The sequence below is a fragment of the Frateuria sp. sgz306004 genome (assembly GCF_057750885.1).
Window position 1 is genome coordinate 115,344 of the sequence record NZ_JBYLFE010000002.1, and the last position, 57,671, is coordinate 173,014.

General features: G+C 66.3%; 39 protein-coding genes (1 of these 39 only partly in view). 24 read left to right on the forward strand and 15 right to left on the reverse strand.

Annotation, left to right across the window (positions count from 1 at the left end):
* The 14 genes from gspD to AC3G2C_RS03950 form a co-directional block, all read left to right on the forward strand.
* Positions 1-436, forward strand: the 3' end of a protein-coding gene (gene gspD / locus AC3G2C_RS03885; RefSeq protein ID WP_488383305.1) for a type II secretion system secretin GspD. The gene continues 1,958 nt to the left of window position 1, outside the view; only the last 436 of its 2,394 coding nucleotides appear in the window; its start codon lies off the left edge, out of view; the stop codon is at positions 434-436.
* 82 nt (positions 437-518) lie between these two features.
* Entirely contained in the window at positions 519-3,035 is a 2,517-nt protein-coding gene (gene hrpB, locus AC3G2C_RS03890) for an ATP-dependent helicase HrpB (protein ID WP_488383306.1), read from the forward strand.
* 38 nt (positions 3,036-3,073) lie between these two features.
* The gene (locus AC3G2C_RS03895) at positions 3,074-3,916 is read left to right on the forward strand and encodes a class I SAM-dependent methyltransferase (protein ID WP_488383307.1); all 843 of its coding nucleotides are present in this window, start codon (positions 3,074-3,076) and stop codon (positions 3,914-3,916) included.
* A gap of 39 nt (positions 3,917-3,955) precedes the next feature.
* Entirely contained in the window at positions 3,956-4,891 is a 936-nt protein-coding gene (locus AC3G2C_RS03900; RefSeq protein WP_488383308.1) for an RDD family protein, read from the forward strand.
* 43 nt (positions 4,892-4,934) lie between these two features.
* Positions 4,935-6,401, forward strand: a complete 1,467-nt coding sequence (locus tag AC3G2C_RS03905; RefSeq protein ID WP_488383309.1) for a lysozyme inhibitor LprI family protein — start codon at positions 4,935-4,937, stop codon at positions 6,399-6,401.
* A gap of 244 nt (positions 6,402-6,645) precedes the next feature.
* Entirely contained in the window at positions 6,646-7,473 is an 828-nt protein-coding gene (locus AC3G2C_RS03910) for a sulfotransferase family protein (RefSeq protein ID WP_488383310.1), read from the forward strand.
* Positions 7,474-7,511: 38 nt separating this feature from the next.
* A complete protein-coding gene (locus AC3G2C_RS03915; RefSeq protein WP_488383311.1) occupies positions 7,512-15,761 on the forward strand; it encodes an Ig-like domain-containing protein in 8,250 nt (2,749 codons plus the stop codon).
* Entirely contained in the window at positions 15,758-17,323 is a 1,566-nt protein-coding gene (locus tag AC3G2C_RS03920) for a TolC family protein (RefSeq protein ID WP_488383312.1), read from the forward strand. Before AC3G2C_RS03915 ends, AC3G2C_RS03920 begins: the two co-directional genes overlap by 4 nt.
* Entirely contained in the window at positions 17,320-18,087 is a 768-nt protein-coding gene (locus AC3G2C_RS03925; RefSeq protein ID WP_488383313.1) for an efflux RND transporter periplasmic adaptor subunit, read from the forward strand. Before AC3G2C_RS03920 ends, AC3G2C_RS03925 begins: the two co-directional genes overlap by 4 nt.
* Entirely contained in the window at positions 18,084-19,415 is a 1,332-nt protein-coding gene (locus tag AC3G2C_RS03930; RefSeq protein WP_488383314.1) for an efflux RND transporter periplasmic adaptor subunit, read from the forward strand. Before AC3G2C_RS03925 ends, AC3G2C_RS03930 begins: the two co-directional genes overlap by 4 nt.
* A gap of 4 nt (positions 19,416-19,419) precedes the next feature.
* Positions 19,420-21,543: a site-2 protease family protein gene (locus AC3G2C_RS03935; protein ID WP_488383315.1), complete on the forward strand. Its 2,124-nt coding sequence runs from the start codon at positions 19,420-19,422 to the stop codon at positions 21,541-21,543.
* A gap of 9 nt (positions 21,544-21,552) precedes the next feature.
* Positions 21,553-22,017 carry a methyltransferase family protein gene (locus AC3G2C_RS03940; protein WP_488383316.1) on the forward strand — a complete coding sequence of 155 codons (465 nt, stop codon included), beginning with the start codon at positions 21,553-21,555 and terminating at the stop codon, positions 22,015-22,017.
* A gap of 103 nt (positions 22,018-22,120) precedes the next feature.
* Positions 22,121-23,293 carry a dipeptidase gene (locus AC3G2C_RS03945; protein ID WP_488383317.1) on the forward strand — a complete coding sequence of 391 codons (1,173 nt, stop codon included), beginning with the start codon at positions 22,121-22,123 and terminating at the stop codon, positions 23,291-23,293.
* A gap of 134 nt (positions 23,294-23,427) precedes the next feature.
* Positions 23,428-25,413 carry a serine hydrolase domain-containing protein gene (locus AC3G2C_RS03950; protein ID WP_488383318.1) on the forward strand — a complete coding sequence of 662 codons (1,986 nt, stop codon included), beginning with the start codon at positions 23,428-23,430 and terminating at the stop codon, positions 25,411-25,413.
* Positions 25,414-25,491: 78 nt separating this feature from the next.
* Here the strand turns inward: AC3G2C_RS03950 and AC3G2C_RS03955 are convergent, their stop codons facing one another.
* Together AC3G2C_RS03955 and AC3G2C_RS03960 are read right to left on the reverse strand one after the other, a co-directional pair.
* Entirely contained in the window at positions 25,492-26,334 is an 843-nt protein-coding gene (locus tag AC3G2C_RS03955) for a ribonuclease H-like domain-containing protein (RefSeq protein ID WP_488383319.1), read from the reverse strand.
* Positions 26,331-28,751 (reverse strand): DEAD/DEAH box helicase, encoded by a 2,421-nt coding sequence (locus tag AC3G2C_RS03960; protein ID WP_488383320.1) that lies wholly within the window; start codon positions 28,749-28,751, stop codon positions 26,331-26,333. The genes AC3G2C_RS03955 and AC3G2C_RS03960 overlap by 4 nt, the downstream gene beginning before the upstream one ends.
* A 135-nt stretch (positions 28,752-28,886) precedes the next feature.
* Between AC3G2C_RS03960 and AC3G2C_RS03965 the strand changes: the two genes are divergently transcribed.
* From AC3G2C_RS03965 to AC3G2C_RS03990, 6 genes are all read left to right on the forward strand, one after another.
* A complete protein-coding gene (locus tag AC3G2C_RS03965; protein ID WP_488383321.1) occupies positions 28,887-29,552 on the forward strand; it encodes a response regulator in 666 nt (221 codons plus the stop codon).
* Positions 29,549-30,970: an ATP-binding protein gene (locus AC3G2C_RS03970; protein ID WP_488383322.1), complete on the forward strand. Its 1,422-nt coding sequence runs from the start codon at positions 29,549-29,551 to the stop codon at positions 30,968-30,970. The genes AC3G2C_RS03965 and AC3G2C_RS03970 overlap by 4 nt, the downstream gene beginning before the upstream one ends.
* Positions 30,971-31,100: 130 nt before the next feature.
* Positions 31,101-32,411: a TolC family protein gene (locus AC3G2C_RS03975; protein ID WP_488383323.1), complete on the forward strand. Its 1,311-nt coding sequence runs from the start codon at positions 31,101-31,103 to the stop codon at positions 32,409-32,411.
* Positions 32,408-33,454, forward strand: coding sequence for an efflux RND transporter periplasmic adaptor subunit (locus tag AC3G2C_RS03980; protein ID WP_488383324.1), 1,047 nt, complete (start codon positions 32,408-32,410; stop codon positions 33,452-33,454). Before AC3G2C_RS03975 ends, AC3G2C_RS03980 begins: the two co-directional genes overlap by 4 nt.
* A complete protein-coding gene (locus AC3G2C_RS03985) occupies positions 33,451-36,492 on the forward strand; it encodes an efflux RND transporter permease subunit (protein WP_488383325.1) in 3,042 nt (1,013 codons plus the stop codon). The genes AC3G2C_RS03980 and AC3G2C_RS03985 overlap by 4 nt, the downstream gene beginning before the upstream one ends.
* Before the next feature lie 79 nt (positions 36,493-36,571).
* Entirely contained in the window at positions 36,572-38,185 is a 1,614-nt protein-coding gene (locus AC3G2C_RS03990) for an ArnT family glycosyltransferase (protein ID WP_488383326.1), read from the forward strand.
* A 217-nt stretch (positions 38,186-38,402) separates the two neighbouring features.
* On the opposite strand, the gene AC3G2C_RS03995 is transcribed toward AC3G2C_RS03990, so the two are convergent.
* The 6 genes from AC3G2C_RS03995 to AC3G2C_RS04020 all read right to left on the reverse strand — a co-directional run bounded on the left by AC3G2C_RS03995 (position 38,403) and on the right by AC3G2C_RS04020 (position 44,772).
* Positions 38,403-40,202, reverse strand: coding sequence for a sensor domain-containing diguanylate cyclase (locus AC3G2C_RS03995; protein WP_488383327.1), 1,800 nt, complete (start codon positions 40,200-40,202; stop codon positions 38,403-38,405).
* A 43-nt stretch (positions 40,203-40,245) separates the two neighbouring features.
* The gene (locus tag AC3G2C_RS04000; RefSeq protein WP_488383328.1) at positions 40,246-40,539 is read right to left on the reverse strand and encodes a hypothetical protein; all 294 of its coding nucleotides are present in this window, start codon (positions 40,537-40,539) and stop codon (positions 40,246-40,248) included.
* Between the two features lie 155 nt (positions 40,540-40,694).
* Positions 40,695-41,495, reverse strand: a complete 801-nt coding sequence (locus tag AC3G2C_RS04005; RefSeq protein ID WP_488383329.1) for an SAM-dependent methyltransferase — start codon at positions 41,493-41,495, stop codon at positions 40,695-40,697.
* Positions 41,496-41,780: 285 nt separating this feature from the next.
* A complete protein-coding gene (locus AC3G2C_RS04010; protein WP_488383330.1) occupies positions 41,781-43,088 on the reverse strand; it encodes a tetratricopeptide repeat protein in 1,308 nt (435 codons plus the stop codon).
* 330 nt (positions 43,089-43,418) lie between these two features.
* The gene (locus tag AC3G2C_RS04015; RefSeq protein ID WP_488383331.1) at positions 43,419-43,940 is read right to left on the reverse strand and encodes a DUF5615 family PIN-like protein; all 522 of its coding nucleotides are present in this window, start codon (positions 43,938-43,940) and stop codon (positions 43,419-43,421) included.
* A gap of 214 nt (positions 43,941-44,154) precedes the next feature.
* On the reverse strand, positions 44,155-44,772 hold the full coding sequence (locus AC3G2C_RS04020) for a response regulator transcription factor (RefSeq protein WP_488383332.1): 618 nt from the start codon (positions 44,770-44,772) through the stop codon (positions 44,155-44,157).
* 123 nt (positions 44,773-44,895) lie between these two features.
* On the opposite strand from AC3G2C_RS04020, the gene AC3G2C_RS04025 reads away from it, so the two are divergent.
* Positions 44,896-45,753 carry a fumarylacetoacetate hydrolase family protein gene (locus AC3G2C_RS04025; RefSeq protein WP_488383333.1) on the forward strand — a complete coding sequence of 286 codons (858 nt, stop codon included), beginning with the start codon at positions 44,896-44,898 and terminating at the stop codon, positions 45,751-45,753.
* Positions 45,754-45,774: 21 nt separating this feature from the next.
* Here AC3G2C_RS04025 and AC3G2C_RS04030 read toward each other — a convergent pair whose 3' ends face one another.
* Positions 45,775-47,322: a S53 family peptidase gene (locus AC3G2C_RS04030; RefSeq protein ID WP_488383334.1), complete on the reverse strand. Its 1,548-nt coding sequence runs from the start codon at positions 47,320-47,322 to the stop codon at positions 45,775-45,777.
* 185 nt (positions 47,323-47,507) lie between these two features.
* On the opposite strand from AC3G2C_RS04030, the gene hemB reads away from it, so the two are divergent.
* On the forward strand, positions 47,508-48,500 hold the full coding sequence (gene hemB / locus AC3G2C_RS04035; RefSeq protein ID WP_488383335.1) for a porphobilinogen synthase: 993 nt from the start codon (positions 47,508-47,510) through the stop codon (positions 48,498-48,500).
* Positions 48,501-48,531: 31 nt separating this feature from the next.
* On the opposite strand, the gene AC3G2C_RS04040 is transcribed toward hemB, so the two are convergent.
* The 5 genes from AC3G2C_RS04040 to AC3G2C_RS04060 all read right to left on the reverse strand — a co-directional run bounded on the left by AC3G2C_RS04040 (position 48,532) and on the right by AC3G2C_RS04060 (position 51,175).
* Positions 48,532-49,209, reverse strand: a complete 678-nt coding sequence (locus AC3G2C_RS04040) for a CPBP family intramembrane glutamic endopeptidase (RefSeq protein WP_488383336.1) — start codon at positions 49,207-49,209, stop codon at positions 48,532-48,534.
* Between the two features lie 24 nt (positions 49,210-49,233).
* Positions 49,234-49,794, reverse strand: a complete 561-nt coding sequence (locus tag AC3G2C_RS04045; protein ID WP_488383337.1) for a TetR/AcrR family transcriptional regulator — start codon at positions 49,792-49,794, stop codon at positions 49,234-49,236.
* Between the two features lie 106 nt (positions 49,795-49,900).
* Complete coding sequence (locus AC3G2C_RS04050; protein WP_488383338.1) at positions 49,901-50,281, reverse strand: tautomerase family protein; 381 nt, start codon at positions 50,279-50,281, stop codon at positions 49,901-49,903.
* 16 nt (positions 50,282-50,297) lie between these two features.
* Complete coding sequence (locus tag AC3G2C_RS04055) at positions 50,298-50,849, reverse strand: DUF4865 family protein (RefSeq protein ID WP_488383339.1); 552 nt, start codon at positions 50,847-50,849, stop codon at positions 50,298-50,300.
* Complete coding sequence (locus tag AC3G2C_RS04060) at positions 50,846-51,175, reverse strand: carboxymuconolactone decarboxylase family protein (protein ID WP_488383340.1); 330 nt, start codon at positions 51,173-51,175, stop codon at positions 50,846-50,848. Before AC3G2C_RS04060 ends, AC3G2C_RS04055 begins: the two co-directional genes overlap by 4 nt.
* Before the next feature lie 106 nt (positions 51,176-51,281).
* On the opposite strand from AC3G2C_RS04060, the gene AC3G2C_RS04065 reads away from it, so the two are divergent.
* Positions 51,282-52,175 carry a LysR substrate-binding domain-containing protein gene (locus AC3G2C_RS04065; protein WP_488383341.1) on the forward strand — a complete coding sequence of 298 codons (894 nt, stop codon included), beginning with the start codon at positions 51,282-51,284 and terminating at the stop codon, positions 52,173-52,175.
* Between the two features lie 75 nt (positions 52,176-52,250).
* On the forward strand, positions 52,251-54,089 hold the full coding sequence (locus AC3G2C_RS04070; RefSeq protein WP_488383342.1) for a monovalent cation:proton antiporter-2 (CPA2) family protein: 1,839 nt from the start codon (positions 52,251-52,253) through the stop codon (positions 54,087-54,089).
* Between the two features lie 63 nt (positions 54,090-54,152).
* Here AC3G2C_RS04070 and AC3G2C_RS04075 read toward each other — a convergent pair whose 3' ends face one another.
* Positions 54,153-56,696, reverse strand: coding sequence for an ankyrin repeat domain-containing protein (locus AC3G2C_RS04075; RefSeq protein WP_488383758.1), 2,544 nt, complete (start codon positions 56,694-56,696; stop codon positions 54,153-54,155).
* Positions 56,697-57,671: the final 975 nt, after the last annotated feature.

Below are 57,671 nucleotides of genomic sequence, written 5' to 3' on the forward strand. Positions count from 1 at the left end.
GACCGGCGTAATTCTGGATGTGCAGCCGCGTGTGAATCCCGGCGGCTTGGTGTACCTCAATGTGCAGCAGCAAGTGAGCAACACCACCGGCGCGGCCAACTCGCAGGGCAACTACACCATCCAGCAGCGTGCGGTGGGCACGCAGATCGCCGTGCAGAGCGGGCAGACAGTATTGCTAGGCGGCTTGATCCAGCAGAACGAGAACAGCACCGATACCGGCATTCCTGGGCTCAACCGCATTCCCGTGCTAGGGCGCCTGTTTGGAACCACCAGCCACAATCGCACGCGCACCGAGCTGATCGTGCTCATCACGCCTCGCGTGATCACCAGCGCGGAAGAAGCCAAGCAAGTCACCGACGAGTACCAGCGCAAGTTCGAATCGCTGGCGCCGTTGCGCGCACCGGCCCCCGCGGCCGGGGCGAGCCAGCATCCCTGATGCAGGTGGGTGGCCGCTCCCCGGGGGCGGCCACCTTGGCGGAAAGCGGGGTGGCAAGGCGTCGCCCGCTATCATGTAAAGGATGAGTACCCCGCCGTCCTTCCCCATTTCCCCGCTGCTGCCCGAGATCGCCGCCTCGCTGGCGGCGCATCCGCGCCTGGTGCTGGAAGCGCCGCCCGGTGCCGGCAAGACCACACAGGTGCCCCTCGCGCTGCTCGATGCGCCCTGGCTGGACGGCCAGCGGGTACTGATGCTGGAGCCGCGCCGCATTGCCGCGCGTGCCGCCGCCCAGTTCATGGCGCGCCAGCGTGGCGAGGAGGTCGGCGGCACCATCGGCTATCGCATCCGCTTCGAGGCCAAGGTGAGCGCGGCCACGCGCGTGGAAGTGGTCACCGAAGGCATCCTCACTCGCATGATCCAGGACGATCCGGAGCTGAGCGGCATCGGCGCGATCCTGTTCGATGAATTTCACGAGCGGCACCTGGCCGGCGATCTGGGCGTGGCCTTGGCGCTGGACGTGCAGAACACCCTGCGGCCTGACCTGCGCATCGTGGTGATGTCCGCCACGCTCGATGGCGAGCGCATCGCGCAATGGCTGGACGCACCGCGTGTGAGCAGCCCGGGGCGCAGTTTCCCCGTGCGCGTGGAGTATCCCGCCGCGCGCGTGCAGGAGAGCGTGGAGCACCATCTCGCGCGCGTGGCGCGGCAGGCGCTGGCGGAGAACGCGGGCGACGTGCTGGCCTTTCTGCCAGGGCGTCGCGAGATCGCCCGCACGCAAGCCGTGTTGGAAAGCGCGCTCGATGACGACATCGTACTGGTGCCCCTGCATGGCGAACTCTCGCTGGGCGAGCAGCAGGCTGCGTTGAGTCCGGCCGAGCCCGGTACACGCCGCATCGTGCTCGCCACCAACGTGGCCGAATCCAGCGTTACCCTGCCGGGCATACGCGCGGTAGTGGATAGCGGGCTGGCGCGCGAGCCGCGCTTCGATCCGAACTCCGGCTTCACGCGCCTGGAAACGGTGACCATCTCCCAGGCATCGGCCGACCAGCGCGCGGGTCGCGCGGGTCGCGTGGCCGAAGGCACCGCCTATCGCCTGTGGCCGCAAAGCAAGCGCTTGGATGCGTCGCGTTCGGCGGAAATCGCGCAAGCCGAACTCTCCGGGCTCGCCCTGGAGCTGGCCGCATGGGGCATTACTGCAGGCAGCGGTAACGACCTGCCGTGGCTGGATGCACCGCCGGCGGGCGCACTGGCGCAGGCACGCGAGCTGCTTGTGCAGCTGGGCGCGCTTGCTGCCGATGGCCGCATCACGCCACTGGGGCGACAGATGCTGGAGCTGGGCGCCACGCCGCGACTCGGTGCGGCCGCCTTGCGCGCGGCGCCGGAACTGCGCGCTTTGGTGGCGGATTTGTTGGCGCTGATGGAAGCCCGCTCGCCCTTGCGCGGCGAGAACGCACGCACCGACGACTTTCGCGCCCGCCTCGGCGCGCTGCACATATGGCGCGACCGCAGCACGGCCGGCGCGCGTGGTGGCGCCGATGCCGGCGCGCTCGCCGCCATCGAGCAGGCGAGTAAGGGCTGGCGTCGTCGCCTCGACGTGCGCAGCGCGGCCACCGGCGTGCCCGATAGCCATAGCGTGGGTGACTTGCTGTTGCACGCGTTTCCCGATCGCGTGGCACGTCGCGACGACAGCAACCCGTTGCGCTACACCCTCGCCAACGGTCGTGGCGCACGCTTGCACGAAAACACCGCCTTGCTTGGCGAGCCCTGGCTGGTGGCGCTCGATCTGCGCTTCGAGGCGCGCGACAGTCTGATCCTGGCTGCCGCGCCGCTCGATTTGCGCGTGCTGGAACGTGACTACCCCGCGCAATTCCGTCGCGAACGCGTACTGCGCTGGAACGATGAACGCGACGCCGTGGAAGCCTTCGAGGAGCAGCGCTTCGCTGCCATCGTGCTGGAGCGTCGCAGCGTGCCGGTCAAATCCGAGGACGCCTTGCCGGCGTTGCTGGCCGCCATTCGCAGCAAGGGTATCGATGCCCTGCCGTGGAGCGAGCACGCGCGCCGCCTGCGTGCACGCATGCAGGCGCTGCGTGCCTGGGTGCCGGAGCTGGGCCTGCCCGATGTGTCCGACGCGGCCTTGCTGGCTTCGCTCGATGCGTGGCTCGCGCCGTATCTCAACGGCAAGCGACGGCTGGATGCGTTGAGCGCCGAGGAACTTTCGCAGGCGCTGGGCAGCCTGTTCGATTACGAGCAACGCCGACAGCTCGATGCACAGGCGCCAGAAAGCCTGGTCGTGCCCAGCGGCATGAGCCGTCGCATCGAATACACCGATGGCGAGCCGCCGGTGCTGGCGGTGAAGCTGCAGGAGTTGTTCGGCCTGGCCGACACGCCACGCGTGGCCAATGGCCGCGTACCGGTCACGCTGCACCTGCTGTCGCCGGCGGGGCGCCCCATCCAGGTCACGCAGGATCTCAAAGGCTTCTGGGAGCGCACCTATCCGGAAGTGAAGAAAGAGCTGAAAGGCCGCTATCCGCGCCACCCCTGGCCCGATGATCCGTGGACCGCACAAGCCACCCATCGCGCCAAACCGCGCGGCACCTGAGCGCCACGCGCCGCACCCGATACGCAGGAGAACCACCCGTGTCCCATTACTCCGGCCCCTTGCTCACGCTCGCCACCGGCAGCGCCTTGCTGGCAGCGCATACGCGCGGCGAGAGCACATGGCGCGGCTCGCTGGACCTTGGCCGCAGCGACGGTGACGCCGTGCTCGCCAGCGACCGCTGGCAATGGCAGGGCGTGACCTATCCCTACCCGGGCAAGCTCAAGGACCGCACCATCTACTACTGGGACGGCGAAGAGTTCGCCGCGGTCTCGCGTTACTCCGGTTCCTTGATCAAACTGGTGCCCACCGAATGGGGCGCGCCGACGTTCGAGATCGACGGCATCAAGATGCTGCCCACGTCCAAGGAATCACCGTTCGACGATGCGCGGCGCAAGGTGGCCCTGGTCGAGCCGCGCGGCAAGGTGGTGCTCGATACCTGCGGTGGCCTGGGTTACTTCGCCGCCTGTTGCCTGGAAGCGGGCGTGGCGCGCATGCAATCGTTCGAGAAGAATGCCGACGTGCTGTGGTTGCGCACCATCAACCCGTGGTCGCCCGACCCGGACGCGCCGGCCAGCGGCGGTCGCCTGCAGCTGGCGCATGCGGACGTATCGCAGGCCATCACGCAAATCGCCGATGCCTCAGTGGATGCATTGCTGCACGATCCGCCGCGTTTTGGCATTGCCGGCGAATTGTATTCGCAGGCGTTCTACGATCAGCTGGCGCGCGTGCTTCGTCGTGGCGGCCGCCTGTTCCATTACACCGGCAGCCCCAACAAGCTCACCAGCGATCGCGATGTGCCGCGCGAAGTGGCGCGTCGGCTGGAGAAGGCGGGCTTCAAGGCCCAGCTCGCGCTGGACGGCGTACTGGCGACCAGGCGCTAGCCTGCGGCACACTGCCGCGAATTCAGGGGAGTACACGGCATGACGCAGGAAAGCAGCCAGCCCGTGCTGGCCATTGCGGGGTTCTGGCGGCGCCTGGGCGCCTTTGCCATCGACGGCCTGATTCTGGGGCTGGCTGGCATGTTGCTGGGGGCGATCAGTTTCGATGGCCTGGCGCGGCTTGGCATGTATGGCCGCCTGTTGGGCTTCATCATCGCGCTGGGTTATTTCGGTTTGTTCAACAGCCGCTTTGGCGAAGGCCAGACGCCCGGCAAGAAGCTCCTGGGTGTACGCGTGGTGGATGCGCATGGGCAGTGCCTCGGGGTGCTGCGCTCCTTGCTGCGCTACGCGGTACTCGGCATACCGTTCTTTCTGAACAGCCTGCCGTTGGCCTTGCCGCAACTGCTGTCGTGGCTGGGCTATGGGCTGGCGCTGCTGGTGTTCGGCGCGGGCTTCTCCATCATCTACCTCTATGTGTTCAATCGGCGCACGCGGCAATCGCTGCACGACCTCGTTGTCGGCAGCTATGTAGTGCGTGTGGCGGAGCAGGCCGTGCCGCAGCCTGTGCCGGAGTTGTGGGTCGGGCATGCGGTGGTGGTTGGCCTGTTGGTGGCCTTGTCGCTGCTTACGCCCATGCTGGGGCAACGTCTGACCCAAAGTGGCTGGGTGGCCGGCCTGATGCCCGTACAGCAGGCGCTGGCCGTGCAGCCGCACGTGCGTCAGGCCGTGGTGCAGAAAAGCTGGTTTACTTCCCGGGGCCAGACGTCGCACTACCTTATCGCTTCGCTCGGCCTCGATGCGGCCATGGTGGACGATGAGGAGTACGCACGCGACATCGCACGCACCATGGCCCGCCACTACCCTGAGGTGGATACGCAGGACGCGGTGGTGGTGACGCTCGTCTATGGCTTCGACCTCGGCATCGCGTCCAGCTGGCGCCGCCATACCTACCGCTACGCACCCGACGAATTGCAGTAGCACACGCCGACGGCGGTTAGCGCACGCAAGGAGAAGGGCGATGATGGGTCAGACATTACCAGCGCAAATCGCGGGCAACAGGACGCGGCGTATCGTCGGCGTGGCGGCATGGCTCTGGCTGGCCGTCGCGCTGTGGATCGTGTGGCCGACAACCGCATCGGCCTCGCCTAGCTTTTTGTGCACTGCCAAGCTCACGGGCATCGAGAAAGCCGTGTGCGGCGATGAGGGCTTATCCGCCAGCGACAGCGTGCTGAGCCAGCTCTATGCCAAGCTCAAGGCCTCGCTATCACCGGACGCGCGTGAGGCGCTGGTGGCAGAGCAGCGCCACTGGCTGGCCGATCGTGTGAGCCAGTGCCCCGACAACGCTGCGGTGGACTGCCTGCGGCGCGTGTACTTCGCCCGTATCCAGCAATTGGAAAGCCGGCTTGGCCTTCTGCAAGGTGGCTATGTCGCCCCGCCGGACTATCAGGTGGCACTAGTGCCGGGTAGCGCGGCGCTCTTCAGCGGGATGCTGGTGCAATGCCAAGCCGATGCAGTGGCGTTGGCTTTCCCCTGGGGCGACGACCGCACGCCGGTGATCGCCAACCGTCTTGCCGGGCGCGGTGACCTGCAAGCGGCCTTCGCCGACTGCACCCTCGCTGACGGCAGCCGAGTGCGCGTGAAAGCGGGCCTCACCTCTAACCCCATGGCGTACGGGCAATGCGGTGCCAGCCCGGCCTATCAATTGAGTGTGTGGGTCGATGGACGCAAAGTGGTGTCTGCCTTGCAGTACACCAACTTTTGCGAGGAGCCGGTGTTGTCCTCGCTGTCGCTGTCGAAGGACGCGGCGCGTTTTTGTCGTCGGGCAGATGCCGACACCAGCGGGCTGCCGGCAAACGCGTTCAAGCCCACGCAGGGCGCCTGCGGCACGCTGCCCTATGCCGGTGGCTCTACGGTGGATCGGGCCGAGTTCCCCTTGGCAGGAACATCGACGACGTCCGTGGGCACGCTCAAGGTGGAGGCAAGCGGACCGATCAAGGCGGTCTGCGAGCAGATCGTGGCCGAGCAGGATATACACGGCCTGCACATTCCCAAGAGCGCCGCAGCGCCCGATTGGCAGGCGCAGCATGTGGATCTACCCCAGCCGGATTTCGGAAGCCTGGGCTACAACGCCACCACCTTGTCGGCAGACAGGCGCGTGCAGGTGGCGAGCTTTGACCTGACCAACACCGGCAACGCGTCGAAGGTGTACTGGGCCGAGCAGGGGAATCATTGGTTTGATGGGTCGGCCTTTGGCCTGGATCGCACGGACATCCTCGTCATGCCCTTCGATGCGCACGACTGGGACAAGTCGGTACCCAAGGGCATCTATCCCTTCACTTACGAACACGCGCAAGTGTTCTTCTTCCAGGGCAAGACCTATCTGCTGCTCGATCCCGTGAACGCGCTGGTGGACCCGCGCGTGGTCATGCTGCACGGCAGCACGTTGACCACCGAGTGCACCTTGCACCGGCAGCAAGAGCATTTCTAAGCCGCCTTCCGCGTCCGCGAGGTCAGGGCCGTCGTTGTCCAGGCCCTGTCAGGGGCGCCCTGCACTTGGCCAGGCAGCCCAGGACCCTTTCGGGACCCTTGCGCTCCTCCGTAACTGCTAACACTTGGTGGAAGTCAAGACGCAATAGCCCGAAAGATGTGAAGGCGCCTATCTTGTGCGGCCTGTGACGGTGTTAACATTCCTCGACCAGGGGGCGCGTATGGGATGCGCGCAAGGACGTTGCATGTCAGGGGCTGTGCATTTCATTTCCGGCCTGCCGCGGGCGGGCTCCACGTTGCTGGCTGCCTTGTTGCGGCAGAATCCGCGTTTCCATGCGGGCATGACCAGCCCGGTGGGCTCCCTGTTCACGGGGATGCTCGCGCAGTTCAGCGCGGGCAGCGAATTCGGCCCCGTCATCGATCGCGATACGCGCCGCCGGCTTCTGCGTGGCCTGTTCGACAGCTACTACGCCGACCACGCCGACAAGGATGTGGTGTTCGACACCAATCGACTGTGGTGCTCCCGTCTGCCGGCGGTTCTCGATCTGTTTCCCCAGGCCAAAGTGATCGCTTGCGTGCGCAACGTCGCCTGGATCATGGACAGCGTGGAGCGGCTGTACCGGGCCGACCCCTACGAACACACCAAATTGTTCGCCGACGAAACCGAGCGCAACAGCGTCTACAGCCGTGTGGAAACGCTGGCGCAGCGTAACCGGCTGGTGGGCTTCGCGTGGTCCGCGCTCAAGGAAGCCTATTACGGCGAACAGGCCGGCTCGTTGCTGTTGGTGGACTACGACCTGCTGGCGCGCGCGCCCGAGCGCGTGCTGCGGCTGGTCTACGACTTCATTGGCGAGCCCTGGTTCGAGCACGATTTTGAACGCGTGGCCTACGACGCACCGGCGTTCGACGAGGCGCTTGGCGTGCGCGGGCTGCACAAGGTGCGTCCGCAGGTGGCCGTCGAAACGCGGCGCACCGTGCTGCCGCCGGACTTGTTCGAACAGTACGCCAAGCTCTCGTTCTGGCAGGACGGGAACGGCAGCGCCGCCAACGTCATACGCGCAAAAACCGACTGATACAGCGCCGCCACGGGCGGCACAGGGAGAGACAGATCATGGCCTGGTGGAAACGCAACAAGCCGACCGAGCCCGTGCGTGCTGGCAAACCGGCGCGCCGCCCCTTGGCAATGGCGCTGGAGCCGCGCGTGATGTTCGATGGCGCTGTGGCCGCCACGGCGGCACAGGCCGCGCAGGCGACGCGCCCCGAAGCCGCGCAGCCGGTGGACCATGCCGCGGCGATGGAATCCTCTGGTGCGATGCACGCCGACCGCGCGGTATACCGACCCATGGTCGATCGCATGCAGCCGGTGACGGCGCACGCGCCGACCCAAACCGGCCACGACGTACTCTTCGTCGATGCCCGCGTGGAAGATGCCGGTGGCTTGCTGGCCCATGTGGCGCAGGGTACCGATGTGGTGTTTCTGCAACAGGGCGTCGATGGCCTGCAACAGATGCAGAGCTACCTGGATGCGCATCCTGGTGCGCGTTCCGTGCAGATCATCGCTCACGGTAACGACGGCGACCTGTGGCTGGGCAGCACCTACCTGTCCGCCGACAATGTGGCCCAACATGCGGACGCGCTGGCCCATATCGGCGCGGACATTCGTGCGGGTGGCGACATTCTGATCTATGCCTGCAACACCGCCGCGGGCGACAAGGGCCTTTCGTTCGTGAGTTCGCTGGCGGCACTCACGCAGCACAACGTGGCGGCCTCCAACAACCGTACCGGTGCCGGGTCGGACTGGAACCTGGAGGTGACTACCGGCGACATCACGTCGAAGCCCGTGTTGTCGCCGCTGGACGAGTCGTCCTACGCGCACGACCTGGCCACCATTACCGTTACCTCGGCGGCCGACAGCGGCGCGGGCACTCTCCGCCAGGCAATCGCCTCGGCGAGCGCGGGCGACATCATCACGTTCAATACGGCCAGCATGGGTGGATCGATGATCACCCTGACCAGTGGCCAGCTGGTGATCAGCAAGAACCTCACCATCGAAGGCGACCTCGATGGCAATGGCACGCCCGACGTCACCATCAATGCCAACTACACCAGTCGTGTGTTTTCCATTACCGGCGGCACCGTCAAGTTGGATGGTTTGACCATCGAGAACGGTTTGGTGTCGGGTAATGGTGGTAACTCCGGAAAGGCGAACACTGGCCAAACCGCCGTCGGATCGGCAGGTGGCAGCGCGCTTGGCGGCGGTGTCTATGTCGGTGCAGCCACGGTAACCCTCACCCACGATGTGATCACCGGCAACCGGGCCGCTGGCGGTGGCGGTGGCGGCGCGGCCTACAACGGCACGGGATACGGCGGTGGCGGTGGCGGCGGCTACTCTTCAAAGGGTGGCGGCAACGGCGGCACGTCTTACATTTTCAATGGCAGCTTACAAGCCTATACGGGAGCCATGGGTAGCGGCGGTCACGGTGGCGTCGGTGGCTTCGGCGGCGTCACTGCTGCCGGTCATGTCACTTCCGGCCAGGGAGGCACCACGATAGGTGGCGCGGGTGGCGCCTATGCAGGCGGGGTGTTTGGTACCGGCGGTACCGGCGGTACCGCCGGTACCATCGGCGGCGGTGGCGGCGGCATGGGCTACGGCGGCTCCAACGGTGGTGCCGGTGGCGCAGCGGCGGGCGGTATCTATGTGGCGGCCGGTGGTGTGCTCAACCTCGGCGCAACGACCGTCTCCAACAACGCGGGAGCGGGTGGCGGCGGCGGCAGTACCGCCATCAAATCCTATGCGGGTTTCGCGGCCACGGGCCAAGGTGGCGTCGGTGGTACGGCGACGGGCGGCATCCTTGTTCGCGGCACCTTGCACTACAGCAGCGGAACCACCGTGTTCAGCAGTAATGCGGGCGCGGGCGGCTATGGCGGACAGGGCGGCAACGGGTCGGGCATGGCCGTCATTGCCGCGCGCGGCGCCAGCAACGTCAATACGGCGACGGTGAGCGGCGGTGTCATCGACACCAACTTCACCGTCAATGCCGCGCCGGTCATTACCAATCTCAATGGCGACAGCGTCAGCTACACCGAGCGCGGCAGCAGCGTGTACCTTGATGCGGGCAGCAATGCTTCGGTCAGCGATAGCGACAATGCCAATTTCAATGGCGGTTGGCTGACCGCATCGATCACCGCCAACAAGGTATCGAGCGAGGACGTGCTGGCCATCGTTAACCAAGGCACCGGCGCCGGGCAGATCGGTATCTCCGGTAGCAATGTGACTTATGGCGGCGTCACCATCGGTACATTCACCGGGGGTACGGGCGGCAGCGACCTCGTGGTGAGTTTCAACACCAGTGCCACGCCCGCCGCCGCCACGGCCCTGGTTCGCGCCCTCACCTACAACGACACGAACAGCACCGATCCCTCGGGCGCAACGCGCACCATCAGTGTCACCGTGAACGATGGTTCGGGTGGCACCAGTGCGGCCTCGCAGGTGCAGGTGGCGGTGTTGACCGTGAACGATCCACCGACGCTGACAGCCACTGGCGGCAACGTCACGTTCACCGAAAAGGGTAGTGCCGTCGATCTCTTCAGCGGCGTTAGCATCAGCACCATCGAAGCCGGCCAGAGCATCCGTTCCATCGGCCTGAGCGTCACTAATGTGAGCGATGGTGCGGCCGAGGTGTTGAACATCGATGGCACGGCTGTCGCCCTGACCAATGGCAATACCGTCACCACCGCCACCCATGGCATGTCGGTAACGGTGGGGCTCAGCGGTGGCGTGGCGACCGTGGCCATCAGCAAGGCCGGCGGCATCAGCACGGCCATTGCGCAGACCATGGTCGATGGCATCAGCTATATAGACAACACGTCGGCGCCAACCGGTGGCAACCGCGTTGTCACGCTTACCAGCGTGCAGGACACGGGTGGTACGAGCAATGGTGGCGCCGACACCACGTCGCTCTCCATCGCCAGCACTGTCACCGTGGTGCCCGTGAACGATGCGCCGGTGGTGACCACGGATTCGGGCAGCGCGGCCTTTGTCGCTGGCGATAATGTCGCCTCTACGCCCGTCACCGTGGATAGCGGCTTGACCCTGGTGGACGTCGACAATGCCACCCTGGCATACGCCACGGCGACCATCACGGGCAACTTCCATGCCGGTGAAGACATTCTGGCCTTCACCAACACCAACGCCACGACGTACGGCAATATCGTCGCCAGTTACGATCTCTCCACTGGCACGCTCACGCTGACCTCGGCGGGCGCCAGTGCGAGTGTCGCGCAGTTCCAGGCGGCGTTGCGCGCGGTGACCTACACCGACAGCGCCATCACACCCGATACCGCCACACGCACGATCAGCTTTGCCGCAAACGATGGCCAGGCCACGAGTGTGGCGGCAACGCGCACCGTTACGGTCGCAGCGACCGATCAGACACCGATTGTCGGCACCACATCGGGCTCTGCGAGTTTCGTCGCCGGCGACAATGCGATGTCGACACCGGTCGTGGTGGATAGCGGCATCACCGTAACCGACCTGGACAACACCACGCTGTCCAGTGCCACTGTCTCCATCAGCGGAAATTTCCACGCTGGCGAAGACGTGCTGTCGTTCACCAATAGCGGCAACATCACCGGTGTCTACAACGCCGCAACGGGTGTGCTCACGCTGACCTCCTCGGGCGCTACCGCCACTCTCGCCCAGTGGCAGGCCGCACTGCAGTCAGTGACCTACTTGGACACCGCAGTCACGCCCAACAACGCCACACGCACCATCACGTTCACGGTCAATGACGGCATCAAGAGCAGCTTTGCCGCTAATCGCACCGTCTCTGTGACGGATACGGACCAAACGCCCATCGTCACCACCAGTGGCGGCAGCAGCGCCTTCGTGCAGGGCGACAACGCGCCTGGAACGGCGGTAGCCGTCGACAGCGGCATCACCGTTTCGGATCTGGACAACGCCACGCTTGCATCGGCCACCGTGGCCATCTCCGGCAATTTCCACGCCGGCGAAGATTCGCTGTCCTTCATCAACACCAGTGCGGCCACTTACGGCAACATCGTGGCGACGTTCAACAGCGGCACCGGCGTGCTGACGCTTGCCTCCAGTGGCGCCACCGCCACGATGGCGCAGTGGCAGGCGGCGCTTCGCGCCGTCACTTATGCCGATTCGTCGCAGAGCCCAAGCACGGCTACGCGCACCGTGAGCTTCAGCGTCAACGACGGTACAGTGAACAGCGCTGTGTCGAGCCGAACCGTCACGGTCACGGCGACCGACAATTCGCCCGTGGTTACCGCCACCGGCGGCACCACCACCTACACCGAGGGTGACAACACGCAGACCACGGTGGCCGTCGATGGCGGCATCACCGTGTCGGATGTGGACAACACCACGCTTGCATCCGCCACCGTGAGCATCACCGGAAACTTCCATTCCGGCGAGGACATCCTGGCATTCACCAATAGCAATGCCGCCCTCTTCGGCAATATCGCCGGCAGCTACAACAGTGGCACCGGCGTACTGACGCTGACCTCCAGTGGTGCCGTTGCCACGCTTGCCCAATGGCAGGCGGCTTTGCGCTCGGTCACGTATGCCGACAGCTCGGATCTCCCTAATACCTCCAGTCGCACCGTCAGCTTTATGGTGGACGATGGAACCAAGCCAAGCAGCGTGGCGACCAAGGTCGTCAGTGTGGTCAGCGTCAACGACACGCCGATCAACTCGGTGCCCGGCGCTCAATCCATGCTGATCAATGGCAGCCTTGTCTTCGGCACCGGTAATGGCAACGCCATCTCGGTGAGCGATGCCGACGCGAATGGCGGCACCGAACAGGTAACGCTCACGGTGGGTCATGGCACGTTGTCGCTCTCGGGTACGAGCGGACTGACCTTTCTGGTCGGTACTGGCACCGGCGACGTCACCATGACCATTCAAGGTAGCCTGGCCAGCATCAACGCCGCGCTCAACGGCCTTACGTACGCGCCGACTGCGGGTTACTACGGTGCGGATGCGCTACAAGTCACGACCAACGATCTCGGCAACACCGGGTCGGGCGGCGCCAAGACCGACACCAGTACAGTGGCGCTCACGGTCATTCGCCCCAATCCGGTGGTTACCGACGTGAGCAGTTCGTCTCCCGGTGGTACCTACAAGATCGGCGACACCATCTTGGTAACCGTGACCTTCGATCACGCCGTTACCGTTGACACCAGTGGTGGTACGCCGACCTTGCTGTTGGCTACGGGCAGCACGGATCACGTGGCGAGCTACGTTTCCGGCACGGGCAGCAACGTGCTTGTCTTCTCCTATACGGTGCAGAGTGGCGACAGCAGCGCCGACCTCGACTATGCATCGACCTCGTCGCTGTCGCTCAACGGTGGCCAGATCTACGACAGCAACAGCGCTTCGGCCGTGCTGACCCTGCCGACTCCGGGCGGAGCGCAATCCATCGCGGGCCAGAACGCCATTGTCGTGGATGGTATTGCGCCCACCGTGCAGTCGGTGAACGTGCCGGCCAACGGCACCTACGTGGCGGGACAGAACCTCGATTTCGTCGTGAATTACAGCGAAGCGGTGACGGTGGACACCAGTGGCGGTACGCCCGCCATCGCCATTACGCTGGATACGGGCGGTACGGTCTACGCCCACTACGTCTCGGGCAGTGGAACCAGCGCGCTGGTGTTCCGCTATACCGTCGTCAGTGGCGAAGCAGACCCCAACGGCATCAGCATCGGTTCGGCCATCCAGCTTCAGGGCGGTCGCGTGAGTGATGCGGCAGGTAACGGCGAGGTCGATGTACTCAATAGCGTGGGTTCCACGGCTGGCGTTCATGTGGACTCCATCGCGCCCACGGCCACCATCGCACTGGCCGATAGCGCGCTAAAGATCGGTCAGAGCACGCAAGTGACCATCACCTTCAGCGAAGCGGTTACCGGCTTCACCAATGCCGACCTGACGGTCAGCAACGGTACGCTGAGCGCGCTGAGCTCCCGTGACGGCGGCATCACTTGGACCGCGACCTTCACGCCCACGATGGGCATCACGGCGCCGCATAACGTCATCACGCTCAATAATGCTGGCTATAAAGACCTGGCGGGTAATGCCGGTGTGGGTACGACCCTGTCGGCGGATTACGCCATCGATACCGTGCGTCCCACGGCCACCATCGCCATGAGCGACAGTGCACTCAAGGCAGGCCAGAGCACGCAGGTGACCATCACCTTCAGCGAAGCGGTCACCGGCTTCAGCAATGCGGATCTCACCGTGGGCAACGGCACGTTGAGCGCCGTGAGCTCCAGCGACGGTGGCATCACCTGGACGGCGACGTTCACGCCAGCGGCGGATGTCACCGCGCCGCACAACGTCATCACGTTGAACAACATGGGCTATACCGACCTGGCCGGCAACACCGGCGTGGGGAGCACCGTGTCGGCGGACTACGCCATCGACACGGCTCGCCCCACGGCGACCATCGCGCTGGCCAATGCAGCACTCAAGGCAGGCCAGAGCACGCAGGTGACCATCACCTTCAGCGAAGCGGTCACCGGCTTCAGCAATGCGGATCTCACCGTGGGCAATGGCACGTTGAGTGCTGTGAGCTCCAGCGACGGTGGCATTACCTGGACGGCGACGTTCACGCCAGCGGCGGATGTCACCGCGCCGCACAACGTCATCACGTTGAACAACACGGGCTATACCGACTTGGCCGGCAATACCGGCGTGGGGAGCACCGTGTCGGCAGACTACGCCATCGACACCGCCCGCCCCACGGCGACCATCGCGCTGGCCAATGCAGCACTCAAGGCAGGTCAGAGCACGCAGGTGACCATCACCTTCAGCGAAGCGGTCACCGGCTTCAGCAATGCGGATCTCACCGTGGGCAACGGCACGTTGAGCGCCGTGAGCTCCAGCGACGGTGGCATCACCTGGACGGCGACGTTCACGCCAGCGGCGGATGTCACCGCGCCGCACAACGTCATCACGTTGAACAACATGGGCTATACCGACCTGGCCGGCAACACCGGCGTGGGGAGCACCGTGTCGGCAGACTACGCCATCGACACCGCCCGCCCCACGGCGACCATCGCGCTGGCCAATGCAGCACTCAAGGCAGGCCAGAGCACGCAGGTGACCATCACCTTCAGCGAAGCGGTCACCGGCTTCAGCAATGCGGATCTCACCGTGGGCAACGGCACGTTGAGCGCCGTGAGCTCCAACGACGGCGGCATCACCTGGACGGCGACGTTCACGCCAGCGGCGGACGTCACCGCGCCGCACAACGTCATCACGTTGAACAACACGGGCTATACCGACCTGGCCGGCAACACTGGCGTGGGGAGCACGGCGTCGGCGGACTACGCGGTGGATACGCACGCTCCCCAGATCGTGTCCATCAGCCGGGCGGATACCAGCCCGAACAGCGGTCAGCAGGGTCTGCGTTACACCGTCGTCTTCGACGAGGCGGTGAATGGCGTAGATGCGTCGGATTTCATGCTCACGGCGACCGGGAACGCGCACGCCAGCATCGGCGCGGTCACGCAGGTTGACGCTAGAACCTATACGGTTGATCTCATTCAGGTCGGCGGATCTGGCACCGTGCAACTGGCGCTGGTGGCGCGTGGCAGTGGTATCGCGGACGCAGCAGGTAATCCGTTGGCTACCGGTCTACAGGGTGAGATCTACACGGTCGGCGGCGTCACGCCGGTTCTGCCGCAGCCCGTCGCGCCATGGTCGCCCGCGGCGCCCACACTGGCGCCCGTGGTCACCTGGTCGCCCGCAACCCTGCAGCCCGCCGAGTTGCCCACCATTTTCGTTGGCAGTGCCGCGCCGGTGAGCAGTTTGGATCGCCTGCATGGTTATGCCGCCACCTTGCCGACGCTGGCCGCAAGCATGCCCTGGCGTGCCAGCACGTTGGGTGTTGCCGCAATGGACGCGCCACCGGTCATACCAACCGTTGCGGGCATGGACTTCAGCGTGCCACTGGGCGGTTTGGAGGTCGTGCAGTTGTCCCTTGTCGACGGTCGCCCGATGCCCAACTGGGTCCATTTCGATCCGGTATCCGGCGTACTCAGCGGCACGCCTCCCAAAGGTGTCACGGGCGACATCGCCTTGCAGGTCACCGTACGCGATAGCAATGGCACGATCCGCGAGTTGCCCATCAAGCTCAATGCAAAACCCGCCGACAAACCCGCCGCGCCCAGTCGACCGCACGGACACAAGCCGTCGGCTGCGTCGGGCAAGCCGTCGTTGGCCACGCAATTTGGCGCACAGCGCGTCGGCGGCATCGATCACGCGGCCCTGCTGCGCCACCTCGCCGTTGCCCAACGCAAGGTCATCGACACCGCGCAGGATCACCGATGAGCCGCTTTCAGACGACCCACCTTTCCACTTTCACCAAAGAGAGCCTCGCCTTGTCCACGACCATGGAGTTTCCGAAGAAGGTCCTTGCCGCCGCGCTCGGCGCCCTGATCCTGGGTGGCTGCGCGATCCAGCCGCGCCCGCTCACGGTGGAGCAACGACAGGCCACGTTGAGCGCCGACCAGTCGGCGATGTTCGGTGGCCAAGAGGCGGTGAATGGCCCAGTGACGCTCGACGAGGCGATGGCCCGCGCGCTCAAGTACAACCTCGACCATCGCGTCAAGATGATGGAAGAGGCGCTGGCCCAGCGTCAGCTGGATCTGGCCAGCTTCGACTTGCTGCCGCAGCTCACCGCCGCCGCCGGCTACACCACGCGCGACAACGCCCTTGCGTCATCCTCGCAAGACATCTTCACCGGCCAGCAGTCGTTGGTGCCCTCCACCTCCAGCCAGCAGAATCTGCGCCATGCGGACCTGGGCCTGTCGTGGAACGTGCTCGATTTCGGCGTGAGCTACTACGGCGCGCACCAGCAGGCAGACCGCGTGCTGGCTGCCCAGCAACGCCGCCGCAAAGTGGTGCAACTGCTGATGCAGCAGACCCGCGAAGCCTATTGGCAGGCACTGGGTGCGCAGAAGCTGCAAACGCAGATCGAACCGCTGCTGACGCAGGCGCAGCAGGCCCTCTCCGATTCGCGCGCGATCGAGCAGCAGGGTCTGAAAGACCCGTTGCAATCGCTGGGCTACCAGCGTGAGTTGCTGAGCCTGGTGTTGCAGTTGGAGGCGATCCGCGACCAGCTTGCACAAGCCAAGCCCAAGCTTGCCTCCATCATGAATCTGGCGCCGGGACGGACGTTCGAGCTGGCCGCACCGGAAGGCTTCGCCGAGCCGGCGCTGGCGATCACGCCGGACAAAATGGAAGAGATCGCCTTGCTGCATCGCCCCGAACTGATCGAGGCCAGCTACAACGAGCGCATCGGCCTGGACGAAACGCACAAGGCCCTGGCCAAGCTGTTCCCGGGCATCCAGTTGGCAGTGGGCGCGCACTACGACAGCAATACGTTCCTGGTGAACAACGAATGGCGCGATGCCGGCTTGCAGGTCAGCTGGAACCTGCTCAACCTGCTCGACGCCAAGAACATCAAGGCCGCTGCCAAGGCCCAGTACGATCTAGCCCGCGAACAGCGCCTTGCTTTGAACATGGCGGTGCTGACCCAGGTGCATGTAGCGTGGATCGACTACAACAGCCGCAAGCAGCAGTTCGAATGGAGCCAGCAGCTCAACCAGGTGGAGCAGCGCATTCTCGAGCACACGCGCAATGCCACGGCAGCCGATGCGCAGGGCAAGCTCACCGAGATCCGCGCGGCCACCGGCGCGCTGATGGCGGAGCTGCGCCTGTATCAGAACTATGCGGCCTATCAGGGCGCCTATGGCCAGATGGTGGCTACGCTGGGCCTGGACCCGGTGCCGGATGCCGTGGCTGGTCATGACCTGGCCACGCTGCAAAAGGCGGTGCATGACACCGAGCAGCAGTGGAGCGGTTCGGTGAACGGAGGCGCAGCGCAGTGAAGTCCCTGTCGTACCGCGCGATGGCCGCTGCCATCGCGCTGCTGGCGGTGAGCGCCCAGGCCCAGGAGAGCGACAGCGCGGTGGATGCGGCGGGCCGCATCCGCACGCAACTGGTGTCGCAGCACGACGTCACGGTATCCAGCGAAATCGCCGCCAAGATCGCCAACCTGCCGTTGCGCGAGGGCGACGCGTTTGCCAAGGGCGCGTTGCTGGTCGCCTTCGACTGCGGCCTGTACCAGGCCCAGTTGGCCAAGGCGGACGCATCCGCCGCAGCCGCCAAGCGCGAGCAAGAAGTGACGGGCCAGCTCGCGGCGCTGCATTCGGCCGGCGCGCTGGAGGTGGGGCAGACCCAGGCGCGCGCCAAAGAGGCCGCCGCGGATGCGGCCTATATGCGCACCACCGTCAGCAAGTGCACCATCACGGCGCCCTTCGCCGGGCGCGTGGCCAAGCGCGATGCATCCGCGTTCGAGTACGTCACGCCAGGCAAGCCCTTGTTGCAGATAGTCGATACCGGCGCATTGGAAGTGAAGTTGATCGTGCCGTCACGCTGGTTGTCCTGGCTCAAGCCTGGCGCGACTTTTACGGTGCACGTGGATGAGCTGGGCGCGGACTATGCCGCACAGGTCGTGCGCCTGGGCGCAAGCATCGATCCGGTGAGCCAGACCGTGGGCGTGAGCGGCCGTATAACCGGCGCGCCTGCCGAATTACTGCCAGGTATGAGTGGTTGGGCCACGTTCCCGGGCAAGAGCGCACGCAAGCCATGAGTGCGTCCAGCGCCTCCATGCAGGGCATGCTCGGCCTGTATCACCTGGGCCAGCGCGTGCGTGCCGCGAGCAGTATCGAGGAGCTGGGTTTCATCGCGGTCAACGAAACGCGCAGCGTACTCGCCTATCGACAGGCGGCCCTGTGGCTGGCGGGCGATGCGCACCGCGTGACCGCTCTTTCCGGCGTACCGCAGGTGGATGCAGACGCGCCCTATGTGCAGTGGCTGGGACGCGTCTTTCGCGGCCTGACGCCGCTACCCGCGCCGCGCGACGTCGATGCGGAAAGCCTGTCGCCGCTAGTCGCCGAGGAATGGGCGAGCTGGTTGCCGGCACATGGCTTGGCCATTCCCTTGCTGCACCATACCGGCGGCATGCCGGGCGTGTTGCTGCTGGCGCGCGAACAACCCTGGAGCGAGGAAGAGCGCGCGTTGAGCCAGGAGCTGAGCGCGCTGCTCGGCTATGGTCTCTATGCCATGCGCCCTCGCGACCGTTGGTGGCGCGCGGTGGTCACGCGCCTGCGTGCGCGGCGCTGGTGGTGGAAGCTTGCGCTCGGCGTGCTGGTGGTAGCCGCCATTCCCGTGCGGCTGTCGGCGCTTGCACCGGCGGAAGTCACCCCGGTGGACCCTTTCGTGGTGCGCGCACCGTTGGATGGCGTGATCGACAAGCTCAGCATCAAGCCCAACCAGCCGGTGCAGGCGGGTACGCTGTTGTTCGACCTCGACGCCACTACCTTGCGCGGCCGTTACGCTAGCGCGCGCAAAGCGCTGGAAACCGCGCAGGAGGAATACCGTCAAAGCGCGCAGCAGGCCGTGACCGATGACAAGAGCAAGCGCCAGATGGCCGAGCGCTTGGGTGACCTCCGGCAGAAGCAGGTCGAAGCCGATTACACCGCCGACCAACTGGCACGCATCCAGGTGAAGGCCGAGCGCGATGGCGTTGCCGTATTTGCCGACGTCAACGACTGGACCGGCAAGGCGGTCGCGGTGGGTGAGAAGGTGCTCGTGCTCGCCGACCCGTCCAACGTGGAACTCACCGGCTATCTACCCGTGGCGGACCAGCTCGACCTGGCCTCTGGCGCGGAGGTGACTTTCTATCCCAAGGCGTCGCCTTTCACCGCCTATCGTGCCGTGGTGGACAGCGTTGCCTACCGCGCGGCACCCACGCAGGACGGCATTCTGGCCTATCGCATCAAGGCGCACTTCGTGGACAAGACGCAGGCACCGCGCCTGGGCCTGATGGGCACCGCGCGACTGTATGCCGGTCGCGTGCCGCTCGCGTATTTCCTGCTGCGCCGACCGTTGACTTCGCTGCGCCAATGGTTGGGTTGAGGCGATGGTGATCGACCACGCGGCGGCACGGCTGCCCGCCCTTCGCCAAGAGCTGACCCTGCATCCCGCGCCGGCTGCGCCGGATGGTTTGCCCTGCTGGACCTTGCACGATCCGGCGGCCAATCGCTTCTACCAGCTCGGCTGGACCGCCTTCGAAATGCTCTCGCGCTGGAACCTGGGGAGCGTCGAGGCCGTGGTGGAGGCCGTGAATGCGCAAACCACCATCCATGTCACCGACGACGACGTGCTGGAACTGATGCAGTTCCTGGCCGGGCACCATCTGACGCTGGCCGCCAGCCCCGGCGATACCGTGCGCCTGGGCACAGCGGCGGCCAAGCATCGGTTGAGCGCGCCCATGTGGTTGTTGAAGAACTACCTGTTCCTGCGCATTCCGCTGGTGCGGCCGATGCCGCTGCTGCGCCGTGCCTATCCGTGGATAGCCTTCGTGTACCGCCCGGCGTTCTGGTGGGCGACGCTGGCGGCGCTTATCACCGGGCTGTACCTGGTGTCGCGCCAGTGGGACAGCTTCGTGCACACCTTTCACGCATACACCACGTGGCAAGGCTTGCTTGGCCTGGCCGTGGCGCTGTCCTTTGCCAAGGTGCTGCACGAATGCGGGCACGCCTTTACAGCGTATCGCCATGGGTGTCGCGTGCCGACCATGGGCGTGGCGCTGCTGGTGATGTGGCCGGTGTTGTTCACCGATACCAGTGAAGCCTGGAAGCTCAAGGCGCGACGGGCGAGGTTGGCGATCGGCGCCGCAGGCGTTCTCGCCGAACTTGTGCTGGCCGCGTGGGCGACGCTGTTGTGGAACTTCCTGCCCGATGGCCCGTTGCGCGCTGGCGTGTTCATGCTGGCCACCAGCACGTGGCTGGTGACGCTGGCGATCAATGCCAGCCCATTTACGCGCTTTGACGGCTACTACCTGCTCAGTGACTGGTTGAACGTGCCCAATCTGCACGAACGCACCTTCGCGCTGGGCCGTTGGTGGCTACGCGAGCGCTTGTTCGGTTTTGGCGATCCCATGCCGGAGGAATGGCCGCCGCGCCTGCGGCGTTTCCTCATTGCGTTCGCCTGGGTCACCTGGATCTACCGCTTCACGTTGTTCCTTTCCATCGCACTGCTGGTGTTCCACGTGTTCTTTCACGCGTTGGGCATCGTGTTGATGGCGGTGGAAATCGGTTGGTTCCTCGCGTTGCCCATCGTGCGCGAGCTGGCCGTCTGGTGGCGCCGCCGCGGCGACATGCGCTGGAATCGACAGACGAAACGCACCGCGGTTTTGGCAGGGCTGTTGGCGCTGGTGTTGCTGGTGCCCTGGCAGGGAGCCGTACGCATGCCGGTGGTGTTTGGGCAAGCTCAGGCGCAGACCGTCTATGCGCCGCGCGCCGCGCGCCTGGTCAAACTGGCCGTGCGCGAGGGTGATCGCGTGCAGGCCGGTGCGGTGTTGGCCGAGTTGGTCTCCCCCGAGCTGGATTTCCAATGGCGAAGCGCGCAGCAACAGGCGGCGCTTCTGGGTTGGCAAGTGGAGCAGCAGCCCTTCGACGACGATCTGCGCGCGTTGGGCCCCGCCTTGCGCAAGCGTTGGGATGCGGCACGGCAAGCCGCGGCGGGCTTCGCTGCCGAGCGTGAGCGCCTGGTGTTGCGCGCTCCATTTGCCGGCCGCGCGGTCGATCTCGGCCCCGAGCTTCGCGCTGGCGAATGGCTGCGCAGCGGCGAGCCGCTGGTCACGGTCGTGGGTGATGGCGGCAGCAAGGGCGATGCTTTCGCCAGCGAGGAATCGCTGAGCGGCCTTGCACCCGGGCAGCGCGCCGACGTGGTGACCGATCTTCCCGAACATCCGGTGACCCATTGCCGCGTTTCCGGCATTGATCGCCTCAACCTCGCCACGCTGGATGAGCCTTATATCGCCAGCGTATATGGAGGCGATATCGCCAGCGTCCGCCAGGCGGACGGCAGCCTGACTCCGTTGTCGTCGGTGTTCCGTGTGCGCCTTGACAGTTGCGACGCTGCGCGCGGCCCCATGCGCGAGCTTTCCGGTCACGCTCTCGTGCGCGGCGAGGCGCAGAGCCTGGCGGGTCGATTCGTGCGTTGGCTTGCCGCCTTGTTGCGGCGGGACGTTGGTTTCTAGCATCCGACCATGCCACGCGATCTGACCCAACGCCTGCCGCCACCTCTTTGTGCCGTTGTGCTTGCGCTGCTCACCTGGGTGGCGTCGCGATGGTTTGCCCCCGCGTGGCCAGCGAGCAACGTGATGACGTGCGTCGCCCTGGTGCTCGCCATCGCCGGCACCGCCCTCGATGTAGGTGCCAAGCGTCTGTTCGTGCGCCTGCATACCACGGTCAACCCGATGACGCCCGATGCCACCGCTGTGATCGTGCATCGCGGGCCGTATCGTTGGACGCGCAACCCCATGTATATCGCGCGCTTGTCGCAGTTGGCGGCACTGGCGCTGTATCTGGGAAGTGCGATCGGTTTGCTGGGCGTCGCGCTGTTCGCGTTCTATCTGCATCGCTGGCGGGTACCCGCCGAGGAACGTGCACTGGCAGCACGGTTTCCTGTCGAGTACGGCGCCTATCGGGCATCGGTGCGCCGCTGGATCTAACTCGCCAGATCGGGTGGCTGACCTTTGTCCTAGGCTGGTTTGCACTTCCCGGCACCGCCAGGAATGCGGCAGGCTCCGCAGGAACCCACTGCGAGGCTAGCCCATGGACGCTGTTGGTACCCGTCGTCGTTTTCTTGCCCTCTCCGGTCAGGCGGCACTGGCCGCATGGCTCTCGCCCGCTCTCTTGCGCGATGCACATGCACTGCCGGTGGATGCGGCAGCGGCAGGGGCGGTCACCGCAGGCAACGCCCCGGGCGCGGGTAGTGCCCTGTACCAACGCGCGTTTGTGTTCGACGCCAATTCCATCGCCGGCATCGGCGGCCTCTGCTGCGATGCGGATACGGCGGAAGCCGTGAAGATCGTGCGCACCAGCGGCATCAGTGCGATGAAATCCACGTTGGGCGGCTTTGGCGGCAGCTTCGAGGAAACCGTGTCCGCCATCGCGCAGGCCCAGCATCTGTTCGATCAGTATCCCGACGGGTTCATCAAGGTGAAGACACACGATGACCTTTTGCGCGGCAAGCGCGAGGGCAAGGTGTCGGTGGTCCTCTCCTTCGAGGCGGCGACCATGCTGGAGGACAAGCTCGATCGCATCGAGCTGTTCCGCCAGTTGGACGTGCTGGTGATGCAGCTTTCCTACAACCGCAAATCGCCATTGGGGTGCGGTTGCCTCGATGGCGACACCGATGGCGTGACCCCGCTGGGTCGCGAGGCCATCGCGAAGATGAACGCGCTGGGTGTGGCACTCGATCTCAGTCACGCCAACCGCGCTACGTCCGCGCAGGGCATCGCGCTCTCGTCCAAGCCGGCGGTGTTTACCCACGCGGGTTGCCGCAGCGTCTACAACCATCCGCGCAACAAGGATGATCGGGAGATGAAAGCGCTGGCCGACAAGGGCGGCGTGATGGGCGTGTACATGCTGCCTTTCCTTACCGAACCCAGTCGCCAGCCGTTGCTGGAGGATTACATGCGCCACATGGTGCATGCGCTCAAGGTATGCGGCGAAGATCACGTGGGCATCGGCACCGACACGCTGTTCTTCGAAGTGACGTCCGATGACCTCAAGGCGCTGGAGAAAGACAGCGCCGAACGCGTCAAGCGCGGCGTGGCCGCACCGGGCGAGAATCGCCCGCCCTACATTCCCGACATCAACTCGCCGCGCAAACTGGAACGCGTGGCCGACGCGCTGGTCAAACACGGCTACAGCGAGCGCGTGGCGGAGAAAGTGTTGGGGCTCAACTTCAGTCGCGTGTTTCAGGATATTTGGCTCGCCTGAGCCACGCACTGGCGTGTGCCGCCGGGCCGTGTAGACTCGGCGGCACCCATGCAGTACCCATCGCCGGGCGCCCGGGCAGGAAGTCCCGCGAGGCGTCCGCCAACTGAGTGATTCCTCACCCTGGGGGTTGCGTCATGTCGATGCGTCGCGTTGCCTTGCTTGGATGCCTGTGCCTGCTCATGCCGCTGCATGCGCTGGCCGATACACCCACACCAGCGGCCGCGCAAGCGGCCAAGGCCGATACGCCGCGCACTACGCCCGGCGGTACCCAATACATCCTGCCGGCGGGCTGGAGCGCGAGCACCAGCGGCGCCAAGGTCACCTTGCGTGCGCCCGAGGCCGGCTCGCAGGCCGTCCTGGTGGATGTGAAGGCGGGCGATGCCGATGCCGCCGTGGCCAAGGCGTGGCAGCTCTACGCCCCGGCCAAGAACTGGCCACTGGAAGTGGCAACGGACAGCGCCCCACGCGACAGCTGGGAGCAGATTCGCGTCTACAACTACGAAACCTCCGCCAACGACAAGCGTGGCGTCACCGCCATCGCGTATCGACACGACGGCCAATACACCGTCTTGATCTACGACCTCGCCAACGCCGTGGCGGAGAAGCGCCTGTCGCAGGTGCGCGCCATTTCCGACCGCCTGCTGCCCAAGGGCTATCAACGCGAAAGCTTCGCCGGCAAGCCGGCGCATGCCTTGGATGCGGCCCGGGTGGAAACCCTCAAGACCTTCGTGGACAACGCGCGCAAGGCCTATGACGTGCCCGGCGTGGCGATTGGCCTGATCGATCACGGCAAGGTGGTGTTTGCCGGCGGCCTGGGCGTGAAGGAGGTGAACAAACCCGCGGCCGTGGATGCCGACACCTTGTTCATGATCGCCTCCAACACCAAGGCGCTCACCACGCTGATGCTGGCGCGCGAAGTGGACCAGAAGAAGTTCACCTGGGATACGCCGGTGGTCAAGGTCATGCCCTCGTTCCAGTTGGGCGATGCCAAGACCACCCAGCAAGTGCTGATGCGTCACCTGATCTGCGCCTGCACCGGCATGCCGCGGCAGGACATGGAGTGGCTGCTCAACAGCCGCGACGCCACGCCCGAAACCGTGATGAAGGCGCTGGCCGGCATGCAGCCCACCAGCAAGTTCGGCGAACTCTTTCAGTATTCCAACCTCATGGCCGCAGCGGCGGGCTACATCGGTGCGCATGTGCTTTACCCCAACCTGGAGCTGGGCGCGGCGTATGACATGGCCATGCAGAAGCAGGTATTCGATCCGCTGGGCATGCACCTGACCACCTTCGATTACGACCGCGCGCTGCTGGCCGATCACGCCACGCCGCATGGCTTGGATGTCGATGGACATACGGCGGTGGCCGGCATGGGCATCAACGACTCCATTCGCGCGGCGCGCCCGGCGGGCGCGGCGTGGAGTTCGGTGAGCGACCTGTTGCACTACGTGCAGATGGAGCTGGCCGACGGCCTGTTACCCAACGGGGATCGCTATGTGTCCAAGGCGGCCCTGCTGGAGCGGCGCAAGGCCAATGTCGCCATCGGCAGCACCGCCAGTTATGGCATGGGCCTGATGGTGGACCACACCTGGGGCATACCCGTGGTGCATCACGGTGGCGACCTCACCGGATTCCATTCGGACATGCTGTGGCTGCCGGAGCAGGGCGTGGGTGCGGTGATTCTCACCAACGCGGATGCCGGTGTATTCATCCGCGGCCCGTTCCAGCGTCGCCTGCTGGAAGTGCTGTTCGATGGCAAGCCGCTGGCGCAGGGCGATATCGATGCGGGCGTGCAGCGTCTGAAGGCGCAGATTGCCGCCGAACGCAAACGCCTGGTGGTGCCCGCCGACCCGGCGTTGGCCGCGCAGCTGGCCGGGCGCTATCAGAACACCGCGCTCGGCGCGATCCAGGTGGATCACGATGGCAAGGCCACCGTGTTCAACTTTGGCGCATGGCACAGCGAAGTCGCCACGCGCAAGAACGACGACGGCAGCCTGTCGTTCGTCACCATCTCGCCTGGCGCGGACGGCTTCGAATTCGTGGTGGCGGGCACGCCCGCGCAGCGCAAGCTGATCCTGCGGGACGGCCAGCACGAGTACGTGTACGACGCGACGAACTGAATGCAGCGCGGCGGATGGTGGCGACCTCACCATCCGCCTCCGGTGTTTCGATCCTGGCCGCGCATGCACGGAGCGGGCTCAGGGCGCTTCGAGCTCCGCGCCGTTGGCCAAGCGCAGCAGAATGCCGCCAAGGCTGCGCAAGTCCTGGCTGTTGTGCTGAGCCACGCGCCGCAAGGGCGCGGCTGAGCCGCCGCGCAGGTAACCCAGCCATGCGGCGGGCGCTTCGGCGCCGGGTAGGTCGTCCTCGCGCACCACCTGCAATAGCTGCCGCTCGACGGTGGCGAGCCGGCAGTTTTCCCACACGCCGCGCCAGCGGCGGCGCACCGGATGCAGCAGGTCGATGTGGGCGAGGCCGGTGATGGGGCAGGCGCGTTGGTGCAAGCGGTAGCGTGTCTTGAGCAGGGGCGCGTCGTAGCTTTTGCCGTTGTAACTCACCAGCACCGTGTCGGGACGCAGCCACGCGGCAAACTGATCGAGCATCGCCGCTTCCGCGCCCAAGGTGGTGATCAGCAACTGCCGCTCGCGCAGCTTGCCTTGATGCCAGTCGGCGGCACCGATCATGAAGGCGCGCGTGCCGGTGCCGCCGGCGAGTCCGGTGGTTTCGGTATCGAACAGCAGCAAGCGTTCGGGAGCGATGACTTCGGCAAGGCGCGCAAAGCCTGCGTCGAACGCCTCCGGCATCGGCGGCCACGCGTGCGTCTGTTCGATGATCTGCAAACCGGGTGCGATGGTGTGGCCGGGCAGGGTGTCGGGTTCGCGCTTGGGGTTGCGTTGCGCAGGTAGCGGCGCCTGCGCGCGACGACGCACGCCGAGCAGGGCGGCGACGTTGTCGGGCAGCGCAGGGCGCGGCGCCGGCGCTGCGGGCGCGCTCACGCCCGCTTGTCGACGCAGGCCGCGCAGCTTGTCGGCGAGTGCGCTCACAACGCCACGATCAGGTCGAGCACGCGCGTGGCGAGGGCCTTGAGCGAGCGTTCTCCTTCCTCGTCGGCGGCGAGCACGGGGCCGACGCACGCGGGGCAGCCGTGGTGGCAATCGCAACGCTGTACGAGTTCGCGTGCCAACCGCACGAGATCCTCGCGACGTTCGTAGAGCGGTGCACTGAGGCCGACCCCGCCAGGAAACGCGTCGTACAGATACAGCGTGGGGATGAACGGGCCCTGCGGCGTGGCCTCCAGGTCGCCAACGCTGCTGCGCAACTGGGCGCGCCCCTGCGCATCGGGCGTGGCGAACCACGCGCCGTCGCCGCTGCCCACGGCCTTCTGCAGGTCGCGCGCTTCGGCCATTACGGCCACGGTGGCCACGATGTGCAGGGCGTGTGCGGCGGCGAGGAACCCATCCAGCGCCTGCTGGCGATGGTCGAAGGCCTGCTCCAACGCGCGTTGCGACAACTGCCACCACACGGCGGTGGTATGCAGCTCCAGATCGGGCAGGTTGACCGGACCGTAGCCGATGTTCTCGTGCGTGTAGTAGCGGATCTTCTTGTAGCCGGCCACGCGCCGGGCCACGTGCACTTCGCCGTGATGCGCGCTACCCGCACCGGCGGGCGAGCCGTCGAAGGCTTCGAGCACCTTGAGCTTGGTGTAGTCGATGGCGTCGGTGTAGTAGTCCACGTGGGTGCGTGTGACATAGGCCTTGCGGCCGTTCCAGTCGAGTTTTTCCACCTGGTAGGGCACCGACTGGATCATGTGGATGGCGCCTTCGTAGAGGGTGAGCGAAGCGGCGCTGAAATCCACCTCCGCGACGATGGTCTGACGTCCGCCGGTGCGATCCACCACCACGAAATTGCCATCGGCCACCGAGCGCAGCGACACCGCGTTGGCGGGGTAGCTGTCGGCGATCCATTCGAAGCGTTCGCCTTCCGCATGCAGCACGCCTTCCTCGGCCAGCACCTCCAGCCAGGGCGTGGCGTCCTGCGGGCCAAACAGTTCGCCCTGGCGAAACGGCAGCTCGAACGAGGCACAGCGGATGTGGTCGAGCAGGATCAGTGGCTGGTCCGGCGCGATGCGCGCGTGTTCGGGCGGTGCACCCTGGAAGAACTCAGGATGGCGCACCAGGTACTGGTCCAGCGGATCGCTGCTGGCCACCAGCACGCCCAGCGACGCCTGCTGGCGTCGTCCGGCGCGGCCGAGGCGTTGCCAGGTGGCGGCCACGCTGCCGGGGTAGCCGTTGAGCACCACTACGTCCAGTGCGCCGATATCCACGCCCAGTTCCAGCGCGGAGGTGCTGACGATGCCGTCCACGTCGCCCGCGCGCATTTCCCGCTCGGCGGCGCGGCGCTCGGTGGGCAGGTAGCCGCCGCGGTAAGCGCGAATGCGCGCCGGTTTGCGCGGATCGCTGTCGAACACGTCCTTGAGGTACTTGGTGAGCACTTCCACCATTAGCCGCGATTGCGCGAACACCAGGGTCTTGAGGCCGGCGCGGATCGCGGTGCGCGCGATGCGGTTGGATTGCGAGCGCGCCGAGGCGCGCAGGCCAAGGTCGGCATTCACCACCGGCGGATTCCACAGCAACACGTGTTTCTCGCCAACCGGCGCGCCGCTGTCGGTGATGGCGGTAACCGGCTGCTCGATCAGTGCGCTCGCGTGCTCGGCCGGGTTGCCAATGGTGGCCGAGCAAAGGATGAACTGTGGCGACACGCCGTAGAACGCACATACGCGCTGCAATCGGCGCAGCACGTTGGCCACGTGCGAGCCAAACACGCCGCGATAAGTGTGCACCTCGTCGATCACCACGTAGCGCAGGTTCTCGAAGAACTGCGCCCATTTGGTGTGATGCGGCAGGATGGCCTGGTGCAGCATGTCCGGGTTGCTCACCACGATGTCGCCGTGCAGGCGAATGGCCTGGCGTGCATCGCCCGGGGTGTCGCCATCGAAGGTGAAGGCTTTGACGCCCAGCTCGCCCGCCTGGTTCAACTCCAGCAACTCCGCCACCTGGTCCTGCGCCAGCGCCTTGGTGGGAAACAAAAACAGCGCTTTGGCCTGCTGGCGTATCGCCGCGCTGATCACCGGCAGCGTGTAGCACAGCGATTTGCCCGAGGCGGTGGGCGTGGCGATGACCACATGCTGGCCGGCCGCGGTGGCTTCCCAGGCCTGTGCCTGATGCGCATAGAGCTGTTCGATGCCGCGCTGGCGCAGCGCGCCAGCCAACGCTTGGGGCATGTCGCCTGGCAGCGGCGCATAGCTTCCCTCGCGGCCCGGCACCACGAAGGCGCCGGTAATGCGGTCCGCGTAGCGATGGCTCAACCGGCGCGCCAGCTGATCGCCGCCACTGACGGGCGCGGCAAGGGCGCCATCCTGGCGCGCGGCGCGCTGGGCGTAAGGGTTCGGCAGCGCGTTCATCGAGGCTCTCCGCAGGGGAGGGCATTGCAGCGGGTGGCTGTCTCAGGTGGTGAGACAGGCGACCTTCAGCGCTTAAGGGTTTCATAAGTCGTATCCCCGATAATCCCTGTCATTCCAGGCCCGGACCCGCGCCCCGTGCACATTCTTCTCGTCGAGGACGACAACCAGCTCGGCACCGCCATCCAGCGCGCGCTGGAACGGCTGGGCTATACCGTCTCGTGGTTGCGCGACGGGCGCACCGCGCTGCTGGCGATCAAGGACCGCACCGCCGACCTGGTGCTGCTGGACCTTGGCCTGCCGGGGCGCGATGGCATCGACGTGCTGGTGGAGGCGCGCCGCGCCAAGGTGGAGACGCCGGTGCTGGTGATGACCGCCCGCGATACGCTGTCCGCCCGCGTCGATGGCCTCGATGCCGGCGCCGACGATTACCTGGTCAAGCCCTTCCATGTGGACGAACTGGCCGCGCGCATCCGCTCGCTCAGCCGGCGCACGCGTGGGCTGGCGGCCAATCGCATCGACGTGGGTGCGCTCACGCTCGACCTGGGTACCTCCGAGGTGAGCTTTCGCGGCAAGCCGGTGGAACTCACCCGCAAGGAATTCGCCTTGCTACAGGCCCTGATGGAGAGCGCCGGCAAGCTGGTGCGGCGCGAGAGCCTGGAGAACTCGCTGTACGGCCTGGACCATGTGGTCGGCAACAACGCACTGGAGGTCCTGGTGCACGCACTGCGACGCAAGCTCAGCTTCGAGACCATCCGCAATGTGCGCGGCTTCGGCTACATGATCCCGCGGGACCCGCAGTGAGCGCGGCCAGTTTGCGGTCGCGCCTGCGCTGGCTGATCCTGGGCGTGATCGCCCTGGTATTGCTGCCGCTGGGCATGTTCAGCCTGCGGCGCACCATGCATGAAGTGGATGAGCTGTCCGACGGTCGCCTCGCGCAATCGGCGCGCACGTTGCAAGTGATGATCGGCAACATTGGCCTGGGTGCATTGCAGGTGCACGATGGTCAGGGCGTGACCGTACCCATTGCCAACTCCTCGATGCAGAAACTGGTGCTGCGCGGGCATACCTACGAGTCGGAAGTGGGCTTTCAGGTATTCGATGCGCAAGGCCACACTTTGATGGTGACGGCCAACTTGGCCGACCTGCCCCCGCCAAAGGCCGGTCAGGTGGGTTTCGAGGATCAGCGCTTCGGTCACTACCGCTGGCGGCTGTTCACCCTGCCGGCCGGTGCCGATGGCGTGGTAGTGCGCGCCGCCGAACGCTACGACAGCCGACGCGACATCAGTCGCGCGCTGTGGGTGGAGCACGCCTTGCCGCCCTTGATCGCCTTGCCGGTGCTGGCCTTGCTGGTGGGTTGGGCGGTGCGACGCGGGCTTCGTCCGCTCGATGCGCTGGCCACGCGGCTGGCGGCGCGCAAGCCAGGCAGCCACGACACCTTGGAGGTGGCTGGCGCGCCACGCGAACTGGAGCCGGTGCTGGCCGCGCTGAACGATCAATTGCACCAGTTGGAAGACGCCCTGGAGCGCGAGCGCCGGTTTAGCGCCGACGTGGCGCACGAGCTGCGCACGCCGCTGGCCTCCACCATGATCAACCTGGAAAACGCCCACGCCAGTCGCGACGCACGCGAAGCGGATGCCGCCCTGGGCGATGCGCGGGAGAGCCTGGCGGCGCTGGCGCGTCGGGTGGAGCAGCTGTTGTCGCTGGCGCGCCTGGAGAGCAGTTCGCGCGCCGGGCAACGCAGCCCGGTGGACCTGCTGGAAGTGGCGCGCACGGTGATCGTGGAGTTGTCTTCGGTCATCGCCGACAGCGACGCCGAACTGGACGTGCACCTGCCCGAGGGGGCCGTGTGGGTCGACGGCCACGCGGTGGCGCTGGCGGCCTTGATGCGCAACCTGCTGGAGAACGCCCTGCGCCACGTGCCGGACGGACAAGGCATGGTGCAGCTGGCGATCCAGGTCGACGACGGCAGCGCGGTGATCGAGGTGATCGACAACGGCGAGGGCATTCCGCCGGAGCGCCGCGCGGCGGTATTCACCCGCTTTCACCGTGAAACCGGCAGCCGCGGCGAAGGCTATGGCCTGGGCTTGTCCATCGTGCAGCGCGCGGCACAACTGCACGAGGCCACCATCGACCTGCTCGATTCGCCGTTGGGGCGTGGTCTGCGCGTGCGCGTACGCCTGCCGTTGGCGGCGGCGCCTGGTTTGCCGGGCCAGAGCTGACCGCGCCGGGCAACTCAGCGTGTTCTAAGGGAAGCCCACTAGGGTAGGGACTCCCCCACCGCGTACGGAACTCCCGGTGTCGTCATCGATCACCCGGCGTCGCCCGGCACGGCGCAGGCGCCCAGGCCGCATGGCCTTGTTATTGGCGTTGAGCTGCCTGGCCGGCTGCGCCACCTACCAAGCCAAGCCGCTTCCCGAGCAGGCTTCCTCCGTCGCCAGCCTGTCGGCCCTGCGGGGCTATGACGCGGGCATGGCCCCGTTGGACGTTGCCGACGTGCAGAAGCTCGCGCTGCTCAACAACCCGGACCTGCGCACCGTGCAGGCGCGTCACGCCGCCGCGCAGGCGCAACGTGTGCAGGACAGCGTGCTGCCCAACCCGGTGTTCGGTGGCAGCCTGGGCTATCTCCTCTCCGGCGTGGGCGACAGCACCGCGTGGACAGCGTCGATCAGCCAGGACATCACCGCGTTGATCACCTTGCGGCCGCGTCGCGAGGCCGCCAGCGCCAACGCGCAGGCGGTGGACGCGAGCCTGCTGTGGGAGGAGTGGCAAACCGCTGGCCAGGCGCGTCTGTTGGTGATCGGCCTGGTCGAAGGCGCCCGCCAGCTCCAACTGCAGCAGCAGGCGCTGGACGTGCTGGCGCAGCGCGAGGCACGCGAGACGCAGGCGATCGGTGCGGGAACGCTGGAGCGCCTCACCACCGCGTCCGACCTGGCCGCGGCGGCGGATGCGCGCAACAACCTGCATGACCTGCAGCGGCGTCAGCTCGACCAGCAACAGCAATTGGCGGCGCTGCTCGGCCTCAAACCGGATGCCGGCGTGCCGCTGGTGGCGACGTTGCCGTCGCCTGTGCTGGATGCGCCCACCATCCAGAACGAGGCGGACAGCATTCGGCGTCGCCGCCCGGACATGGTGGCGCTGCAGCTGGGCTACCAGGCGCAGGACGCCGGCTTGCGCGCTGCCGTGCTGGCGCAGTTTCCCGCGTTGTCGCTCGGCTACGACGCCGCGCAGGACAACAGCCGCGTGCGCAGCGGCGGCCCGGCAGTGACCCTGGCCTTGCCGCTGTTCGATCGCAACCAGGGCAATGTGGCGGTCGCCAAGGCGACGCGCGAGCAATTGCACATCGAATACACCACGCGCCTGGCCACGTCGCACGACGAGGTGGAGGCCCTGCTGGCCCAGTACGCGCAGTTGCAGCGGCAGCGCGATGCCGCGCGGCCGGCCACGGAAGATGCCCAGCGTGCCGCCGCCCAGGCCGAGCACGCCTGGCGCGCCGGCGTGCTGGACCTGCGTGCGTACACCGACCTCAAGGTGGCGGCCATCAATCGCGCGATGGCCGATATCGCCATCGAACAGGCCATGCTGGAACAGCAGGCCGCGCTGGAACTTCTGGTGGGCCGAGGCATGCCCACCTCTCTCGATCAGGATGTGGTGAGCCCATGATGCTTGCATGGCGATGGACGATGGTGGCCGCGACGGCCCTGATGCTGGCCGCCTGCGGCGGCAGCGAGGCACCGGACGAGGCCGCGGTGAGTGCGGCGGTGAGCACGGTGCCGTTGCGCCAGGGCAGCCTGCCCGCGCTGGTCAGTGCGTATGGCACGGCCGGCCCCGCCGCCGATGCCGCGCAGGTAGTGAGCGTGCAGGCCGCCGGTCGCGTCACGCAGTGGGCGGTAACGCCCGGTGCATCGGTCAAGCGCGGCCAGCGCTTGCTGGGTTTTGAGCTGGCACCCGCCGCCGTGGCGGCCATGCAGCAGGCGCAGAGTGCGCTGAGCGTGGCCCAGGCCGCGCGTGCCCATACGGCGGAATTGTTCGCACAGCAGTTGGCGACGCGCGATCAACTGGCGCTCGCCGAGAAAGCGCAGGGCGATGCGCAGTCCAATCTCGATGCGCTGCTGCAACAGCAGGGCAAGGCCGCACGCTTCGATGTCACTGCGCCGTTCGATGGCACGGTAGTCACGGTGGATGCCGCGCAAGGCGATGTGTTGCAGCCGGGTGCGCCCTTGCTTTCGCTGCAGCGCGGCGATGGCTTGGTCGTTACGGTGGGCATCGAGCGCGTGGCCTTGGGCCAGGTGACGGTGGGCGCCAAGGCCGAGCTGCTGCCGCTCGATGGCGGCACCGCCATGCATGGCACGGTGCGTCGCGTGGCGCGTGCACTCAATCCGCATACGCACCAGCTGGATGTGGAAATCGTGCCCGATGGCGCGCTGGTGAATGGCGAAGGTTTCCGCGCCGACATCGTCGTGGGGCAGTGGCAGGGATGGCTGTTGCCGCGCGATGCGGTGCAGGGCGATGAAGACGATCGCTATGTGTTCCAGGTGGCGGACGGCAAGGCCGTGCGCGTGCCGGTGAAGCTGTTGGGCGAGTCCGATACGCAAAGCGTGGCGAGCGGCGAACTCGATGCCAAGCGTCCGCTGGTGACCGAGGGCGCTACCCAGCTCGACGACGGCATGGCCGTGCGCCAGCCGTCGGCGGAAGCCAAGCCATGAGTGCAGGCGGTTGGCTCGCCCGGCATGCCCGGGCCATCGTGATCGTGGCGTTTGCACTGGCCGTGGCCGGCCTCGCCAGCTCGTTCACGCTGCCCGTGGGTTTGTTCCCGCAAGTCTCGTTTCCGCGCGTAGTAGTGGACCTGGACGCGGGTGATCGCCCGGCCGACCAGACCTCGCTGCTGCTCACGCGTCCGGTGGAGGAGGCTATTCGCACCGTGCCGGGCGTGGAGGGCGTGCGCTCGGAAACCACGCGCGGCTCGGCACAGATCTCGGTCGATTTCGGCTGGGGGCGCGACATGATCGCCTCCACCTTGCAGGTGGATTCGGCCATCGCGCGCGTGCTGCCCAGCTTGCCGCCCGGCGCCAGCTACAACGTGCGCCGCATGGACCCCACGGTCTACCCGATCATTTCCTATGCGCTGCAGTCGGACACCTTGTCGCCGGTGGCGCTGCGCGACCTCGCCCAGTACCAACTGGTGCCCTTGCTGGCCGCGGTGCAAGGGCTGTCGCACGTGGACGTGCAGGGCGGCGAAACCGCTGAAGTCCAGGTGGATGCCGATCCGCGCAAGCTCGCCCAGTACGGCCTGAGCCTGGACGACATCGCCACCGCGCTCTCCGGCGCCAACCAGTTGCAGGCCGTGGGCCGCCTGCAGGATCGCAACAAGCTCTATCTGGTGGTGGCCGACCATTCCCTGCAACAGTTGGAGGCCATTCGCCGCATCGCAGTGAAGAGCGATGCGCACGGCTGGGTGCGCCTGGGTGACGTCGCCAACGTGCACGATGGCTACGTGCCGCAATGGGTGAAGGTGAGCGAGGACGGCAAGCCGGCCGTGCTGTTCAACGTGTACGAGCAGCCCGACGGCAATGCCGTGCAGATCGCCCAGCAAGTACGCGCGCGCCTGGCCGCGTATCGCCTGCCCGCCGGCGTCACGTTGAAAAACTGGTACGACCAGAGCGAGCTGGTGGTGGAATCCGCGCACAGCGTGCGCGACGCGGTGCTGATCGGTCTGCTGCTGGCGGCCGCCGTGCTGTTGCTGTTCCTGCGTAACCTGCGCGTCACCCTGATCGCCATGCTGGTGGTGCCGGTGACGCTGGCGGTGACCGTGCTCTTGCTGCAGGTGCTTGGCCTGAGCTTCAACATCATGACGCTGGGCGGCATCGCCGCGGCGGTGGGCCTGGTGATCGACGACGTCATCGTGATGGTGGAGCACGTGGCTCGCCGTGCGGGCGATGCGCAGAGCGGCGGCGAGCAGGCGGTGTTGCCAGCAGCGCGCGAGTTCCTGTCGCCGCTGACCGGCTCCAGCCTGGCTACCTTGATCGTGTTCATTCCGTTGGGCCTGCTCAGTGGCGTTACCGGCGCGTTCTCCAAGGCGCTGTCGATCACCATGGCTTGCGCGCTCACGGTGTCGTGGCTGGTCACGGCCTGGGTGGTGCCGCCGTTGCTGCGTTGGCTGGTGAACTTCCAGCGCTGGCATGACCCGGGCATCGGTCACGAAAGCCGACTGTCGCGGCTGCACACGCGCCTGCTGGATGGCCTGCATCGCCGCCCGGCGTGGCTGCTGCTGGTGGCCGTGCCACTGCTCGCGCTCGGTGCGCTGGCCTACACCCATGTCGCCACGGGGTTCATGCCCGCCGTGGATGAGGGTGGCTTCGTGATGGATTACTACACCAAACCCGGCACCTCGTTGCCGGAAACCGCCCGCCAGGTGGCGCAGGTGGAGGCGATCCTGCACGACATGCCGGAGGTGGATACCTTCTCGCGGCGCCTGGGCACGGGCCTGGGCGGCGACCTTGGGCAGTCGTATCACGGTGACTTTTTCGTGCGCCTCAAGCCCGACCACGCGCGCGCCACCGAAGAGGTGATGAGCGACGTGCGCGAGCGCGTGGAGCACGAGGTGCCCGGGGTGGAGGTGGAACTGGCGCAGCTGATGGAAGACCTCATCGGCGACCTCACCGCGGTGCCGCAGCCGATCGAGATCAAGTTGTACGCCGCCCATCCGGACGAGCTGGTGCCGCAGGCGCAAAAGGTCGCCAAGGCCATCGCCTCGATTCCCGGCGTGGTGGAGATCAAGGACGGCGTGCAGCTCGCCGGTGATGCGCTGAACGTACAGGTCGATGCCGACAAGGCCATGCAGGAGGGCATGAGCGTGGGCGCGGTGACTCAGGCGGTGAACACCGCGTTGAACGGCACCGTGGCCACCGAGCTGCCGCAGGCCACCAAGAGCGTGGGCGTGCGCGTGCGCATGCCCGATGCCATGCAGTGGAAGGAGCCGCAGCTGGCCGCCTTGCCGATTCGCGCGCCGGATGGTCATGTGTTTCCGTTGAGCCGCGTGGCGCACATCAGCCACGAAACCGGCCAGCCACAGATTTCGCGCGAGAACCTTGAACAGATGGTGGCGGTGACCGCGCGCATCGATGGGCGCGGCATGGGCGCGGCCGTGGCGGACGTGAAGCAGCTGCTGGCGCAGCCCGGCATGCTCGATGCCGACGTGCGCTATGAACTCGGCGGCCTCTATCAACAGCAACAGATCGCCTTCCTCGGCCTCAGCAAGGTGTTCCTGCTGGCCCTGGTGGCGGAGTTTGTATTGCTGCTGTTCCTGTACGGCCGGCCCGGCCTGGCCTTGATTGTGATGGGGTGCTCACTTTTCTCCGCCACGGCCGTGTTCATCGCGCTGTGGGTGTGCGGGGTGGACCTCAACATCACCGCCATGATGGGCATGACCATGATCATCGGCATGGGCACGGAAATGGCGATCTTCTACGTGTCCGAGTACGTGATGCTGGCGCGGGACATGCCGGCCGCGCAGGCGTTGCGCGAAGCTAGTCGCAACCGACTGCGCCCGATCAGCATGACCACCCTCGCGGCCATTCTCACCTTGCTGCCGCTGGCCCTGGCGCTGGGTGCGGGTGCGGGCATCCAGCAGCCGTTGGCCATCGCGATTATCGCCGGCCTGATGCTGCAGTATCCGCTGGTGCTGCTGGTGGTGCCGACCCTGATCGGGTTGTTCCTGCGCAAGAACGAGGCAAGGGTGGCGTAGGCCCGGGGCGGGCGGCTCTACGTTTCGTCAACACCGCTTGCCTAAGATTCTCGAAAGCCACGCAACGCAAGATGCCCGCATGCGATCACCCTTGGGACGCCAACCCTGGCAGCAGATTCCTCCAGCATTCTGGATGCTGCTGCTTATTCCGCTGTTGACGGTGTTGCCGTCCGTTCCCATTGACGAGACGCGCTACCTCAGCGTGGCCTGGGAAATGCGGCAAAGCGGGAGCTGGGTCACCCTTCATCTCAATGGCGCCCCGTACTTCGACAAGCCGCCACTGCTGTTCTGGTTGATCAATGCGGCCTGGAGTCTGTTCGGCGTGTCGATGTGGTCGGCGCGCTTGCTGGTGGTGCTATGTGGCATGGGCTGCGTGGCGCTGTGCCAGCGGCTCGATCGTCAGCTCAACCCCGACGATGCGCCACGTGCGGGGTGGTTCCTGCTCGGCTCGTTGTTCCTGGTGTTGTTCGCCAGCGTGGTGATGTTCGACGTATTGCTGTGCCTGTGCGTGTTGCTGGGCTTCGTGTCCATCGTGGCTTACGTGCAGGGTGGTCGCCCGTTGGCCTTGCTCGGCTTGTTCGCGGGTGCTGCCCTGGGCGTGCTCGCCAAGGGGCCAGTGGCCTTGCTGCACCTGGCCGCGCCCATCTTGCTGGCACCGTGGTGGTCGATGGGTGTGCGGCGGGCCGGTTGGAAGCAGGTGCTTACGCTACTGCTGGTGGCCGTGCTGGGTGGCCTGCCGGCATTGGGCTGGGCCTGGAGCGCGGTGCACCACCTCAGCGAGGCGGACGCCAACGAACTGCTGCTGCGCCAGACCGCCGGGCGCATGGTGAAGAGCTTCGCCCACAATCGGTCACTGTGGTGGTACCTGCCGTGGTTGCCGGTGCTGCTGCTGCCGTGGACCTTGTTGCTGCGCTGGCGGCGGGTGCGCGCGGTAGCGGGCAGTTGGCGTCAGTCGGCGGGCGCGCGCTTCGGCATCGCCGCTTCAGTGCCGGCACTGCTGGCGTTCTGCGTGGTGAGCGGCAAGCAGTTGCACTACTTGCTGCCGCTACTGCCGGGCGTGGCCATTCTGCTGGCCGCCTGGCTGCGCCGCGATGCCCAATTGTTCGCCGTTCGACGGCTGTGGGTGCTATGGGCGGTGCTCTTGGGCGTTCTGCTGTGGGCCATGTTCGGCGCCGAGCCGCTGGGCCGAGGCAGCATGACGCGCCAGACCGCGTGGGGCTTGTACGCGCTGTGCGCTGGGTTGCTGCTGGTGAGTGCGCTTTACCTGTGGCTGCGTCGCCAGCCGACGTTGGAGCATCGCGCCGGCTTCTGCGCCTTGCTGCTGACCCTGGCGATGCTGCCCTTGATTCGCCTGCAGGCGCTGGGTGCGCTTGACCTGCGCGACATGGCGCATCGTGTGGTGGCCTTACAGGCACAGGGCGTGCCGGTGATTCGCACCGAGAACGAACCGGGCCTGATCACCTTCATGGCACGTTTGCCGCAGCCATTGCCCCGCACCAAGAACCTGATCGAATGGGCTCATGAGCATCCGGACGGCCGCGTGGTGGTCTACGGCGGGCGCGGTGACATGCCCGACGATGCGGACATCAATGTGCGCCTGGCCAATGGGTGGGTGAGCCTGATGAGCGGCAAGGCGGTGTTGGCACATCCGGATACAGTGAGTCGCTGGGCTTCCGTTTCGGCGGATGACTGAGCCGGGATTGGTGCGCTCGGTGCGCAACGCTTCCAGACCACAGGGAAGCGCCTGGTCAAACGACGTCTTGCTCGTCATTTCTGCGAATCCCAAACGGGCGCGCGCAGGAATCCAGTGCCTTTACGTTCAAAGATTCACCGACGCTGGATGATCAGATCGCCGGCAGATGAAAGGCCCACCAGCCTTTGCCGTAATGACGATCAAATTCAGCGCATCCCTAACGATGCGCACCAACGACGGGCGTAGCCTTTACGCTGTGTGCATCGGCATGACCGGCGATCGGGAGGGCGATTTCTTCGTCGCCATAGATCACACGGTTGCGCCCTTCGCGCTTGGCGCGGTAGAGCGCGTTGTCCGCGTCGATCATCAGTTGGCGCAGCTCATAACCGCTGTGATCGGTCGAGGCAATGCCGAAGCTGGCGGTGATCACCACCTGTCGCGTATCGCCCCATAGCGGCGTGGCAGCGATGGCTTGGCGAATGCGTTCGCACCGCTCGCGTGCCTGCGCGGCGGTGCAGTCGGGCATGAAGATGGCGAACTCCTCGCCGCCCAATCGACCGAAAACGTCGCGCGTACGCAGGTGATGCTGGCAGGCTGCCACGGCGCGCTTGAGCACCATGTCGCCGGTGGCGTGTCCGTGCGTATCGTTGACCTGCTTGAAGTGATCCAGGTCCAACAACACGATGCATGCGCTGCGCGTGGCGCGCGCCGCATGGCGCAGACCCTGTTCGGTTTCGTCGACGAAATGCTGGCGACTGCAAATGCTTGTTAGGCTGTCCTGCGTGGCCAGGCGCTTGAAGCGCAATTGCGACCGCTTGGTGCGCATCAGCCAGAACGCGATGGAGGCGACGATGGTCAGCAGCAACGCAATGTAGGCGCGGCTGGTTTCCATTGCTTTGTGATCGAGCTGACGCTGCAGGGTGAGAATCTGGTTCTGGCGATTGAGCGTATCCAGCTGCGTCTTCTTGGCCTGCACCTGCTGCTTGATGGTTTGGTAGGCCAATGCGCCGGCGGACACGTCGCTGAGGTAGCCTTTGTCGGCCGCCATGTATTTCTCGTGGTAATTCAGCGCCTCGCGCGCGTGGCCTTGCAGGTTCTCGATCTGGTACAGCAGGCGATACGCCAGGCTCAGCGGCTCGGTGTACTCGTTTTCCACCGCGCCGGTAATGGTGGATAGCGCATATTGGCGCGCTTTCGCCATGTCGCCCAAGGCGAAATAGCCCTTGGCAAGCAGCATGTTGAAGTACTGCATCAGCGCGGGGTACTGGTAGCCCTGCACTTCGGCGTAATGATCTTCCAGCAGGCGCACGGCATCGTTGGCGCGACCCTGTTGAATATCGAGCGTGGCCAGGTCGCTGCGCGCGGCATTGGCGAACAACGTTTCGCCGGCCTGCATGCACAGGTCCACCACGTTCTGGAATTGGGAGTGGGTGAGCGAGGCCCGGCCGCCACGGAACAGGGCGTGCACGCGGTAGTAGTCCGCGCGACAACTGTTCTTGCCCTCGGGCACGTTGTCCCGCATGCGCTCGGCGTACTCCACCGCCTGGTCGTACTGACTGGCGATGATGAGAAACTGCGCGGCCTCGCCGAGGGCGCTGTAGCGCGCATCGCGGTCCTTCACCTTGGGCAGCAGTTCGGCCAGTTGGTCGAGTTGGACGAAGGCTTCTTCGTAGCGATGGCCAAAGCCGAAGATGTTGAGCAGCGTCGCATTGGCGCGCAGCCTCAGCGCGGCTTCCGGCGCCTCCTCGGCGATGGTGCGCAACGACACGCTGGCGCGTGCGTAGTTACCGTCGAAGGCGGCCTGCCAAGCCTCCAGGTAGCGCAGCTTCCATTGCTCGTCGAGCGGCAGGTCGCCGGCTTCCTGGGCGAGGTGGTCGAGGATCTTGAGGAATTCGGCGTGGTTGGATGTCTTGATATCCAGCGCGTGTTGCAGCAACTGGTCGGGCGCCTGGCTGGTGGTGGACACGGCCGCAACGGCCGTGCCCACGCTCAGGCCCACAAGGGCAGCCAAGCCCATGCGATAGCGTCGGCTCGTTGTACGTAGCCGAGGCATGGCAGGGTCAGGCGTGTGCGACAACGCGCGGTGTGCCGACGCGCGAGGAGGGGTTGTCTTCCTCTTCCTCGCCCTCTTCCTCTTCTTCCTCGTCCTCGCGCCCCGGGTTGTTCTGCGTGTGAAACATGGGCTGCAGGTCGAGCAAGGCGTACAGCTCGGCGGTGCTCCTGGCGATCACGGCCGCGCCCATTTCCGCGTTGACGTGGGCCTCTTCGAGGGCTGCCACGAGCTCCTCGGGGGTGGCGTGGCGCAATTGGGCATCAGCGCCCACGCGCTCCAGAAATTCGATAACGCTTGTCATGATGGAATGTGTCCCCTGTTTGGTCGTCGTTCGCGACGCAACCTCCCCCTGATCCTTGCCACCCCCTCCCCCGGGGGAGAACGAGGAGGAGGCGATCATAGCGCTGTTTTCAGCTCAAAACGTCTAATCGAACACCTGCGAATAGACGTCCTGGCTCAGGTGGGGCATGCATCCAGCGCGGCCAGGCGGGCGGCAATCGCCTCGTCGCGCAGCAAAGGGGCGGCCGGCGGTACGACCAGGGTATCGGCGCCGTTGAGATCAGCCTGGGGCAGCTGCGCGAGCGGCAGGCGCTCTATTCGGGGCGTCTGGGTGGGCAGGGTGGCGGCGCGGTAAATGGTGACTTCGTGGTCGAGCGGATAGTGCCGCGCGAGCACGTCCACCAATACCTGGCGATGCGCCGGGCCGGTGGCGAAATGCTTGCTGGTGGTTTCTCCTGCCAGGCCAACCTGCCAAAGGATCAGCCAGGCTGTGGGGTCCACCTGGCGGCGATAGACCATGAACTGGGTAGTATCGAAATGCTGGCAGCCGACGCTCCCGGGGTCGATGCCGAGGTCGGCGTACAGGCAGTCCTCGGAGGAAATGCCGGCCTCCATATGCGCGCGATAGCCTTCGGCACGGGCTTCCTTCACCGCGCGGTGCGGGGCCCAGGCAAACACGCCGGGGTGGCCGTAGAACACGGCACATACGCGCCTCCCCGCACGCACCTCGGCGAGGATGGCGTCGACCATTTCGCGATAGGTCTGCAGGCGCGATTTTCCCTCGCGGTAATAGGGCTGGAGGCTGCGCACGTCGGCGTGCATACCCTTGAGCCACAACTCGACGATGCCGTCGGAAACACCTGCGAACACCACTTCCGCCGTTTCGATATGGCTGCGCGCCAAGGCCGTGATGTGCGAGCCCAGCGTGATGCCGACACCGACGCAGGCGAGGCTGCCATGGGAGGTAGACGTGCTCAAAGCCTGGCGCTCCTGGGTCGCTCAGGGCATGGGCGGACGCCCCCTGCCGTGTGCGCGGAGCATAAGCAAAGCGTGCTTAGTGTTTCTACCTCAATTTGTCACGTAGAGTCTGGCCAATACTGCGTGTAAGTTATGAGCCTGAGCATTTGTAGGCCTTGTGTGTCCCGCATGACTTGCCCGCGTTTAGGCAAGGGCTCGGCCCGCATCGGGTGACGATGCGGGGTTCTCCAATGGGCGAGCGCTGCCCCCTTTGCCGGGCTGGTCCTTGAGGTACGGCCGCGTGGGCTATCCCGGCAGGTCGGACGCCTCGGCAAGACGAACGGTCAGCCGGCCGGCTTCAAAGGCCTCGATGAGGAAGAAGGGCAGGTCCAGGTACCAGTGACCCCGACTCACCGTCGCGTCGTAATGCAGTGCGTCGCTCCCCTCCTGCGACAGGAGCAAGGTTTGCTTCATGCCATCGGCAAGGTTGCTAGGGCCGCCGATGCGGCGATAGCTGGCGTTGCTGCCGACATGGAACGTCGCATTGCCCCAGCGCACCGGCGGGTGTGGCGGGAACGGTTCGGCGCCGTGGAATCCAAACAGCTCGTCATGGCTGAGCAGGCTGTCGCGGATCGTGGGCCACAGCAGTTCCCGCAGAAAGTACTGGTCGGTAAAGCGGAAGTCGGGTGGCTGCGTCTGCGCGTAGCTCTCGATCAGGGGCGCGATGGGAGGGAGCGCACCTCGGCAGCCTGCCCATAGGCCGGCGAGCAGCAGCTCGGTGTGCGTGAAGTAGTCACGCATGTGATGGAACCAGCGGCCGCTCGCGATCCACGCTGCGATGGCCGGCACCTCGCGTTCGGAGAGCAGCGAGTCGGCATCGCGCACCATGAAGCGATCCACCGTGGGGTCATCGAGTACGAGAAAGCGCCACATGGTGCCCGGCATGGTGCGTCGCGTGGCTTCGTCGACCACGACTACCTGCGCGCTTGCGGCGCGCAAGCGTGCGGCGACATGCGCGGGCACGGTGTCGTCGAGGTAGAAGCGACAGGTCCAACCTGGAAAAAGCTCCGCCGCAATGCGTGCGTTCATCACGGCCGGCTCGCCATACCGTGGATTGGCGCCGTACAGGCTGTAGGCAATGACGTTACGCGAGGGCTGCGTGGGATCGAATGGCAAGGGCGCATGCGCCGGAATGTCCCAGCGCCGATGATCGCGATAACGCGCATCGGCGGCTTGGAGCGAGCGCTGTCCGTAGAGGCGAAGTTCGTCGGCCTTGCCCAGCCATCCGCATACCTCGGCCAAGCCGTCGATCCATGTTGGCGCAACGCGGTTTCTGTGCTCGGGCGGCAGGGCGTCGATCTGGCGATAGACGCGATACGCCGCTTCGTGGCGGCCATCGCGCATCAGGCACAGCGCGTAGTCGCCAAGCACCGAGGGGTTGCCCGGTGCCATCGCAAGCGCCTGCTCGGCCAGGCGACACGCATCGGCGTATCGCGCGGCGTTCATCGCGGCGATGAACTCGCTGGCGAGTCGTTGCAGTCGGGCATGGTTGGCCGGCCCGGTCGATCGGTTCGGTGCGTGCCGCTTGGGTGGGGTGAAGGGCTTTCTTGCCATAGCGATATCGTGATCGGGCAGGCGTCGAGGGCAGGCGCGCCGTTGCGGCGGGCGCCTCGTGTCCGACAGGCCACCTGAAAAGGAGTGGGGGAAAGGGGGGCTTTGTTACACAGAGAGATATCGCGCGTCTGTCCGTCGATGCCTATAGGACAGGTCCCCATTTGCGGTTCGAGTGGATGCAGCGTGTGCCGCGGCACCGATGACAGGTCACGCCGATGGTGATTCCATCGGCTTTGTGGCGCCATGGTGCTGTCGGGCGACGCGAGCTGGGCCCGGTGTGCTTCTCCGATCGTCGATGTGTGGTGCCGGAAGGCTTGGGTTAGCGCCTGCTCAGCTTACCCACTGCTGTACGCGGCCATGCCATAGGCGACGCGTGCGCGTGTGCACCTGGTCGCCGCGATGGAAATGCTCGGTCCATGAGTCGCGACCGGCGTCCACTTTGCAACGGGCCGTGGGCAGGGGTGTCTCGGCGAGCACCGGCGCCAGGCAACGGAAAGCGCGGCGAATATCCGAGGGCGTGCCCTCGCCAAACTGGAACACGAAGATGGCGGGGCTATGCGGCAGTGGAAATTGGCCGTCGTCCAGAAAGCGCCGATCGCAGGTGAACAAGGCCACGCCGTGTTGCAGCGCATGCGCGGCATGCACTTGGGCGGGTTGACCAAGCAGGTTGGCTTCGGCGGCGGTCTGCACGGCTGCGCCTACCGAGCGCAATAACTCCACGGCACACAGAGGGAAATGCTCGTCGACGTAAAAGCCGGCTGTCGCATGCGAGCCCAGTTCGTCGACCTGCTCATGCATCGTCGCCGTTGACGATGACGGGATGTCGTGCAGGTCTTCCGGATTTCGCCACATCGGGCACCTCAATTCCGTTCGGCCGTGCGGGCTAGCGTTGTGATTCATCACGTCGTCGTCAAGTTCGCAATTTCCTATTTCCTTCGGCGTATGCGTGGTGACGCGACGTAAACGCTTACGAAGCAACTTGTCTTGCGCGTGCCTGACGAACGTTGCCGTTTTACCTTGCGATGAGCGCAGTGGCCATACGGTCTTTGGGCCAACATGCTATGGGTTAGCGTGCGCTGCGCGCTTCCAAACCAATACGAATGGCATCGGCGCTGGTCGCTGCACCCAGGCGTCGTAGCAGGCTGGCGCGATGCATCTTCACCGTCTTTTCCTCGATGCCCAGCATGGCGGCGATCTGTTTGTTGCGATGACCTGCAAGCATCAGCTCCAGCACTTGGCGCTGGCGCCGGGTCAACGCGGCGACCAGGCTGGCGGCTTGTTGCCCGCGTGCACCAGGTAGCGGCGTGGCCTCGTTCGAAACGTCCATCTGCGAGCCCAGGAAGTAACTGACGCTGCCGTCGCTTGCACGGATGGGCGCAATCATCACGGCGTTGTCGAAGTGCGACCCGTCCTTGCGGTAGTTGCGCAATACCGTCAGCACTGGCAGGCCCTGCGCGATGGCCGAGGCAAGGGCAGCGCGACGATCCGGCTCGGTTTCCGCGCCGACTAAAAAGCGGCAGTTTCTGCCGAGGATGTCTTCGCGCGGATAGCCGGTGAGCCGGCAAAAGGCGCTGTTCGCGCAAACGATCGGGTTGTCCGGCAGGTGCGGGTTAGTGATCACGGTGGCGATGGGAGATAGCTCGATCGAAGCAAACAACGAGCGTTCGAATTCGGAATCGTGCATGCGCGGGACCTTGGACATCGCGGCGGAATCGATGGGCAGTGTACGTTGCCGCCGACCCTTTCGGATTTCCCTGGAACCCGCGCCGTTCTACAGTGGGGGCCGGACCCTGGCCGGAGCCCTCCCATGCGCCTGCTGCACTTTGAACAGGATGGACGCCGTGGCTTGGCGGTGGATGCTGGCGCCGGCTGGCGCGCACGTTTCGAGGGTGACTTGGCCTTTCCGGGCGACGCGGGTGCCATCGCCCGACGGGACGTGGAGGCGCAAAAGCAGCTGCTCGCGGCGGTGGCGACGGGCGTGCCCGTTGACGTGGAATCGCTGCGCTGCCTTCCCCCGTGCACGCGGCCGGGCAAGATCATCTGCCTTGGCCTCAACTATCGCGATCACGCACACGAATTCGAATTCCAGCCGCCGAGTTACCCCACCGTGTTCGCGCGCTTTGCCTCCAGTCTGATCGGTCACGAGGCGCCGCTGGTGCGTCCGCGCGTGTCCACCGCTTTCGATTTCGAGGGCGAACTGGCGGTGGTATTGGGCAAGGGTGGTCGGCACATCGCGCTCGGCGCCGCGCTCGATCACGTGTTCGGCTACAGCGTGTTCAACGACGGCTCCATCCGCGATTACCAGCTGCGCACGCCGCAATGGACGGTGGGCAAGAATTTCGATGGCACCGGTGCGTTCGGTCCATGGCTGGTCACCGCCGATGCCCTGCCGCCCGGCGCGCGCGGGCTCATGCTGGAAACGCGCCTCAACGGCGAGGTGATGCAGCGCGCGTCCACGCAGGACATGATCTTCGACGTGGCGCAGACCATCGCGCTGCTCAGCGAATGCATGACGCTGGACGCCGGCGACGTGCTGGTGATGGGCACACCGTCGGGCGTGGGTTATGCGCGCAAGCCGCCGCTGTACATGAAGGCTGGTGACGTATGCGAGGTCGCCATCGAGGGCATCGGTACCTTGCGCAATACGGTGCAGGACGAGCGCTGAGCGCTCGTCCTGTGTTATTGCTTACGACTTGGTGCCGCCCTGCATGGCCGCCAGCGCGGTGAGCAAGGCCTGCCCATTCGGCGAGCCCAAGCCGGTGCAGGCATCCCAGCCCTTGGCCGCCTTGAACTTGCCGTTGCTGCCCTGGGTGATGTCGTGGAACGCGCTGCTGCCGATGCTGTAGAACGCCGCGTGCGGGTCGCCCAGGCTCTGGCCCAGTTGCTGATTGAAACGCGCGACGAGTGCCGCCCACAGCGGCGCCACGGCGCTGGTGCCGCCAATGACCTGGTCCTGTCCATCCACCCGCACCTGATAACCCGTCGTGGGGTCGGCGTCGCCGGCTACATCGGGTACGCCGCGTCCGGCGAAGCCTTGCGCGCCCGCCGGTACGTTGGCGTTCGACTGCCAGCTCGGCAGTGCGAACTGCGCGCTGACGCCGCCGCCCGTCGCGCCCTCGTTGCTGGCCAGCTCGTTCCACACCGTTTCGCTGCCGATGGCGTTGCCGCTGGCGATCAAGCGCGTGCCGCCGCAAGCCAGCGCATAAGGGCTGGAGGCGGGGAAGTCGACATGTGGCTGGTCGTCGCTGGCGCCATCGGTGAAGCCACTGTCGCCGCAGGCCACGGTGACGGTGAGGCCCAGCGCTGCCGCATCCTGCAAGGCGCTCTCCATCGCCGCGAGCGAGGATGCGCTCCAGTTGTTCTCCGGGCCGCCCCAGCTGATGGAGATCACCGAGGGGTGGTTGGTGCTGTCATGCGCGGCCTGCGAAATGGCCTCGTAGAAACCCTGGTCGGTGTTGGGTGCGAGGTACACCGCAAGGTTGGCGCCCGGCGCGAGGGCGCCGATCACTTCCACGTCCAGCATCACTTCGCCATCGGCATCGCCGCCGGGTTGACTGCTGCCGCCGGCTACCGACACCACCGCGACACTGGGTGCCTTGGCGATGCCCAGGGACTGCATATAGGTGTCGAAGTCGCTCTGGGTAAAACCGCCGCCCAGCTCGATCACCGCCACGGTCTGGCCGCTGCCGTCCAGGTTCGCGGGGAAGGCATACAGGTTGCCCAGTTGCACCGGGGTGTAGGTCACCGACGGTTGCGCGGCAGGGCGACGAAAATGCGGGCGCGCCACCGGGCGCTGATCCAATCCAAGCACGGCGATAACCGCCGGGGCGATGCTGCCCGGCAATACCGGCGGCTGGTGGCAGCCGATCATCGGGGCACCACCGTCGGCAAACTGGTAGCGGCCCAGCTCCACGCCGAACGCCTGCTGCAAGGCCTGCGGCGTGCCGCGCAGATGCAGTACGCGGCGATGCGGCTCGCAGCCGATCTCGCTCAATCCATGTTGGCTGGCGAAGCCTCGCAGGATGGCTACGTCGGCCGGGTCCGCGCCCCACTGCGCCGCGAACGCTTCGCGGCTGGGACGCGCCTGGGGCGGCCAACCGGCAGGGGCCGGGTGCGCGCCGCGGCGGCGCAACACCACCGTGATATCGATCGGTTCGTTGCCCTGGTGCGGGCCCAGATATCGGGCTTCGGCGGCCAGCGGCCAATGCTTGCGGGGGACGTGGGCGGTGCTCATGGGGACAGGCTCCTGTAGCGCAGGGCGAGGGTGGACCGGCGCATGTGTCAGTGGAGTGTTCGGCGCTCGGGGCCGTTCATGCATGGTGCGGTTTGGTCGTCTCATGGTCCGCGTCAATCCGCCCTGCACGGAGTCTTCGTCGGCTGGCGCTAAAATGGTTGAATGTTTTGCCCAAGAGGCCTGTCATGAACTATCCCCACGTTCGCATGCGCCGCATGCGTCGCGATGCGTTTTCCCGCGCACTGATGCGTGAGCACACACTGTTGGCCAGCGACCTGATCATGGTGGCCTTCGTGATCGAAGGCGACGCGCAGCGTGAGCCGGTGCCTTCGATGCCGGGCGTGGAGCGACTGTCCATCGACGAACTGCTCAAGCTTGGCGGCGAGTGCGTGCGCCTGGGCATTCCTGCGCTGGCGCTGTTCCCCTCGCCGGGCTCGGCGGTAAAGACCGAAGACGCCCGCGAAGCCTGGAACCCGCAAGGCCTCATGCAGCGCGCCACGCGCGCACTCAAGGCCGCTTACCCGGGGCTGGGCCTGATTGGCGACGTGGCGCTGGACCCGTACACCACGCACGGCCAGGACGGCCTGATCGATGAGAGCGGCTACGTGATGAACGAGCCCACCATCGAGGCGCTGATCAAGATGTCGCTGGCGCAGGCTGAGGCCGGCATGGATTTCGTCGCACCGTCGGACATGATGGATGGTCGCATCGGCGCGATCCGCGAGGCGCTGGAAGCGGCCGGTTACATCCACACCCGCATCCTGGCCTATTCCGCCAAGTACGCGTCGGCCTTCTATGGCCCGTTCCGCGATGCGGTGGGCTCGGCCGGCAACCTCGGCAAGGGCAACAAGCACACCTATCAGATGGACGTGGGCAACAGCGACGAAGCCTTGCGCGAGATCGAGCTGGATATCGCCGAAGGCGCCGACGTGGTGATGGTGAAGCCTGGCATGCCTTACCTCGACGTACTGCGTCGCGTGAAGGACACCTTCGGCATGCCCACCTTCGTGTACCAGGTGAGCGGCGAGTACGCGATGCTCAAGGCCGCCGCGCAAAACGGCTGGCTGGACGAAAAGGCCGTGGTGCTGGAATCGCTCACCGCGTTCAAGCGCGCCGGGGCCGACGCCATCCTCACCTACTTTGCGGTGGACGCCGCGCGTTGGCTGCGCGGGGAATAAGCCCCGCGCCGTCGTGGCCCGTGCGCGGCGTTCAGCCGAGCACGGACACGGCGTCCACGACCAAGTGCGCGGTCATGTTGATCCAGAGATTGCGCCGCCACAGATAGAGCAGCGAAAACGCCAGGCCACCCACGGCCACGATGATCTGGTGGCTCCAGCCCCAGGCGCCGACATGCGCAAGCGTGAACACGCTGCAGGAGATCAACACCGCCACCCATCGACGCCCGCTGAGTTCCTGCAGGCGCTCCATGGCGTAACCGCGAAACATCAATTCTTCCGCGACCGCTGCACGCAGCGAGGAGATCAAGCGCCACCACAGCGGCGTCTGCGCAAGCAGCTGCGCGTTGGTGGTGCTGGCGATCTGGTCGGACACGTGCAGCGCGGGCAGCACCCACAGATACAGCACGCCCATGAACACGGTGAGCGCGATGCCTGCGGCAACGCCCACGGCGATGGCGCGCAGCGTGGGACGACACAGGCCGACCGAGGTGAGCGGGCGCCCTTCGACCCTGCGCACGTAGAGCACCAGCACGAGGCTGGCGAGCCACCAGGCCGCCTCATAGGTGACCAGGTGCGTCGTGTCGGCGAATTCGTTGAGCCAGCGGGCCAGGGGCAGCCACGCAAAGCCCATGGCCCAGGTCAGGCCGAGCAAGGTGATGACGGTACGGCGTGAGGCGATGGGAGAGAGTGTGTCGTTGGCAACACTCATGAGCGGGCCTGCCGGGTTGGGGGGTTAGGGCGTGGGCGGGGGCGTCGTCGCCAGCGCGATGAACTGATCCATCGCCGCTGTGGTGCGTGCGCGATCGCCCGTGGTCATGACATCCAGGAACAAGCCATCGAACACGGCGACGCACAGGGTCGCCATGGACGGAGTGCGCATGGGCGCCGACATCAGCGAAAGGGTGAGGGACAGCGACTTGGCCGCGTCCTGCTGCAGATAGGTCGCGTACGTGTCGGGGTCCTGGATGGCCAGTACCTGCAGCTCGTAGAGCAGCTTCAGGTAGGGAAAGTTGGCCTCGTCGATGGCCCAGTCCCAGAAGCGGCGCAGCAGCGGGGGCGAATTGCCCGAGTGGCCTGGCTCCCGCACCAGGTCGGTGGCGGCCTGGTGCACGTGGGTCTGCATGGCGCCGAGCACATGGGCGAGCAGGCCTTCCTTGGAGCCGAAGTGGTAGACCAGCAGGCGCGCGCTGGTGCCCACGCCAGCGGCAAGCGGGCGCAGCGATACATCGGCCAGGCCGTGCTCCAGCAGGTAGGCAATGAGGGCCTGGGTCAGCTCGTCTTTTCGCATCGTCATGTAACGGATGTTACATGTAACGATTGTTTCAGTTCAATGCATGATCACCCACGGGCCAGCGGCCCAGGCCTGGTCCCATGGAACGTTGGTCGGGTTCGTGCCGGGGCTAGGCGTACTGCGCGATGCCGTTGCCGAACGACCAGTTTTCCTTGGCGGTTTCCAGCAGGTTGATGAATACGTCCTCCGGGCGCAGCCCAGGCTCGCGCGCCAAGAGCTCGGCGGTGCACTGGTAGAACGCTTTCTTCTGCTCGACCGTGCGCGAGTTGTTGCAGGCGATCTGGATGATCACCAGCTCATCGGTGCGTGCGATATCCAGGTAGCCCGGATCGGCATCGAACTCCTCCGCGTCATGCTGGTGCACCAGGATGAAGCGATCGTTGGCCGGTACGTTGAACACCTCGGTCATGGCCCGATAGATGCTGTTGCGGATGGCGGCGATGTGCTGCGCGGACTTGCCGCGACGCAGGCTGATGCGAACGAGAGGCATGGGCTACTCCGTACGTTTAGGGCTGGGAGACGTGCCCCACCGAGTACCACTGGCGTTGGCCATGGGGCGCAGCGGGCGGGCTGTCCTCGAACAGGCGCAGGCGCACCTGCGTCCAGTGGGTGGGCTCGAAGGCATTCACGCCGGCGCAGGCCTGGCGTTCGGCCTCGTGCTGCAAGGCATCGTGTGCGTCGCGGCGCAAGGTATCCAGCGACGCATGCGGCGGTATCGTCAGGATCTCGCGCGAGGCGATGCGCGCATGGCGCACCTGTGCCGGCAAATAGGCATCCCACACGGGCCAGCAGCGTATGGACGGCCAGCCGAAATCGCGTGTGGCATGGGCGAAGCCGGCGCTGCCGAGAAAGCGCTGCATGGCCTCGCTGTCGCGCCACACGTAGAACGGCGCGTACAGATTCTCGGGGCCGTGCGTGCCGCGCTGGGCGTACAGGTACGCCTTCATCAGCAGCCCGTCGAAATGATCCAGCAACGGCCCCTTCTCCACGATGCGGCGGCGGATGATCGCCATGTCGTAGTCGGCGGGCAGGGTGAAGCTGTATTGCATGGCGATCATGCGGCGGACTCCTCGCCCAGCAGTGCGCGCAAGGGCCCCACCGCCGAGGCCGCCGCCGGCCAGCCGGCGTAGAACGCCAGGTGGGTGATCAGTGCGGCGAGTTGCGGCGGCTCCAACCCGTTGTCCCGTGCACGTTGCAGATGAAACGGAAGCTGCTCGCTACGGCTGAGGGCGATAAGCGCGGCCAGCGTCGCCACGCTGCGTTCGCGCGGTGACAAGGCGGCGTCTTCCCAGATGCGCTCGAACAGCACGCGGTCGGTGAGCTCGGCCAGCACCGGCGCGATATCGCCGAAATGGCGCTGGCCGTGGTCGGATCGGATGGACATGGCGACACCCTGCAACGTGTTGACGGGGTGCAGCGTAGGGCGGAGAGTATCGTTCTGAAAATCGAATAATTCGGTACTTACCATCCAATGAAACGGGATGATTGCCATGCGCCGCATCACCTTCGATCTCGATGTCCTGCGCAGTTTCGTCGCGGGCGTGGAACTGGGCAGCTTTGCCCGCGCCGCCGATCGCCTGGGGCGCTCCACCTCAGCCGTGAGCGCGCAACTGAAGAAGCTGGAGGAGCAGGCCGGCGCGCCGATGTTGCGCAAATCCGGCCGCGGCCTGGTCCTCACCGAAGCGGGTGAAACCATGCTGGCCTACGCACGCCGGCTGCTGGACCTCAACGACGAAGCGGCCGCCGCGCTGCATGGCGCGGAGCTGGAAGGCTGGGTTCGTCTGGGCTTGCAGGAGGACTTCGGCGAAAGCCTGTTGCCGGCTGCCCTGGGCCGTTTTGCGCGGGCGCATCCGCGCGTGCGGGTGGAGATCTGCATCGCGCGCAATGCGGACATGCTGGCGCGTGTGGCCGCTGGCACGCTCGACCTGGCCCTGGCATGGGAGAGCGACAAGCACATGCCCCATGTGCAACGCGTGGACGAGTTGCCGTTGTGCTGGGTGGGCGCGGCATCCCAGCCCATGGCCTGGGCGCGGGATCACGGCGAGCCGTTGCCCCTGGTGATGCTGGATGCTCCCTGCCTGATGCGCAGCGCGGCGACGGCGGCGCTGGATCGCGCGGGCATTCCATGGCGCATCGCCTTCACCAGTGCCAGCCTGGCCGGCATCTGGGCCGCGGTGGCGGCCGGCCTGGGCGTGTCGTTGCGCACACCGGCGGGGTTGCCCTCCAGCGTGCGCGCGCTGGCGGCCCGCGAGTACGGCTTGCCGCCGCTGGGGCGGCACGGCTTGTGCCTGTATCGCGCCGAGGCGGAACCCTCGCCGGTGGTCGAGCGGCTCGCTGCCATCCTCACCCAGCAATGGCAGGGCCTGTTGCCGCTGGCGGCGTGACGCACGTACCCAAACGAGGCGGACGGGGTTCGCGCCCGCGTGGAATAATCGACCTCCCCCGAATGGAGTGTGCGAGTGGATAGCCACCATTTTCTGGCGACGGCGCTGGTGTTTCTGGTCGCAACGGTGATCGCGGTTCCGCTGACCAAGCGCTTCCGACTCGGCTCGGTGCTCGGCTATCTGCTGGCGGGCATCGTCATCGGCCCGCAGGAACTGGGCCTGGTGTCGGACACCTCCGGCGTGGCCACCATCTCCGAATTCGGCGTGGTGCTGATGCTGTTCGTGATCGGCCTGGAACTGTCGCCGCAGCGCCTGTGGGTGATGCGCCGGCAAGTGTTCGGCACCGGCTTGCTGCAGGTGCTCGCCACCAGCCTGGTGATCGGCGCGGCGGCGTATTACTTGTTCGGCCTGAGCGTGAACGCGGCCACCATTGTAGGCGGCAGCCTGGCGCTTTCATCCACCGCGTTCGGCCTGCAGATTCTGGCCGAGCGCAAGGAGGCCGGCTCGCCGTATGGGCGCCAGGCCTTCGCGATTCTGTTGTTTCAGGATCTGGCGGCCATTCCGCTGATTGCGGCGGTGCCCTTGCTCGCCAGCTCGACCAAACATGGCATCGACGCGCTCGCCGTGTTGCGCACGGTGGGCGCCATCGTGGCGGTGATGGTGGGCGGTCGCTATCTGCTGCGTCCGGTGTTCCGTTTCGTGGCCAAGGCGGACACGGTGGAAGTCTCCACCGCGACGGCGCTGCTGGTGGTGATGGGCACGGCGTGGTTGATGGAGAAGGTCGGTGTTTCCGCCACGCTGGGCGCGTTCCTTGCCGGCGTGCTGTTGGCCGACTCGGAATACCGCCACGACCTGGAATCACACCTGGAGCCGTTCAAGGGCTTGCTGCTGGGCTTGTTCTTCATCAGCGTCGGCATGTCGATGGACATCATGCTGCTGGTGCACCAACCGCTGGTGGTGGCCGGCCTGGTGCTGGGCCTGCTGCTGGTGAAAGGCACCTTGCTGTGGCCGTTGGGCCGCGTGGTGGGCGGGCTGGATCGACGCGATGCCTTGCGCCTGGCGGCGCTGCTGGCCTGCGGCGGTGAATTTGCTTTCGTGGTGTTGAAGCTGGCGCGCGAGCAGAGCCTCATCAGCGCTGACCAGCACGGCCTGCAGGTGTTGGCCATCACGTTGTCGATGGCGCTGACGCCACTGCTGGTGGCCTTGCTGGGCAAGGTGATGGGGAGCAAGCCCAAACCGGTGCGCGAGTTCGACACCATCGTGGCCGATTCGCCGCGCGTGATCATTGCCGGCTTCGGTCGCATGGGCCAGATCGTGGCGCGCGTACTGCGCGCGCAGGACATTCCCTTCGTGGCGCTGGATCACTCGGTGGAGCAGATCGATCAGGTGCAGCGCTTCGGCCGGTGGAACAATATTTTCTACGGCGACCCCGCGCGCCCGGAGTTGTTGCGCGCCGCGCAGGCCGACCAGGCCAGCGTGTTCGTGCTGGCGGTGGATGATGCCGAGGCAAGCCTGCGCACCGCGCGCGTGGTGCGTCGCCTGTATCCGGACATGAAGATCATCGCGCGTGCGCGCAATCGCCAGCACGCATGGCGATTGATGGATCTGGGCGTGGAGATGCCGGTGCGCGAGACGCTGTATTCCAGCCTCAAGATGACTCGGCAAACGCTGGAACTGCTCGGCATGACGCCGGAGCTGGCGGCTGATCGCGTCGAGCGCTTCCGCCGCCATGACGCCGAGCTGCTCAAGCGCCAGTATCTGGTGTACGACGACGATGCGCGCATCGTGCAGACCACGCGAGAAGCCCTGGCCGACCTCGACCAGCTCTACCAGGCCGATACCGAGCCGGAAGCCCAGGAAGAGCGCAATCGCCCCACCGGCGTGACGCCGGGCGACAAGGATGTCACGCGTTGACGCATCGCCCTCGCCGCGCAAGGCGGCGAGGGCGGTTGAGCGGCTTTGCGAGGCGCTGAGCGTTCAGTCGGCCGGTTGCGCCGGCTGGCGCAGCATCTGCCGCACGCTGGGAATGGCCGAGCTGCTGCGCGCGGCCAGTTCGTGGGCGATGTCCACGTAGCCGATCGCACGCGCCACGTCGGCGGCCGTGCGGCCAAAGGCATCGGCCGCCTGGCGATCGGCGCCGCGCGCCAACAGCACGCGGGCGGGAGCGAGCAGGGCATGCATGGCGCAGGCGTGCAGCGCGGTGACGCCGCGCTGGTCGGCGTGCTCCAGTCGTGCGCCGGCATCCAGCAGCACCGGCACCAGCGCGCCGATATGGGTGGGGTCGCATTCGCTGCCGGGGCGCAGGTGCGCGCCGAGCAGCAGCAGCAGCGGCGTCTTGCCTTCCTTGTCGGCCAGGCTCACGTCCGCGCCACGCTTGAGCAGCGCATCGAACAGGCGTCGTGCGCGCAGGCTGTCGTTGTGGGTAAAGCCGAACTGCGCGGCAGCGTGCAGCGCGGCGTGCCCGCGACCGTCCACCGCGTTCACATCAGCATTGCCGTCGAGCAGTTGCTCGGTGATCTCGGGATACCCCATCGCCGCGGCGATCATCAGTGCGGTGGCGTCGCCGGGCAGGCGCTGGTCCACATTGGCACCGCTCTGCAGCAGCAGGCCGACCAGGGCGTCGCGGCGCGCGCCGACGGCGGCGGCCAACGGGGTCATGCCGTTGTTGGCGGCCAGCGACGCATCGGCGCCCTTGTCCAGCAGTAGCGCGGCAACGTCGCGATGTCCGGCACCGCACGCATGCAGTAGCGCGGTGGCGCCCTGGTGGTCGCGCGTGTCCACGGCAAAGCCCAGTTCCAGCAAGCGTTCGACGGCGGCCAGCGCTCCGGCGGTGGCGGCGGCGGGCAGGTCATCGGCGCGCAGCGGGCGCGCGGGGCGTTGCCATTGGCCCCAGTTCAACCAGCGCTCTACGGCATCGTGTTCCAGAGCCAGGCCCAGCGGGGTTTCACCGCTGGCATCGATGGCTTCCGGATCGGCGCCGTGTGCCACCAGCGCACGCACCAATGGCAGCGCTTGCTCGCCGTGCTCCAGCGCGGCGAACAGCGGCGTGCGACCGCTGGTGTCGCGTGTGTTGGGGTTGCAGCCGCGCGCCAGCAGCGCCTGCAACAAAGGCAGGCGGCCGTACGTGGCAGCCAGATGCACCGGCGTGCGTTCGCGCGCATCGACACCAAAGGGGTCGGCGCCGCGTTCGAGCATGGCAAGCGCCAGTGCCGAACCCTGTGTGCTGTCTTCCAGGCGCAGCAGGGCCTGGGTCAGCAGGCCCGCGCCGGCCGGGGTGGCACCGGCATCGAGCAGGTCTTCCACGGCCTCGGTGGCGGCGGGCAGCTGTTGCAGCAGGGCATCGAACAGGCGACGGCCCAGCGGCGGCAGCGCCGGCTCGTGACCCTCGCCGACTTCGGCATCGTCCACGAATTGCGGTTGCAGGCGGGCTTCCGGGTTCAGCGCATGGTCGAGCAGCCAGCGACGCGCGGCGCTCTGTCCCGGCGCGGCGAGATCCAGGTAAAGCTGCGCCAATTGCGACTGCGGCCACTCGCGCACGCGTGCGGTGAAGGTGGACACGATGGCCCAGTGGCCAAAGCGAAGCGCATCGAGCAGATGGGTGGGCGTGTCGGCGCCGTCGGGCAGCGCGTCCATGCTCAGGCTGGCCGGCAACGGTGTTTCCGGATCGAGCAGGGTCACCAGATCCCAGCGGCCCGCAGCGGCGGCGTGGTCGAGCGCGCTGCGCCCGTCGCTGCCCACGGTCTTGGGCTCGGCGCCCAGCGCGAGCAGCGCCCGCACGGTTTCGGCGTGCGCGTGCGGCGACTGGCAGGCAAGGGTGAGCGCATCGCGGCCATGACTGTTGCGCGCGCGTGCATCCGGATGCGCCTCGGCCAGCAGCTTGACGATGCCCACGGCACCGGCGCGCGCAGCTTCCATCAGGGCGGTATTGCCGTGACGATCAGCCAGGTTCACATCGGCACCTGCGGCCAGTAGCGCGCGTGCGATCTGTTCGTGGCCTTCGGCGGCGGCGGTCATCAGCGCACTGCGGTGCCGCGCATCCACGGCGTTCACGCCCGCGCGGTGCTTGAGCAGCATCTTCACGCCTTCCGGATCGTCGTCGGCAATGCCCGCGGCGGTGACCAGCGCCGGCTCGCTGTCCGGCGGTGTGGGCTTGGCACCGCGTTCAAGCAGGAACTTGGCGACCTTCCAGTTGGCCGCGCGGCAAGCGACGGCCAGCGGGCTCAGGCGCGCGCGGTTGAGCGCGTTGATGGGGGCGTCCGCATCCAGCAGCATCGCCGCCACCATGGGTTCGCCACTGAGCACGGCGCCATGCAGCGGCGTGTTGCCTTCCGCATCGGTGGCCAGCGGGCTGGCGCCGTTGGCGAGCAAGGTCATGACCGCATCGGGGCGCCCATGCCAGCTATCACGGGTGGCCGCGAGCAACGGCGTGAGGCCACCGCTCACGCGGTTCACATCCGCACCCTTGGCAATGAGGGCGCGCAGCAGGCGCGTATCGGGCGGCAGCGCAGCGAGGGTGAGCACCGGGCGCTGGTCGCGGTCGCCCTGTGGCGGGGCAGTGTTGGGGTCCGCGCCTGCTTCAACCAGGGCCAGCGCACGCTCGATGTCGCCATCGCGCGTGGCGGCAAGCAGGGCCTGCGCTTGTTCCGGCGTGCCGGCGGTGCGCTCCTGCTCACTCAACTGCGGGGCGGGGCGGGGCACGGGCGGGGCAGCCGGCGCGGCGGGCTCGACCATGCCGGCGGCCGGCTGGCGCAGCGGGCGGCGGCCTTCGCACAGCAGGGCACGCAGCGTGCGATTGGCGATCACCAGGCAACCCAGCGGCATCAGCACCACGCCATAGATCACCAGCGCGGCGGTGCGCAGCTCCGAAGGCAGCACGCCGTACAGCCCGGTCAGCGCAATGGCGACAAAGGCCAGTACCAGCAGCGAGAACGCTGCCGGCAGGAAATGCGTGAAAAAGCGTTCTTCGCGCGAGAGATGGCGGCCAAAGGCGATGCTGCGCGCGGTGGCAGTAAAGATCCACGAGCCATCACCTTGCGGGGGGTAGGCGTCATCCCACACATAGACCAAGCCAAAGGCAGGCCACATGCGCCACAGCGCGGCCAAGGCCACCACCAACGCACCGGCCAGCAGCAAGGCGCCGCCCAGGGTGGGCGCCTGATTGAGTCGGAGCATGGGCCACGCCACCAGGGCGAACACCAGCACCACGTAGCCGGTGAACATCACCAGGTAAGCGGCACCTCGGCGCAGTACGGTGCGCCCGAAACGCGGTTCCGGATCAAAGCCGATCGCGTGGCAGACCGCCGCCATGGTCAGCGCGTTGGCGATGAGCAGGGGAATCAGGGCCAGCGGGTGGGCGCCAATCGCGGCGATCGCGGTGGCGATCAAGCCAGGTACGAACCATGCGAGGGCTTGGACAAACGGGGGCGGGCGACGCGTTTTTGTGTAGGCCATAGGCGCGGAGTATAGGAATCGTGACAAGGCCAGACGGTAATCCGG

What these genes read in the sequence shown, in the direction of transcription:
- hrpB (WP_488383306.1), top strand. Translation starts at nt 519, where the DNA reads ATGAGTACCCCGCCGTCCTTCCCCATTTCCCCGCTGCTGCCCGAGATC.
- AC3G2C_RS03900 (WP_488383308.1), top strand. Translation starts at nt 3,956, where the DNA reads ATGACGCAGGAAAGCAGCCAGCCCGTGCTGGCCATTGCGGGGTTCTGG.
- AC3G2C_RS03905 (WP_488383309.1), top strand. Translation starts at nt 4,935, where the DNA reads ATGGGTCAGACATTACCAGCGCAAATCGCGGGCAACAGGACGCGGCGT.
- AC3G2C_RS03910 (WP_488383310.1), top strand. Translation starts at nt 6,646, where the DNA reads ATGTCAGGGGCTGTGCATTTCATTTCCGGCCTGCCGCGGGCGGGCTCC.
- AC3G2C_RS03915 (WP_488383311.1), top strand. Translation starts at nt 7,512, where the DNA reads ATGGCCTGGTGGAAACGCAACAAGCCGACCGAGCCCGTGCGTGCTGGC.
- AC3G2C_RS03920 (WP_488383312.1), top strand. Translation starts at nt 15,758, where the DNA reads ATGAGCCGCTTTCAGACGACCCACCTTTCCACTTTCACCAAAGAGAGC.
- AC3G2C_RS03930 (WP_488383314.1), top strand. Translation starts at nt 18,084, where the DNA reads ATGAGTGCGTCCAGCGCCTCCATGCAGGGCATGCTCGGCCTGTATCAC.
- AC3G2C_RS03935 (WP_488383315.1), top strand. Translation starts at nt 19,420, where the DNA reads ATGGTGATCGACCACGCGGCGGCACGGCTGCCCGCCCTTCGCCAAGAG.
- AC3G2C_RS03940 (WP_488383316.1), top strand. Translation starts at nt 21,553, where the DNA reads ATGCCACGCGATCTGACCCAACGCCTGCCGCCACCTCTTTGTGCCGTT.
- AC3G2C_RS03945 (WP_488383317.1), top strand. Translation starts at nt 22,121, where the DNA reads ATGGACGCTGTTGGTACCCGTCGTCGTTTTCTTGCCCTCTCCGGTCAG.
- AC3G2C_RS03950 (WP_488383318.1), top strand. Translation starts at nt 23,428, where the DNA reads ATGTCGATGCGTCGCGTTGCCTTGCTTGGATGCCTGTGCCTGCTCATG.
- AC3G2C_RS03960 (WP_488383320.1), bottom strand. Translation starts at nt 28,751, where the DNA reads ATGAACGCGCTGCCGAACCCTTACGCCCAGCGCGCCGCGCGCCAGGAT.
- AC3G2C_RS03975 (WP_488383323.1), top strand. Translation starts at nt 31,101, where the DNA reads ATGGCCTTGTTATTGGCGTTGAGCTGCCTGGCCGGCTGCGCCACCTAC.
- AC3G2C_RS03980 (WP_488383324.1), top strand. Translation starts at nt 32,408, where the DNA reads ATGATGCTTGCATGGCGATGGACGATGGTGGCCGCGACGGCCCTGATG.
- AC3G2C_RS03985 (WP_488383325.1), top strand. Translation starts at nt 33,451, where the DNA reads ATGAGTGCAGGCGGTTGGCTCGCCCGGCATGCCCGGGCCATCGTGATC.
- AC3G2C_RS03990 (WP_488383326.1), top strand. Translation starts at nt 36,572, where the DNA reads ATGCGATCACCCTTGGGACGCCAACCCTGGCAGCAGATTCCTCCAGCA.
- AC3G2C_RS03995 (WP_488383327.1), bottom strand. Translation starts at nt 40,202, where the DNA reads ATGGGCTTGGCTGCCCTTGTGGGCCTGAGCGTGGGCACGGCCGTTGCG.
- AC3G2C_RS04000 (WP_488383328.1), bottom strand. Translation starts at nt 40,539, where the DNA reads ATGACAAGCGTTATCGAATTTCTGGAGCGCGTGGGCGCTGATGCCCAA.
- AC3G2C_RS04010 (WP_488383330.1), bottom strand. Translation starts at nt 43,088, where the DNA reads ATGGCAAGAAAGCCCTTCACCCCACCCAAGCGGCACGCACCGAACCGA.
- AC3G2C_RS04015 (WP_488383331.1), bottom strand. Translation starts at nt 43,940, where the DNA reads ATGTGGCGAAATCCGGAAGACCTGCACGACATCCCGTCATCGTCAACG.
- AC3G2C_RS04020 (WP_488383332.1), bottom strand. Translation starts at nt 44,772, where the DNA reads ATGCACGATTCCGAATTCGAACGCTCGTTGTTTGCTTCGATCGAGCTA.
- AC3G2C_RS04025 (WP_488383333.1), top strand. Translation starts at nt 44,896, where the DNA reads ATGCGCCTGCTGCACTTTGAACAGGATGGACGCCGTGGCTTGGCGGTG.
- AC3G2C_RS04030 (WP_488383334.1), bottom strand. Translation starts at nt 47,322, where the DNA reads ATGAGCACCGCCCACGTCCCCCGCAAGCATTGGCCGCTGGCCGCCGAA.
- hemB (WP_488383335.1), top strand. Translation starts at nt 47,508, where the DNA reads ATGAACTATCCCCACGTTCGCATGCGCCGCATGCGTCGCGATGCGTTT.
- AC3G2C_RS04040 (WP_488383336.1), bottom strand. Translation starts at nt 49,209, where the DNA reads ATGAGTGTTGCCAACGACACACTCTCTCCCATCGCCTCACGCCGTACC.
- AC3G2C_RS04045 (WP_488383337.1), bottom strand. Translation starts at nt 49,794, where the DNA reads ATGACGATGCGAAAAGACGAGCTGACCCAGGCCCTCATTGCCTACCTG.
- AC3G2C_RS04050 (WP_488383338.1), bottom strand. Translation starts at nt 50,281, where the DNA reads ATGCCTCTCGTTCGCATCAGCCTGCGTCGCGGCAAGTCCGCGCAGCAC.
- AC3G2C_RS04055 (WP_488383339.1), bottom strand. Translation starts at nt 50,849, where the DNA reads ATGATCGCCATGCAATACAGCTTCACCCTGCCCGCCGACTACGACATG.
- AC3G2C_RS04060 (WP_488383340.1), bottom strand. Translation starts at nt 51,175, where the DNA reads ATGTCCATCCGATCCGACCACGGCCAGCGCCATTTCGGCGATATCGCG.
- AC3G2C_RS04065 (WP_488383341.1), top strand. Translation starts at nt 51,282, where the DNA reads ATGCGCCGCATCACCTTCGATCTCGATGTCCTGCGCAGTTTCGTCGCG.